General features: G+C 71.9%; 53 protein-coding genes and 1 pseudogene. 31 read left to right on the plus strand and 23 right to left on the minus strand.

Annotated features, from left to right (window positions below; all coding sequences use genetic code 11):
* Positions 1-34: 34 nt before the first annotated feature.
* Positions 35-475, minus strand: coding sequence for a (deoxy)nucleoside triphosphate pyrophosphohydrolase (locus tag KBX63_RS28700; protein ID WP_210916644.1), 441 nt, complete (start codon positions 473-475; stop codon positions 35-37).
* Positions 476-658: 183 nt separating this feature from the next.
* On the opposite strand from KBX63_RS28700, the gene KBX63_RS28705 reads away from it, so the two are divergent.
* Positions 659-967, plus strand: a complete 309-nt coding sequence (locus KBX63_RS28705; protein WP_089019073.1) for a 4a-hydroxytetrahydrobiopterin dehydratase — start codon at positions 659-661, stop codon at positions 965-967.
* 126 nt (positions 968-1,093) lie between these two features.
* On the opposite strand, the gene KBX63_RS28710 is transcribed toward KBX63_RS28705, so the two are convergent.
* A complete protein-coding gene (locus KBX63_RS28710; protein WP_307871874.1) occupies positions 1,094-1,525 on the minus strand; it encodes a VOC family protein in 432 nt (143 codons plus the stop codon).
* Positions 1,522-1,875 carry a DUF1801 domain-containing protein gene (locus KBX63_RS28715; RefSeq protein ID WP_210916647.1) on the minus strand — a complete coding sequence of 118 codons (354 nt, stop codon included), beginning with the start codon at positions 1,873-1,875 and terminating at the stop codon, positions 1,522-1,524. The genes KBX63_RS28710 and KBX63_RS28715 overlap by 4 nt, the downstream gene beginning before the upstream one ends.
* A 119-nt stretch (positions 1,876-1,994) precedes the next feature.
* Here KBX63_RS28715 and KBX63_RS28720 point away from each other — a divergent pair, with 119 nt between their 5' ends.
* The 7 genes from KBX63_RS28720 to KBX63_RS28750 all read left to right on the plus strand — a co-directional run bounded on the left by KBX63_RS28720 (position 1,995) and on the right by KBX63_RS28750 (position 7,143).
* Complete coding sequence (locus KBX63_RS28720; protein ID WP_210916649.1) at positions 1,995-2,885, plus strand: LysR family transcriptional regulator; 891 nt, start codon at positions 1,995-1,997, stop codon at positions 2,883-2,885.
* Positions 2,882-3,634, plus strand: coding sequence for a class I SAM-dependent methyltransferase (locus KBX63_RS28725; RefSeq protein WP_210916651.1), 753 nt, complete (start codon positions 2,882-2,884; stop codon positions 3,632-3,634). Before KBX63_RS28720 ends, KBX63_RS28725 begins: the two co-directional genes overlap by 4 nt.
* 10 nt (positions 3,635-3,644) lie before the next feature.
* Positions 3,645-4,007 (plus strand): PH domain-containing protein, encoded by a 363-nt coding sequence (locus KBX63_RS28730; RefSeq protein WP_007464929.1) that lies wholly within the window; start codon positions 3,645-3,647, stop codon positions 4,005-4,007.
* Between the two features lie 223 nt (positions 4,008-4,230).
* Positions 4,231-4,965, plus strand: coding sequence for a class I SAM-dependent methyltransferase (locus tag KBX63_RS28735; protein ID WP_210916653.1), 735 nt, complete (start codon positions 4,231-4,233; stop codon positions 4,963-4,965).
* Positions 4,966-5,082: 117 nt separating this feature from the next.
* Complete coding sequence (locus KBX63_RS28740) at positions 5,083-5,364, plus strand: hypothetical protein (RefSeq protein WP_210916655.1); 282 nt, start codon at positions 5,083-5,085, stop codon at positions 5,362-5,364.
* Between the two features lie 81 nt (positions 5,365-5,445).
* Positions 5,446-6,717: an MFS transporter gene (locus tag KBX63_RS28745; protein ID WP_210916658.1), complete on the plus strand. Its 1,272-nt coding sequence runs from the start codon at positions 5,446-5,448 to the stop codon at positions 6,715-6,717.
* Between the two features lie 51 nt (positions 6,718-6,768).
* Positions 6,769-7,143 (plus strand): VOC family protein, encoded by a 375-nt coding sequence (locus tag KBX63_RS28750; protein WP_210916661.1) that lies wholly within the window; start codon positions 6,769-6,771, stop codon positions 7,141-7,143.
* A gap of 7 nt (positions 7,144-7,150) precedes the next feature.
* Here the strand turns inward: KBX63_RS28750 and KBX63_RS28755 are convergent, their stop codons facing one another.
* The 4 genes and pseudogenes from KBX63_RS28755 to KBX63_RS28770 form a co-directional block, all read right to left on the minus strand.
* On the minus strand, positions 7,151-7,900 hold the full coding sequence (locus KBX63_RS28755) for a DUF1028 domain-containing protein (protein ID WP_210916662.1): 750 nt from the start codon (positions 7,898-7,900) through the stop codon (positions 7,151-7,153).
* 92 nt (positions 7,901-7,992) lie between these two features.
* Complete coding sequence (ychF, locus tag KBX63_RS28760) at positions 7,993-9,078, minus strand: redox-regulated ATPase YchF (protein ID WP_210916663.1); 1,086 nt, start codon at positions 9,076-9,078, stop codon at positions 7,993-7,995.
* Between the two features lie 94 nt (positions 9,079-9,172).
* Positions 9,173-9,907, minus strand: a complete 735-nt coding sequence (locus tag KBX63_RS28765; RefSeq protein ID WP_074314354.1) for a peptidase E — start codon at positions 9,905-9,907, stop codon at positions 9,173-9,175.
* Between the two features lie 350 nt (positions 9,908-10,257).
* Positions 10,258-10,686, minus strand: a pseudogene (locus KBX63_RS28770) (hypothetical protein); the annotation flags it as partial.
* Positions 10,687-10,823: 137 nt separating this feature from the next.
* Between KBX63_RS28770 and KBX63_RS28775 the strand changes: the two are divergent.
* From KBX63_RS28775 to valS, 9 genes are all read left to right on the plus strand, one after another.
* Positions 10,824-11,333 (plus strand): SigE family RNA polymerase sigma factor, encoded by a 510-nt coding sequence (locus KBX63_RS28775; protein WP_210916666.1) that lies wholly within the window; start codon positions 10,824-10,826, stop codon positions 11,331-11,333.
* Positions 11,330-11,833 carry a hypothetical protein gene (locus tag KBX63_RS28780; RefSeq protein WP_210916667.1) on the plus strand — a complete coding sequence of 168 codons (504 nt, stop codon included), beginning with the start codon at positions 11,330-11,332 and terminating at the stop codon, positions 11,831-11,833. Before KBX63_RS28775 ends, KBX63_RS28780 begins: the two co-directional genes overlap by 4 nt.
* A gap of 386 nt (positions 11,834-12,219) precedes the next feature.
* The gene (locus KBX63_RS28785; protein WP_210916668.1) at positions 12,220-13,608 is read left to right on the plus strand and encodes an FAD-binding oxidoreductase; all 1,389 of its coding nucleotides are present in this window, start codon (positions 12,220-12,222) and stop codon (positions 13,606-13,608) included.
* Positions 13,609-13,763: 155 nt separating this feature from the next.
* Positions 13,764-15,263, plus strand: a complete 1,500-nt coding sequence (locus KBX63_RS28790; RefSeq protein WP_210916669.1) for an AlkA N-terminal domain-containing protein — start codon at positions 13,764-13,766, stop codon at positions 15,261-15,263.
* A complete protein-coding gene (locus KBX63_RS28795) occupies positions 15,260-15,769 on the plus strand; it encodes a methylated-DNA--[protein]-cysteine S-methyltransferase (RefSeq protein ID WP_210916670.1) in 510 nt (169 codons plus the stop codon). Before KBX63_RS28790 ends, KBX63_RS28795 begins: the two co-directional genes overlap by 4 nt.
* A 37-nt stretch (positions 15,770-15,806) precedes the next feature.
* Entirely contained in the window at positions 15,807-17,672 is a 1,866-nt protein-coding gene (locus tag KBX63_RS28800) for an ABC transporter ATP-binding protein (protein WP_210916671.1), read from the plus strand.
* On the plus strand, positions 17,669-19,546 hold the full coding sequence (locus KBX63_RS28805; RefSeq protein ID WP_210916674.1) for an ABC transporter ATP-binding protein: 1,878 nt from the start codon (positions 17,669-17,671) through the stop codon (positions 19,544-19,546). The genes KBX63_RS28800 and KBX63_RS28805 overlap by 4 nt, the downstream gene beginning before the upstream one ends.
* 101 nt (positions 19,547-19,647) lie before the next feature.
* On the plus strand, positions 19,648-21,234 hold the full coding sequence (locus tag KBX63_RS36540) for a trypsin-like serine protease (RefSeq protein ID WP_210916675.1): 1,587 nt from the start codon (positions 19,648-19,650) through the stop codon (positions 21,232-21,234).
* A gap of 165 nt (positions 21,235-21,399) precedes the next feature.
* Positions 21,400-24,015 (plus strand): valine--tRNA ligase, encoded by a 2,616-nt coding sequence (valS, locus tag KBX63_RS28815; protein WP_210916676.1) that lies wholly within the window; start codon positions 21,400-21,402, stop codon positions 24,013-24,015.
* A gap of 60 nt (positions 24,016-24,075) precedes the next feature.
* Here the strand turns inward: valS and KBX63_RS28820 are convergent, their stop codons facing one another.
* The 5 genes from KBX63_RS28820 to KBX63_RS28840 form a co-directional block, all read right to left on the minus strand.
* Positions 24,076-24,720: a hypothetical protein gene (locus tag KBX63_RS28820; RefSeq protein ID WP_210916677.1), complete on the minus strand. Its 645-nt coding sequence runs from the start codon at positions 24,718-24,720 to the stop codon at positions 24,076-24,078.
* 93 nt (positions 24,721-24,813) lie between these two features.
* Complete coding sequence (locus KBX63_RS28825) at positions 24,814-25,524, minus strand: ABC transporter permease (RefSeq protein ID WP_210916678.1); 711 nt, start codon at positions 25,522-25,524, stop codon at positions 24,814-24,816.
* Between the two features lies 1 nt (position 25,525).
* Positions 25,526-26,437, minus strand: a complete 912-nt coding sequence (locus KBX63_RS28830; protein ID WP_210916680.1) for an ABC transporter ATP-binding protein — start codon at positions 26,435-26,437, stop codon at positions 25,526-25,528.
* Entirely contained in the window at positions 26,437-27,342 is a 906-nt protein-coding gene (locus KBX63_RS28835; RefSeq protein WP_210916683.1) for an ABC transporter permease, read from the minus strand. Before KBX63_RS28835 ends, KBX63_RS28830 begins: the two co-directional genes overlap by 1 nt.
* Entirely contained in the window at positions 27,335-28,249 is a 915-nt protein-coding gene (locus KBX63_RS28840) for an ABC transporter ATP-binding protein (RefSeq protein ID WP_210916685.1), read from the minus strand. Before KBX63_RS28840 ends, KBX63_RS28835 begins: the two co-directional genes overlap by 8 nt.
* 417 nt (positions 28,250-28,666) lie before the next feature.
* On the opposite strand from KBX63_RS28840, the gene cysC reads away from it, so the two are divergent.
* The 3 genes from cysC (at position 28,667) to galT (ending at position 32,203) form a co-directional block, all read left to right on the plus strand.
* On the plus strand, positions 28,667-30,196 hold the full coding sequence (gene cysC / locus KBX63_RS28845; RefSeq protein WP_210916686.1) for an adenylyl-sulfate kinase: 1,530 nt from the start codon (positions 28,667-28,669) through the stop codon (positions 30,194-30,196).
* 110 nt (positions 30,197-30,306) lie between these two features.
* The gene (locus tag KBX63_RS28850) at positions 30,307-31,095 is read left to right on the plus strand and encodes a DeoR/GlpR family DNA-binding transcription regulator (RefSeq protein ID WP_210916687.1); all 789 of its coding nucleotides are present in this window, start codon (positions 30,307-30,309) and stop codon (positions 31,093-31,095) included.
* 31 nt (positions 31,096-31,126) lie between these two features.
* The gene (galT, locus tag KBX63_RS28855) at positions 31,127-32,203 is read left to right on the plus strand and encodes a galactose-1-phosphate uridylyltransferase (protein WP_210916688.1); all 1,077 of its coding nucleotides are present in this window, start codon (positions 31,127-31,129) and stop codon (positions 32,201-32,203) included.
* 271 nt (positions 32,204-32,474) lie between these two features.
* On the opposite strand, the gene KBX63_RS28860 is transcribed toward galT, so the two are convergent.
* Positions 32,475-33,692, minus strand: coding sequence for an NADP-dependent isocitrate dehydrogenase (locus KBX63_RS28860; protein ID WP_210916689.1), 1,218 nt, complete (start codon positions 33,690-33,692; stop codon positions 32,475-32,477).
* A 138-nt stretch (positions 33,693-33,830) separates the two neighbouring features.
* Here KBX63_RS28860 and KBX63_RS28865 point away from each other — a divergent pair, with 138 nt between their 5' ends.
* Complete coding sequence (locus KBX63_RS28865; RefSeq protein ID WP_210916691.1) at positions 33,831-34,628, plus strand: MBL fold metallo-hydrolase; 798 nt, start codon at positions 33,831-33,833, stop codon at positions 34,626-34,628.
* 256 nt (positions 34,629-34,884) lie between these two features.
* Here the strand turns inward: KBX63_RS28865 and KBX63_RS28870 are convergent, their stop codons facing one another.
* The gene (locus KBX63_RS28870) at positions 34,885-35,835 is read right to left on the minus strand and encodes a malate dehydrogenase (protein ID WP_210916694.1); all 951 of its coding nucleotides are present in this window, start codon (positions 35,833-35,835) and stop codon (positions 34,885-34,887) included.
* Positions 35,836-35,987: 152 nt separating this feature from the next.
* Positions 35,988-36,848, minus strand: a complete 861-nt coding sequence (locus KBX63_RS28875) for a bifunctional methylenetetrahydrofolate dehydrogenase/methenyltetrahydrofolate cyclohydrolase (RefSeq protein WP_210916696.1) — start codon at positions 36,846-36,848, stop codon at positions 35,988-35,990.
* Positions 36,849-37,295: 447 nt separating this feature from the next.
* On the opposite strand from KBX63_RS28875, the gene KBX63_RS28880 reads away from it, so the two are divergent.
* The 5 genes from KBX63_RS28880 to KBX63_RS28900 all read left to right on the plus strand — a co-directional run bounded on the left by KBX63_RS28880 (position 37,296) and on the right by KBX63_RS28900 (position 43,053).
* Positions 37,296-38,897: an ABC transporter substrate-binding protein gene (locus KBX63_RS28880; RefSeq protein WP_210916699.1), complete on the plus strand. Its 1,602-nt coding sequence runs from the start codon at positions 37,296-37,298 to the stop codon at positions 38,895-38,897.
* A gap of 202 nt (positions 38,898-39,099) precedes the next feature.
* Positions 39,100-40,038 (plus strand): ABC transporter permease, encoded by a 939-nt coding sequence (locus tag KBX63_RS28885; RefSeq protein ID WP_210916701.1) that lies wholly within the window; start codon positions 39,100-39,102, stop codon positions 40,036-40,038.
* On the plus strand, positions 40,031-40,987 hold the full coding sequence (locus KBX63_RS28890) for an ABC transporter permease (protein WP_210916703.1): 957 nt from the start codon (positions 40,031-40,033) through the stop codon (positions 40,985-40,987). The genes KBX63_RS28885 and KBX63_RS28890 overlap by 8 nt, the downstream gene beginning before the upstream one ends.
* Positions 40,988-40,994: 7 nt before the next feature.
* Positions 40,995-42,032 carry an ABC transporter ATP-binding protein gene (locus tag KBX63_RS28895; protein ID WP_210916704.1) on the plus strand — a complete coding sequence of 346 codons (1,038 nt, stop codon included), beginning with the start codon at positions 40,995-40,997 and terminating at the stop codon, positions 42,030-42,032.
* Positions 42,016-43,053, plus strand: coding sequence for an ABC transporter ATP-binding protein (locus KBX63_RS28900; protein WP_210916705.1), 1,038 nt, complete (start codon positions 42,016-42,018; stop codon positions 43,051-43,053). Before KBX63_RS28895 ends, KBX63_RS28900 begins: the two co-directional genes overlap by 17 nt.
* Before the next feature lie 175 nt (positions 43,054-43,228).
* Here KBX63_RS28900 and purH read toward each other — a convergent pair whose 3' ends face one another.
* Both purH and purN read right to left on the minus strand, forming a co-directional pair.
* Positions 43,229-44,800 carry a bifunctional phosphoribosylaminoimidazolecarboxamide formyltransferase/IMP cyclohydrolase gene (purH, locus tag KBX63_RS28905; RefSeq protein WP_210916706.1) on the minus strand — a complete coding sequence of 524 codons (1,572 nt, stop codon included), beginning with the start codon at positions 44,798-44,800 and terminating at the stop codon, positions 43,229-43,231.
* The gene (purN, locus tag KBX63_RS28910; RefSeq protein ID WP_210916707.1) at positions 44,797-45,417 is read right to left on the minus strand and encodes a phosphoribosylglycinamide formyltransferase; all 621 of its coding nucleotides are present in this window, start codon (positions 45,415-45,417) and stop codon (positions 44,797-44,799) included. The genes purH and purN overlap by 4 nt, the downstream gene beginning before the upstream one ends.
* Positions 45,418-45,596: 179 nt before the next feature.
* Between purN and KBX63_RS28915 the strand changes: the two genes are divergently transcribed.
* Entirely contained in the window at positions 45,597-45,896 is a 300-nt protein-coding gene (locus KBX63_RS28915; RefSeq protein ID WP_074318930.1) for a CD225/dispanin family protein, read from the plus strand.
* Positions 45,897-45,922: 26 nt separating this feature from the next.
* The gene (locus KBX63_RS28920; RefSeq protein WP_210916709.1) at positions 45,923-46,483 is read left to right on the plus strand and encodes a DUF4190 domain-containing protein; all 561 of its coding nucleotides are present in this window, start codon (positions 45,923-45,925) and stop codon (positions 46,481-46,483) included.
* A 69-nt stretch (positions 46,484-46,552) separates the two neighbouring features.
* On the opposite strand, the gene KBX63_RS28925 is transcribed toward KBX63_RS28920, so the two are convergent.
* Positions 46,553-47,842 carry a DUF6350 family protein gene (locus KBX63_RS28925; protein ID WP_210916711.1) on the minus strand — a complete coding sequence of 430 codons (1,290 nt, stop codon included), beginning with the start codon at positions 47,840-47,842 and terminating at the stop codon, positions 46,553-46,555.
* Positions 47,843-48,043: 201 nt separating this feature from the next.
* On the opposite strand from KBX63_RS28925, the gene KBX63_RS28930 reads away from it, so the two are divergent.
* Positions 48,044-48,310, plus strand: a complete 267-nt coding sequence (locus KBX63_RS28930; protein WP_210916714.1) for a DUF4190 domain-containing protein — start codon at positions 48,044-48,046, stop codon at positions 48,308-48,310.
* Between the two features lie 9 nt (positions 48,311-48,319).
* On the opposite strand, the gene KBX63_RS28935 is transcribed toward KBX63_RS28930, so the two are convergent.
* The 4 genes from KBX63_RS28935 to KBX63_RS28950 form a co-directional block, all read right to left on the minus strand.
* Positions 48,320-48,805 carry a GNAT family N-acetyltransferase gene (locus tag KBX63_RS28935; protein ID WP_210916717.1) on the minus strand — a complete coding sequence of 162 codons (486 nt, stop codon included), beginning with the start codon at positions 48,803-48,805 and terminating at the stop codon, positions 48,320-48,322.
* A 90-nt stretch (positions 48,806-48,895) separates the two neighbouring features.
* The gene (sucD, locus tag KBX63_RS28940) at positions 48,896-49,783 is read right to left on the minus strand and encodes a succinate--CoA ligase subunit alpha (RefSeq protein WP_089019039.1); all 888 of its coding nucleotides are present in this window, start codon (positions 49,781-49,783) and stop codon (positions 48,896-48,898) included.
* A 2-nt stretch (positions 49,784-49,785) separates the two neighbouring features.
* Positions 49,786-50,964, minus strand: coding sequence for an ADP-forming succinate--CoA ligase subunit beta (gene sucC / locus KBX63_RS28945; RefSeq protein ID WP_210916719.1), 1,179 nt, complete (start codon positions 50,962-50,964; stop codon positions 49,786-49,788).
* A gap of 431 nt (positions 50,965-51,395) precedes the next feature.
* Entirely contained in the window at positions 51,396-51,800 is a 405-nt protein-coding gene (locus tag KBX63_RS28950) for a cobalamin B12-binding domain-containing protein (RefSeq protein WP_074314422.1), read from the minus strand.
* Positions 51,801-52,244: 444 nt separating this feature from the next.
* Between KBX63_RS28950 and KBX63_RS28955 the strand changes: the two genes are divergently transcribed.
* Both KBX63_RS28955 and KBX63_RS28960 read left to right on the plus strand, forming a co-directional pair.
* The gene (locus tag KBX63_RS28955; protein WP_210916720.1) at positions 52,245-52,931 is read left to right on the plus strand and encodes a M23 family metallopeptidase; all 687 of its coding nucleotides are present in this window, start codon (positions 52,245-52,247) and stop codon (positions 52,929-52,931) included.
* A 296-nt stretch (positions 52,932-53,227) separates the two neighbouring features.
* Complete coding sequence (locus KBX63_RS28960; protein WP_210916721.1) at positions 53,228-53,995, plus strand: M23 family metallopeptidase; 768 nt, start codon at positions 53,228-53,230, stop codon at positions 53,993-53,995.
* A 116-nt stretch (positions 53,996-54,111) separates the two neighbouring features.
* Here KBX63_RS28960 and pcrA read toward each other — a convergent pair whose 3' ends face one another.
* Positions 54,112-56,517 (minus strand): DNA helicase PcrA, encoded by a 2,406-nt coding sequence (gene pcrA / locus KBX63_RS28965; protein ID WP_210916722.1) that lies wholly within the window; start codon positions 56,515-56,517, stop codon positions 54,112-54,114.
* Between the last annotated feature and the right edge of the window lie 125 nt (positions 56,518-56,642).

The following is a 56,642-nucleotide window of genomic DNA, read 5'->3' on the forward strand; positions in this document are numbered from 1 at the left end:
ATCACGGGGGGTCTGCGGGGGGGGGGGGGTGGGATTAGGGGGTGGCGAGGAGGGGGCGGAGGGCCGCCACGATGGGGGCGTCGGCGGGGAGCCAGGTGACCGACTCCAGCTCGTCGGCGGAGAGCCAGCGCAGCGCCGAGTGCTCCAGCGCCTGCGGCTGATCGTCGTGCAGCAGGCGGGCGGCGTACACCTTGAGCACCGAGCGGCCGTGCGCCATCCGCACGTTGCGGCCGACCCGGTCGCCGATCTCCACGCGTACGGCCAGCTCCTCGGCGCACTCCCGGACCAGCGCGTCGGTCTCGCCCTCCCCCGGTTCGACCTTTCCGCCGGGAAACTCCCACATCCCCGCCACCTCGGGCGGGGCGGAACGGGCACAGGCGAGCACCCGCCCGTCCCGGATGATCGCCGCTCCCACGATCACCTTCAGGTCCCGTCGTTCGGCCTGCCCGCCACCATTAGCCCGTTCGGTCCGCACGGGCGTCCAGGGTGCCAGATCAATCGGCGGTTTGGGTACCGACGCCGTCCGCTAGGCCAACAGAACACGGAAGTGTGGGCGTGGACACCCCTTCCGAGCGACGACAAACTAGAGGGCACCGACAAGACACGGGATGGCGACGATTTGGCCACAAGCCGGCAACGGCGCTTGGGGGGTGCGGTTATGCGCGTGCTGTTCAACAGCCGGGCCAAGCACGACTACCTTTCCGACGCGTTGACCCTGCTCTCGGGTTGGACGCGTGAAGGCGAGCAGATCCGACGGACTCTCGAGATCGACGATACCCAACACGCGGCGTTGACCGAACGGGTAAAGGTCGTCGCCGACGCGCTGCGACTGCGCCCCGAGATCAGCCGTCGGTCTGACAGTACCCAGATCCGGGTCGGGCACGGTAACGGCGAGCCGCTGACCGAGGGCGAGGTCCTGCTGGCGGCCCGTATCGAGGACGCGTACCGCGCGGTCACCGAGTCCTGACCGCTCCTTGCGGGGTCGTCTGAGGTTTTCCTGAAGACACCCCGGGCAGCGAGCACTGACGTACCCCGGAAGCCCCGCGCTTCCCGTTCGTCGGACGGGGAGCGCGGGGCTGCCGCGTGGTGGTGCTCATCCGTCGGCGCTGGCGTCCTGCGGGTACCAACGCAGCTCCACCGAGTTGCCGTCCGGGTCCCGCACGTAGATCGAGGTTGCCGAACCGCGGGCACCAAACCGGCTGACCGGGCCGGTCAGCACCGTGAAGAGACCCGAGTCGATCACCTGCGCCCAGTCCAGCGGCGCCACCACCAGGCAGAAGTGGTCGACGTTCGTGCCCTGCCGGTCGCCCCGCACGAGGTCGATGATGCTCCCGGGGCTGATCCGCACCGACGGAAACGGGACGGCGCCGGCCCGCCACTCGTCGACCCGTACCGGTGCGAGCCCGAGTTGGCCGCAGTAGAAGTCCAGGGCCCGCTCCACGTCCGAGACGGTCAGCACCAGATGGTCGAAGCCGGTCACCCGCACCGCGCTGTGCCCGCTGGTTCGCTCGCTGTGCCTGCTCACGCCTCCTCCAGCGCGGCGGCCGCACGCAGCCAGTCGGTGAACAGCGCAGGGTCGATGTCCGCCACGCCGTGCAGCTTCACCACCGCCATGGCGCGCGCGGCGGGCACCAGTCGCCCGGACCGGTCAGCGATCTCCTGCCCCCGCCACAGCCCGAAGGTGACGTAGGACCCGTACGCCTTGACCAGGCAGATCGGGCGCTGACCGGGCCGGTCGCCCAGACCCCACACCGGGTGGCCGTGCCACATCGCGCCGGTCGCCCCGGGCAGGGCGTCCGCGATGACGGGCGTCAGCTTCTCCCCGATCTCGCGGAGCGGGCCGGCCAGGCCGGCCAGGTAGTCGTCGATGCTCATCTCGCAGCCTCTCAGTCGAGTGCGGTTTCCTCGCCGACCTCACGATCCGCCCACGGGGGCCGCGGACCAAGACCGGTTGCCGCTACGATCGTTGACCACAGGTCAACGGTGGGAGTGACGTGCTGGAGCGGTACGAGGTCGAGACGTTCCTGACTCTCGCCGAGGAGCTGCACTTCGGCCGGACCGCCGAGCGGCTACGGGTCAGCACCGGCCGGGTCAGCCACGTGGTCAAGAAGCTGGAGCGCCAGATCGGGGCACCGCTGTTCGCCCGGACCAGTCGGGTCGTCCGGCTCACCCCGATCGGGCGGCAACTCGCCGACGACCTGGCGCCACACGTGGCCGGGATCGACGAGGCGGTCCGCCGCGCGGTCGACGCCGGCCGGGGCGTCACCGGGACGCTGCGGGTGGCGTTCCTCGGCGAGTGGACGGCACCGGTGCTGCTCCGTGCGGTGGCGCTGTTCTCCGAACGACACCCCGACTGCCGGGTGGAGGTGCACGAGGCGCAGTTGTCCACCACCCGGTCCGGCCTGCTCGACGGCACGACCGACGTGCTGATCGCCTCGTACCCGTTCGACGGGATGGCCAACGGCCCGGCGCTGCTGTCCGAGGACCGGATGCTGGCGGTGGCCGTGGGTCACCCGCTCACCCGGGAACGATCCGTGTCGCTGGAGGTGCTCGCCGACCATCCCGTGGTGCAGTACCCGCCGGTGACGTCGGCGGAATTCAAGCGGGACCGGACCCCGGAGCGCACCCCGTCCGGCCGGCCGGTGCCGCAGGGTCCCGTCGGAAACACCTTCTCCGAGATGCTGACACTGGTGGCGATGGGCCGGGGCGTGCTGCCGGTGGGCGAGCACACCCGCCGCTACTACCCGCGCCCCGACGTGACATACGTGCCGATCCACGACGCGCCGCCGATCGAGCGGGGCCCGGTGTGGCTGGCCAGCAACACCACCACCCGGGTACGGGAGTTCGTCCGGGCCGCGACCGACGCGAACAGCGCGGACCGATGAGGCACGGCGAGTTCCGCCATCCCCGACTGGTCCAGGTCTACGACGCCGAGTGCGCGTGGGGGCCGGACGACGACTTCTTCCGGGCGGTGGTTGACGAGACCCCGGCCGTCCGGGTCCTCGATTTGGGCTGCGGCACCGGCCGCCTGACCGTCGCCCTCGCCGCCGGTCACACCGTCACCGGCGTCGACCCCGCCGGCGCGTCCCTGGCTGCCGCCCGCGCCAGGTCGGGCGGCGAGCGGGTGACCTGGATCGAGGGCACCTCGGCCCTGCTGCCGGACGAGGCGTTCGACGTGGCGGTGCTGACCAGCCACGTGGCGCAGTTCTTCGTCGACGACGCGGAGTGGGCGCGTACCCTCGCCGACCTGCACCGGGCGCTGGCACCCGGCGGCCGGCTGGTCTTCGACGCCCGCGACCCGGCGGACCGCCGCTGGGAACACTGGAACCCGGCGGACTCCCACCGGCGGATCAGGCTGCCGGACGGCGACGAGGTCCGCGCGTGGACCGAGGTCACCGGGGTACGCGATGGCGCGGTCAGCTTCATCCACCACTACCGCTTCGCCGACGGCGAGGAACTGCTCAGCTCGGCGACGCTGCGTTTCCGCACCGAGGCGCAGCTACGCGACTCCCTGGCCGCTGCGGGTTTCACCGTGGCCCACATCCACGGTGGCTGGCACCGCCAGCCCGTCGGCCAGGGCGACGGCGAGTTCCTGGTCATCGCCCACAGCAGCCGGCTGGCACCGGTTGCCTAGCCTGGTCCGCATGGCGAACATCGCGTACGACCGCAAGGAGCAGGTCCAGCAGATCGAGAGTGGACTCCTCGACGGTGAGCAGATCATCGCCGTCTACGACGCTGTCGGCACCGGCACCGGGTTCATCGGGCTGACCGACCGGCGCGTGATCATCCAGGACCGCTCGTTCGTCGGGAAGCGGCATGCGATCACCAGCATCCCGTACTCGAAGATCACCAGCGTGAGCGTGGTCAGCAACAAGTCCTGGGGCGGCACGTTCTTCTCCACCGGCGCGATCGCCATCCACGTCGGCACGCACACCTACGAGGTGGAGTTCCGTGGCGCGCAGAAGAGCCACCACGTGCACAACGTGATCCTGCACCACATCTCCTGACGGCACGTCCCGTCGTGGGCCCGGTCGGCGTATTTGCCTTGCCGGGCCCGCGGCGTCTCTGGTGTCCTCGGTCGACAGCCGCGCGAAGGGAGCAGCCGCCATGCCCAACACGACGAAGTCCCCCGAACCCACCGTCATCCGATCCGAGGAATCGAGACTTCGTGAGCAGGACTGTTCCCCTGGCGCTGCTGGGCGCCACTGACCCCAACCCCGGAGGCCGCTGATGTCGGTCTTCGACGATCCCGGCCTCTTCGGCCGGCTGTGGGCCGCCGGATACGACGAGGGCGGCACCAACCCCGACCCGGTCCCCGCCGTTGACTTCCTGGCCGACCTGGCCGACGGCGGCCCGGTTCTCGAACTGGCGATCGGCACCGGCCGGGTCGCGCTGCCGCTGGCCGAACGCGGCCTCGCCGTGCACGGCGTCGAGGCGTCCGAGGAGATGCTCGCGCAGCTGCGGGCGAAACCCGGCGGCGACCAGATCCCGGTGGTCGTCGCCGACATGGCGGACGTGCCGGTGGCCGGTGAATTCCGACTCGCGTACCTGGTCTTCAACACGCTGTTCAACCTGGTGGACGCCGAGCGGCAGGCGGACTGCTTCCGCAACGTCGCCCGGGTGCTGTCGCCCGGCGGCGCGTTCGTCATCGAGACGTTCGTGCCCGACCCGCGCAGCTTCGACTCGGACGAGCAGGTGCAGGTACGTGCCGTGACCGAGGACTCCGCGACGATCCGACTGCACCGGTACGACCGGCCTGCGCAGCGGTTCATCCGGCAGACGATCACGTTCGACGCGGACGGTGTGCACCTGAAGCCGTTCGCCATGCGGTACGCCTGGCCGCACCAGATCGACGAGATGGCGCAGCAGGCAGGGCTCCGGCTCACCGAGCGGTACGCCGACTGGCACCGACGACCGTTCCAGGCCGACAGCCCGGCGCACATCTCCGTCTACCGGGCGGAGTAGCAGCGGTTGATCGACTCCGGCCCCCGAGGGCATGGGCGTGGCTGTGTCACTGTGGGCACGACGACCTGTCACCGAGGGGCCGGGGTCGATCTCCGTCAGCGGAAGCGGGTGCCCATGATGACCAAACGAGTCGAACGGGCTCTCCTGGCGCTGGCGCTCGGCCTGTTCGTTGTCGGTTGGATCCTCCAGGGAAACGCGCACGGCAGGGCCCATACGATCGGCCGGGTGCTGGTGCCGCTCGGCTGGATCTGCAGCATCGTCGCCGGTACCGGTCGGGCCCGTCGCGCCAAGCGCGAGAACAATCGACTACGAGGGGTACTGCTCGGCGGCGACACCGCACCCGAAGCAGACGAGCGCCCTGACCGGCCGCGCGCCGAGGACGTCCACCCGGACCGGTAGTTCGAACCTTTCGCGCTCGGCTGATTCTGCTGCCAGCAGTCTTACTTGATCTGCCGGGCCCGCGCCGGCTGAGCTGGCAGCATGCCAACGGACGCCGCCCGTTTCCCGCGCTCCTCGCCGTACTGGCCGGTGCTCAGTCACCCTCAGCTCCGGCGCATCCTGCCCGGGCTGGCCGTCTCCGCGTTGGGCGACGGCATGGCGGTCGTCGCGGTGACCTGGCTCGCCATCCAACTCGCCCCGCATGATCAGCGGGGCACCTGGATCGCGTTGGCCATGGCGGCGTACACCCTGCCCAGCGCGGCCGGGACGGCCCTCTTCGGCCGGTTGCTGCGCGGGCGCGGCGGCGCGCAGCTCGCCGGATGGGACGCGATCCTGCGGGCCTCCGCACTCGCGGCGATCCCCCTCGCACACGTCGCCGGCGTGCTCACCATCGGGCTGTACGTGGTCCTGCTGGCCGCGTCGGCGTTACTGCACTCGTGGGGCTCCGCCGGCCGGTTCACCCTGATCGCCGAGCTGCTGCCGCGGCGACACCATCTGCCGGCCAACGCCGTACTCACCACCATCGGAGGGTTCGCCACCATCGTCGGTCCGCCACTGGCGGGCATCCTGATCAGCTGGACGGGGCCGGTGTGGGTCATCGCCATCGACGCCGCCACCTTCGCCGCGCTGGCCCTCACGTACCGTCTCGCCCTCCCCCCCAACGGCGGACCCGCACGGTCCGAGCGCGGCGCTTCGCGAACGGCCGGCTTCGCGGTCATCCGCCAGAACCCAGCCCTGCTGGGCCTGCTGGTGCTGAGCCTCGGGTTCTTCTTCCTCTTCGGACCGGTGTACGTGGCGATGCCGATCCACATCACCGACGACCTGCACGCCTCCGCGACGCTGCTCGGCGCGTACTACACCGCGTTCGGCATCGGCGGTCTCGCCGGAGGTCTGGTTGCGGGCTACCTTCACCGCTGGCCGCTACGGTCCACCACCATCGGCATCGTCGTCGGGTTCGGCATTGCCATGCTGCCGCTGGGCCTGAGCGCACCCATCGGCCTCTCGCTGCCCGCCTTCGCCCTGGCGGGACTGATCTGGGCGCCGTACCTGTCCACCTCAATGGCGCTGTTCCAGCGCAGCACGTCCACCACACAACTGCCGGCGGTGCTGGCGGCGAACGGCGCCATCCTCGTGCTGGCGGTGCCGCTGGGCACCATGCTCGGCGGCCCGCTCGTGGGCGCCATCGGCGCCCGCCCGACGCTGCTGGTCTGCGCCACGGCGATCGTGACCCTCGGCCTGATCGCCGCCGGGTTCGCGCTGGTGCGGCGGAAGCCGTCCGCCACTGACCACCGGTTGACTGCACAGGATGCGTGAGGGAGAGCGTCACCCGCCCGCAGCGTCGTACCCGGCGCGCAGAATGCGGGCATGTCTGAGTCATCGCCGCACCGCCACCACGCCATCGACTACGTGGAGCTCACGGTCACCAACCTCGAACAGGCCAAGCGCTTCTACGCCGAAGCGTTCGACTGGCAGTTCAACGACTACGGGCCGGGGTACGCCGGCATCCGCAGCGCGCACGGCGACTCCGCAGCCGAGGTTGGCGGTCTGCGGGCCGACCAGGAGGTCCGGACGGGCGGCCCGCTCGTGCTCCTCTTCTCGACCGACCTGGACCGGTCCGTGCAGGCGGTGAAGGACGCCGGCGGTCAGGTGGTGAACGGGCCGTACGAGTTCCCGGGTGGCCGGCGGTTCCACTTCACCGACCCCAGCGGAAACGAACTGGGCGTCTGGTCCGAGCTGTAGCGCCCGCTCACAGGGCGTCGCGGATTGCGCTCGTTGCTGCCCGGTTGACGGCGTTTGACGGTGTCTGCTGCCCCATCTGCGCCCCGAGCGCCTGCCGAGCGGACTCGCCCATGGGGTCGTCGCGGGTGGGCAGCCCCCGGATGGTCGGCAGCACTTGCTCCCGGAAGACGCCGTACAACCGGCGTAGTTCCCGCGCCGGATGCTCGGCGTCGTTGACCCGCACGTCCGAGAGCGGGTACGGCTGATCGCCGATCACCGTCACGGTCGCCGACCGCGCGCCGTGCCGGTCACCACCGCTCTCCTCGCCGGCCCCGACGGCCAGCACGAGCCGCTCAGCCAGGTCGAGTTCCCGGCTGTCCTCGAACACCCGGACGATCTCCGCGAGGGTCTCCGGGCCAACCAGGCGGTTGCCCTGCACCGCGTAACCCGGCCCGGTGCGGTGCCCCGCCCAGTCGCTCGTCCGGCTGCCGGTGAAGGCGTGCGAACGACCCTGACGGTCGACCATCCCGACCTGCCGCACCTCCCGACCCGGGTCCCGGGCCAGCAGCTCGGTCAGGACTTCCTGCGGCGAGCGGCCCTCGCCGAGCATCGGCAGGCCGTCGTAGGCCAGGAACGGGTTGGAGGTGGCCTGGGTTGCCACCGCACCACCGCCGGAGTGAACGTGTGCGACGAGCTTGCCGACCGCCGGTCTGGCCGTCAGGGCTCCCACCCCGAGCTGGCCGGTACGCGGACACCGTGCGGCGATCGAGAAGGTCACGGTCGGCAGGTACCCGGACGAACGCCCAGCATTCCGGAGCCGGCCTCGGTTGCTCACGAGGCAACCGCCTGACCTGCGTTAACAGGCCGGATTCAGACGTTGAAGCGGAACTCCACCACGTCGCCGTCCTGCATGACGTACTCCTTGCCCTCGATGCGGACCTTGCCCGCAGCCTTGGCCGCCGCCATCGAACCGTGCTCGACCAGGTCGTGGTACGAGACCACCTCGGCCTTGATGAAGCCGCGCTGGAAGTCGGAGTGGATGACACCCGCGGCCTCCGGCGCGGTGGCGCCGACCGGGACGGTCCAGGCCCGCGCCTCCTTGGGGCCGGCGGTCAGGTACGTCTGGAGCCCGAGGGTCCGAAAGCCGACCCGGACGAGCTGGTTGAGGCCGGGCTCGTTCTGCCCGATCGACTCCAGCAGCTCGCGGGCCTCCTCCTCGGGCAGGTCCACCAGCTCAGATTCGATCTTGGCGTCCATGAAGACGGCCTCGGCGGGGGCGACCAGGGCGCGCAGCTCGTCGAGGAACGCCTCGTTGGCCAGTTCGGCCTCGTCGACGTTGAAGACGTACAGGAAAGGCTTGGTGGTGAGCAGGTGCAGCTCGCGCAGGTGCTCCAGCTCGATCTTGGCGGCGGCGGCCCCGGAGTACAGGGTGGTGCCGCCGTCGAGCACCTCGATGGCGGCCTTCGCGGCGGCGACCGCGGCCAGGCGGTCCTTGCGGAGCTTGGCCTCCTTCTCCAACCGGGGCAGCGCCTTGTCCAGGGTCTGCAGGTCGGCGAGGATCAGCTCGGTGTTGATCGTCTCGATGTCGTCGGCCGGGGAGATCTTGCCGTCGACGTGCACCACGTTCGGGTCGGAGAAGGCCCGCACCACCTGGCAGATCGCCGAGGCGTCCCGGATGTTGGCCAGGAAGGCGTTGCCCCGGCCCTGCCCCTTCGACGCGCCGCGGACCAGGCCGGCGATGTCGACGAACGACACCGGCGCCGGCAACACCTTCTGCGAGGAGAAGATCTCGGCCAGCTCGCCCAGCCGCTCGTCGGGCAGCCCGACCACGCCGACGTTGGGCTCGATGGTGGCGAACGGGTAGTTCGCCGCCAGCACGTCGTTCTTGGTCAACGCGTTGAAAAGCGTGCTCTTGCCGACGTTGGGCAGGCCGACGATGCCGATGGTGAGACTCACGACGGGCCAGCTTACGCCGGTGCTGGACGGACCGGTCCACGCGGCTCGGTTTTCGACTCGGGCCGACCCGAGCCAGTGGGGCGCCGGCCGGCCTTCAGCCGAGCAGGCGTGGGGCGATGACCGCCTCCCGGACGCTGCCGTCCGCGCCGCGGCTGACCTCGTACGCCGAGACGCCCTCGCGGTCGGCGACCGCCTCGACCAGTCGGGTGCCCCGGTAGACGAGCCCGACCCCGTCGTCGGTGCAGTGGCTGGTCGGCAACGTCTCGTCGCCGACCAGCTCGTGCATCAGCGGTCGCCGCTGGCCCTCACTGTCGTAGTGCACCCCGTTGCCGTACGGCAGCCAGCCCAGGCCGTCCGTGAAGCCGCGCAGCCGCGGGCCGAAGCTGTCGGTGGCGCCACCCACGTGCCAGCAGATCGAGCCGGCGGAGACGCCGCCCAGCACCACGCCGGCCTGCCAGCACTCGTGCAGGATCTCGTCGAGCCCGTGCACCCGCCACAATGCGACAAGGTTGGCCACGCTACCGCCGCCGACCCAGATCACGTCCTGGGCGAGCAGGTGGGCGCGGACGTCCTCGACGTTCGGCATCGGGAACAGGGCAAGGTGCGACAGCCGGAAACGGGTGTCGGCGAACGCGCCGTAGATGGCCGTGAACGAGGTGGGCTGGTCCCCGACAGCCTGCCCGAGGTAGCAGATGCGCGGCTGCGGGCCGGCGTCGGCCAGCTCGGCGGCCAGCTCGAACACCGGGCCGGGGCGCAGGTCGGTGGGACCGCGGTCGCCCCGGAAGAAACCCATGCTGGTGGCGAGGATGGTCGGTTCGCTGGCGGGCATGTGGGTCCTTCCGTCGGTGCGGGACGGCTCTCATCCTGCCGCAGCGGGCCGCCGGTCGATCACCCCGCCCGGCGCCGACGCCCGGTGCCGGCCAGGCCAGCAGGACGCCCACCCACTCAGCCAGCGCGTCGCTGACGGGGCACCACGGCCATCGCCCCGGCGACCCTTCCGGTCGGCTCGCTGCCGGCAACCCGGTCCGACGCGGGCTCGGCGGACGGACCGAACTCGGCCAGGCGGCTTGACTCCGTCCCATTGGGATGGCCCTCAACCGGGTCGGCGGCGCGCTGGCTCTCAGCCGCCTCGCGCTCCGGCCAGTGACCCGGGGGCAGCTCCCCGAACGGCCGGTCCTCCGGGCGCAGTTGCGCGGCGGCGGCGCGGGGCAGGGTGAACCGCTCGGCGGCGGCCGGGCCGGCCCAGACCGACTCGCGCAGCATCCAGCGCACCTCGTCGCCCGTCCAGCCCAGCCCCGGCCGGACGGCGATCTCCCGGACCAGCCGCCGGCCGACCCTCGTGTCGTCGTCGTAGAAGCGCATGCACCAGTGGTGCGTCCACATGCCCAACGCACGCAGGCCCGCGTCGTCGAGCGAGCGAGCCAGCCGGCCACAGGCGGTGTCGGCGAAGGCCCGCTCGGTGTCGGCCGCCCGGTCCCGCTCGATCGCGCCGACGGCGGCCGGCGCCACGGCCCGCATCCGGCGGTAGAAGGACTGCACCACCGCGCGGGGCAGCGGCGGGAACGCGTCCCGTGTCGATGCCGCCGCCCGACCCGCCACGCTCCCCATCACCGCACCCCTTCTTGAGTTGGTGGCCGAACGTTAGCCGTCACGACCGACACTTTCGGGCGGAAAAGCCGCTCGGATCATGGATAGCGAGGATGACCTGGGGCGTCTGTACGGGTGACAACGAAACGAGGTGGTGGGTGGACGAGGACGAGCGCGCCCGGTTGGCCGAGTTCGTCGCCAGCCGGACTCCGGCGTTGATGCGGGTCGCGTACCTGCTGACCGGGGATCGCAACGCCGCCGAGGACCTGTTCCAGTCGGCGTTGGCACGGACCATCCCGAAGTGGGGGACCATCCGGCACGCCGACCCCGAGGGATACCTGCGCGTGGTGATGTACCGCGAGCAGATCAGCTGGTGGCGGCGACTTCGGCGGTGGCGGGAGACGCCGCTCAACCCGGCGGACGAGCCGGTGGGCGCCGATCCGAGTGGCGGGTCGGACGTGCGGTTGGCGATGCGCGCCGCACTGCGCCACCTGCCACCGGCGCAGCGGACGGTGGTGGTCCTGCGCTACTACGAGGACCTGCCCGAAGCACGGGTGGCTGAGCTGCTCGGCTGCTCGGTGGGCACGGTGCGCAGCCGTACCCACCGGGCCGTCAGCCGGCTGCGGGAGCTGCTGCCGGAGGTCGAAATGCTGGAGGTACGGCGATGACCGATCCCTTCGAGCACCTCATCCGCTCCACCCTCACCGACCTGGCCGAGGAGGCACCGATCGTGCATGACCAGTTGAGCCGAGCGGAACGGCGGGTACGCAACCGGCGCCGGGCCACGGTGACCATGGGGGCGGTGGGCACCCTCGCGGTCGTCCTGATCGCCGCCCCGTTCGCTCTCGCCGGGACCGGGTCGGACCAACCCCGGCCGGCCGCGCCCAGCCCGACGAGCCCTTCGGTCCGGCCCACCCTGCCCGCCCCCACCCCGTCCGGGCCGGACGTCGTGCCGACCCCGCCCGGGCCGGACGTCGTGCCGACCCCGGCGCGTCCGACGGTCGCGCCGAGCCCGCCCGGCGTGCCGGGAACGGCGAGTCCGACGCCCGTGCCCGGTCCGCCCGGCGGGCCCGGTGTGCCCGGCCCGCCCGGCGTGCCGGCCTTGGCGAGTCCGACGGTCGTGCCGAGTCCGCCCGGCCCGCCCGGGGTGCCGAGCCGAGCGAGCTGATCAGATCCGGTCAGATCGGGCCAGTCTTCCTGCTCGATCTGACCGGCCGGCCGTCGTCGTCCGCCACCCCGTCCGCTCGGGGCGTAGCGGATCTGCCTGGACGTCCGTCAGCACGATCCGCTCAATCGACCCATCGCTCTCCACGTCCTTGAGCCGCCGGGCGAGCAGTCGGTCCGAGATCCCGGTCACCATCGCGCGCTATTGCCCGAGCCTGCGCGCTCCCGCCTCCCGGCGAACCGGATCAGCAGCCGACCCTGGTTTGCCGGGGCCGGTACGACCGCCCACCCTTGAACCATGACCGATCACGGACACCGGCCCGCCTCCGGCCTGAGCCTCGACCCGCCTGTCGTACCGACGGCCGGCGTGCAGGTGCGCGAGGGGCAGCGATGAGCCGCACCCTGGCCCGGGTGCCCGACTCGCTCACCGGACAGATCGTCACACCCGGCGACCGCAGGTACGCGCAGCTGCGCTCGACGTACACCACCACGGCGTCGCCGGCCGGCGTCCTGCTGCCGAAGAACGCCGCGCAGGTGGTCGCCGCGATCCGCTACGCGCGCGAGCAACGGCTGCCGATCGCCGTCCGCAGCGGCGGACACGGTCTCTCCGGCGCCTCCTCCAACAACGGTGGCCTGGTCATCGACCTGTCCATGCTCAACCGGGTCCAGGTTCTCGACGAACGGTCCGGGCTGGTCCGGATCGAGGCCGGCGCCCGCTGGGCGAACGTCGCGGCGGCGCTCGCCCCGTACGGCCTGGTGATCAGCTCGGGTGACCACGGCAACGTCGGCGTCGGCGGCCTGGCCACCGGCGGTGGCGTCGGCTGGCTGGTCCGCTCCTACGGCCTCACCATCGACCGGGTCCGCGCCGTGGAGGTGGTGCTCGCGGACGGCACGCTGGTGCGCGCGGACGCGGAGCACGAGCCGGAGCTGTTCTGGCTGGTCCGGGGCGCCGGCGCCGGGGCGGGGATCGTGGTGGCGTTCGAGATCGAGGCCACCGAGCAGCGCAACGTCGGGGTGGCGCAGCTCGTCATCGAGGCGCACCCCGACGGCCGCACCGTTCGGGAGTGGGCGGGTTACCTGGCGCAGGCCCCCCGGGAGCTGTCCGCGGCCGCCGTGCTGTTCCCGGAGGGACGCTCGGCCCTCATGTCCATCACCGCCGTGGTGGCCGCCGAGAGCCTGCGCCGGGCCCGGCCCCTGGTCGAGCCACTGCTGGCCATCGGGAAGGTGCTCGAACACCGGACCGACCTGCTGCCCTACCCGACCCTGGTGCCGACCGCGCACCTGCACCCCAACGTCGGGCAGCAGCGGGGCACGACCACCAACGGCTTGTTCACCGAGCTGGGCGACGCCGGTGCGCGGGCGGCGACGCGGGCGGTCACCGGACCGGGGCGGGCGGTGATCCAGCTCCGCTCGGTGGGCGGAGCGGTCAACGACGTCGCCCCGGAAGCGACCGCCTACCCGCATCGGCACCAGAACATCCTGGTGATCGCCTCGGTGTTCCCACCGCAGGGCGGCGCGGTGTTGGACGCGGCCTGGCGGGGCGCCGCCGGCCGCGCCGACGGCGCCTACGTCAACTTCGAGAGCCGACCGGACCCGGCGGCGTTCGCCCGGATCTACCCCGGTGAGACCGGTGCCCGGGTACGACGGCTGTGGAAGCGGTACGACCCGGACGGTGTGTTCCGGTCGGCCCTGCTGTCCGGCCAGCCGACCCGATCCGGCCAGCCGACCCGATCCGGCCAGCCGACCCGATCCGGCCAGCCTCATCGGCGCCGCCGCTGAGCCGCCAGCGCCACGGCGCCCCCGCCGCCGGCCGGCTGTTAACAAGGGGCCCTTGCTATGCACCAGGCGTTAATAAGGTGCCCTTCCTTGCTGGTGCACGCTGACGTCCGATTTCCGCCAGCCGATCGCCCGAGGAGGGGGGCATCATCGGTGACGTGGAGATGGACTTCGAGCGGTGCTACCGGGCCGTGGACAGCCGTGACCAGCGGTTCGACGGCTGGTTCTACACCGGCGTGACGTCGACCGGGATCTACTGCCGGCCATCCTGCCCCGCGACCACGCCCAAGCGGCAGAACGTCCGGTTCTTCCCGTCCGCCGCCGCGGCGCAGGGCGCCGGGCTGCGCGCCTGCCGACGCTGCCGGCCGGACGCCGCACCCGGCTCGCCCCAGTGGGACGTCCGCGCCGACGTGGTCGGCCGGGCGATGCGGCTGATCGCCGACGGGGTGGTCGACCGGGACGGCGTCCCCGGGCTGGCCGCCCGGCTCGGCTACACCGAGCGGCACCTGCACCGGATGCTGCGCGCCGAGATGGGCGCCGGGCCGCTCGCGCTGGCCCGGGCCCAGCGGGCGCAGACCGCCCGGATCCTGATCGAGACGACCGGCCTCGGGATGGCCGAGATCGCGTTCGCCGCCGGCTTCGGCAGCGTGCGGCAGTTCAACGACACGGTTCGCGAGGTGTACGCGATCGCCCCGTCCGAGCTGCGGGCGGCTCGTGGCCGGCACCAGGCGCCGGTCGGGGCGGGAACGCTGACGCTCCGTCTGGCGTACCGTGCGCCGCTGCACGCCCGGGCGCTGCTGGACTTCCTCTCGGTGCGGGCGCTGCCCGGAGTGGAGGAGGTCCGCGACGGGACGTACCACCGGGGGTTGCGGTTGCCGCACGGCGCCGGCCAGGTGGCGCTGACCCCGGCGGACGGGCACGTGGCGGCGACGCTGCGCCTGGCCGACCTGCGCGACCTGGCGCCGGCGGTGGCCCGTTGCCGCCGGCTGCTCGACCTGGACGCGGATCCGGTCGCCATCGACGCCACGCTCGCGGCCGACCCGGCGCTCGCCCCGGCCGTCGCCGCCGAACCCGGCATCCGGGTCCCCCGTGCGGTGGACGGCTTCGAGCTGGCGGTCCGCGCCATCATCGGCCAGCAGGTCTCGGTCACCTCCGCCCGCACCACCCTCACCCGCCTGCTGGCCGCCCGCGACCGCCTCGATCATGGGATCGGCGGGCCGGACGGAGATCGAACCGCCGGTCAACCTCGTGATCGACACGATGGTGACCAGCCGGGGAGTCTCCGCGGGTTTCCCAGTGCCGAGGAGATGCTGGGAGTGCCGGATGAGGGGTTCGGCATGCCGGTCGGGCGGCGGGAGACGGTGCGCGCCTTGGCGCGGGCCGTAGCCGACGGGCAGCTGGACCTGGCCTCGGGCGGCGACCGGGAGGAGACCGTCCGGCGACTGCTGGCGCTGCCCGGCATCGGCCCCTGGACCGCCGGCTACCTGGCCATGCGCGCCTTCGGCGACCCGGACGTCCTGCTACCCACCGACCTCGCGGTCCGACGCGGCGCGGCCGCGCTCGGCCTGCCGGACACCGCGAAGACCCTCGACGCGTACGCCGAACGTTGGCGCCCCTGGCGGTCCTACGCCACGATCAGACTCTGGAGAGCGGCATGAGCATCGACAGCACCGTGCTGAGCACACCGACCGGCCCGCTGAGCATCCTCGCCGGTCCGGACGGTGACGTCCGGGCCGCCGGCTTCACCCCGGACCCGGCGGCACTGCTGCCCCTGGTCCACCCCACCCTGCGGGCGCCACTTCGACCGCGGGCCGACCTCGGCCCGGTCAGCGGGGCCGTCCGGTCCTACCTGGACGGTGGCCTCACCGCCATCGACGCGGTGCCGGTACGGCAGAGCACCGGCGGTGAGTTCATGGCGCACGCCTGGCAGGTGCTGCGCGATGTCCCACCGGGCAGCCCGGTCACCTACACCGGGTACGCCGCGCTGGCCGGCCGTCCGCCGGCGGTGCGGGCCGCCGCGGCCGCCTGCGCCCGTAACGCGGTGGCACTGTTCGTGCCCTGCCACCGGGTGCTGCGGACCGACGGCACGCTCGGTGGCTACCGCTGGGGGCTGGACGTGAAGAAGTGGCTTCTCGGTCATGAGCGGCGGTTGACAACAACCTGACACAAGCATCGACACCCATTGACGCTACCGTCGGGTAGTGCCTGTGGAGAGCGACGGCGACCCGGCCGCCCGGGTCGCCTCGGGCCCCCACCCCGTGCACAACCTCTGGCGGCTGCGTCGCTACCTGCGCCCGTACGCCACCGAGTTCGCCTGGCTGCTGGTCGCTGGGCTCGCCGGCACCGCGGCCGGGATCGCCGTACCGCTGGTGGTGCAGCGGGTGGTGGACGGGCCGGTGGCCCGGCACGATTCCGCCGGCCTGCTCCAGCTCGGTGGCCTGGCGCTGCTGCTCGGCGTGGCCGAGGCGGTGCTCATCTTCATCCGCCGTTGGGTGCAGTCCTCCTCGGCGGTGGGCATGGAAGCGGCGCTGCGCGCCGACGTCTACGCACACCTGCAACGCCTGCCGACCAGCTTTCACGACCGCTGGCAGTCTGGCCAGTTGCTCTCCCGGATCACCAGCGACCTCTCGGTGATCCGGCGGTTCCTCTCCTTCGGCGTCTTCTTCCTGGTGCTCAACCTGGTCACCTACCTGGTGGTGGTGCTGCTGCTGTTCCGCCTGCACCCGACGCTCGGCCTGCTGGTGGCGGCCAGCGCGGTCCCGCTGCTGCTGATCAGCCGCCGGTTCGGCCGGCACTACCACGCCGCGTCCCGCCGGATGCAGGACCAGCAGGGTGACGTGGCGACCCTGGTCGAGGAGACCGCGCAGGGCCTGCGCACCATGAAGGCGTACGGCCGGGGGGTCGAGCTGGCCGCCCGCTTCGCCGGCGGCGCACGGACGCTGCACGACACCGGCGTGGGCAAGGGGCGGCTGCTGGCCAACACCGCGGCGCTGCTCGACCTGGTGCCCAACCTGACTCTCGGCGTGGTGCTGGTGGCCGGGGCGGCCGCCGCCGCGCAAGGGGCGCTCACCATCGGCGAGCTGGTCGCGTTCGTCAGCCTCCAACTGATGCTCATCTGGCCGGTGCAGTCACTGGGTTGGATCATCGCCAACGGCCAGGAGGCGGCCACCGCCGCCGACCGGATCCAGGAGGTGCTGGACACCCCGCCGCAGATCGTGGACGCCCCCGGCGCGCGCGCCCTGCCCCGCGACGCGGTCCACGGTCGACTCCGTTTCGAACGGGTCGCGTTCCGCTACCCGGGCACGACCACGCCGGTGCTGCGCGAGATCGACCTCACCATCGAGCCGGGCGAGACGCTGGCGCTGGTCGGCGCCACCGGCTCCGGCAAGAGCACGCTGCTCTCCCTGGTGCCCCGGCTGCACGAGGTGACCGGCGGCCGGATCACCCTGGACGGGCACGACCTGCGCGAGCTGCGGCTCGACTCGCTGCGCCGACTGGTCGGGGTGGCGTTCGAGGAGCCGACGCTCTTCTCCATGTCGGTCCGGGAGAACCTCACCCTGGGGCGCCCGGACGCCGGCGACGACGAGGTCCGCGCCGCCCTCGCGCTGGCCCAGGCCGACTTCGCGTACGACCTGCCGTGGGGGTTGGCCACCCGGGTGGGTGAGCAGGGGTTGTCCCTCTCCGGCGGCCAACGCCAGCGGCTGGCGCTGGCCCGGGCGGTGCTCGGGCGCCCGGCGCTGCTGGTGCTGGACGACCCGCTGTCCGCCCTCGACGTGCACACCGAGGCCCTGGTCGAGGCGGCGCTACGCCGGGTGCTGCGGAACAGCACCGCGCTGCTGGTGGTGCACCGGCCGTCGACGATCGCGCTGGCCGACCGGGTCGCCCTGCTCGACGGCGGGCGGATCACCGCGATCGGCCGGCACTCCGAGTTGCTGGCCACCGTGCCGGCCTACCGGGCCCTGCTGGCCGCCGAGCCGCCGGCCGCGCAGCCACCGCCGGGCGGAGCTGCCGGGCCGGCCGCGTCCACGGCGCCCACTGCGGACGGACGGGGGCTGGTGCGTTCGTGAGCGTGCCGGAGCAGGCCGATCCGCCCGGGGAGGAGCCGGAGCTGACCCGCTGGCGCGGGACGGCCACCGACCCGGAGGCCGACCGGAGCCAGGCCGAGGAGAGCACCCCCGAGGCGGTGGCCCGGCTGCGCCGGCTCAGCCGGTCACTGCTGGCCGATCTGCTCCGCCCGCACCGGAGGCGGATCGCCGCCGCGGTCGGCCTGTTGCTGGCTCAGAACGCCGCCGCGATGGCCGGCCCGTACCTGGTCATGATCGGCATCGACCGGGCCATCGCGCCGCTGCGGGCCGGCAACCCCGGCCCGTTGGCCGCCGTCGCCGTGGCGTTCGCCGCCGCCGCCGTGACCGAGTACGCGGCCCGGCGCGGCTTCCTCGCCCTGTCCGCCCGGATCGGCCAGGCCGTCCTGCTGGACCTGCGGAAGCGGGTGTTCGGGCATTTCCTGCGGCTGTCGGTGGGCTTCCACGAGCGGTACACCTCCGGCCGGATGGTCTCCCGGCTCACCAGTGACCTCGACTCGATCGCCGAGCTGGTCGACGGCGGGATCGACAGCCTGGTGCTCGCCGGGCTGTCGATCCTGTCGGTGGCCGCCATCCTGCTCTGGCTGGACCTGCCACTGGCCGCGGTGACGCTGCTCGCCTTCCCGTTCCTGTTCTGGCTCTCGCGCTGGTTCGCTCAGGCGTCCGCCAGCGCCTACCGCCGGACCCGCGAGGCGGTCGCGCTGGTCATCGTGCACTTCGTCGAGTCGATGCGGGGCATCCGGGCGGTGCAGGCGTTCCGCCGGGAGCCGCGTAACCAGCGGATCTTCGTGGCGCTCGGCGAGGACTACCGGTCGACCAGCCTGCACGCCTTCCGGCTGATCGCCACCTACTCCCCGGCGATCAAGCTGATCGGCAACGTCACGGTGGCGGTGGTGCTCTGCTACGGCGGCTGGCGGGTGCTCGGCGGGCGGACCGAGGTGGGGGTGCTCGCCGCGTTCCTGCTCTACCTGCGCCGCTTCTTCGAGCCGATGCAGGAGCTCAGCCAGTTCTACAACTCGCTCCAGTCGGCCACCGCCTCTCTGGAGAAGCTGGCGGGGGTGCTGGACGAGCGGTCGGCGGTCGCCGAGCCGGCCCGGCCGGTGCCGCTGCCGACCGGCGCCGGCCGCGGCGAGCTGACCTTCCGGGCGGTCTCCTTCGGCTACCGCGCGGACACCCCGATCCTCACCGGACTGGAGCTGACCGTGCCGGCCGGGCAGACCGTCGCGCTGATCGGGCCGACCGGCGCGGGCAAGTCGACCATCGCCAAGCTGGTGGCCCGGTTCCACGACCCGGACGCCGGCGCCGTCCGGCTGGACGGGATCGACCTGCGCGAGGTGAGCGACGTCGATCTCCGCCGCGCGGTGGTGCTGGTGACCCAGGAGAACCACCTGTTCAGCGGCACCGTGGCGGAGAACATCCGGTTCGGCCGGCCGGACGCCGACGACGCCGCGGTGCAGGCCGCCGCCCGGGCGATCGGCGCGCACGAGTTCATCGCCGCGCTGCCCGAGGGGTACGGCACCCAGGTGCACCGGCGCGGTGGTCGGCTCTCCGCCGGCCAACGGCAGCTGGTCGCGTTCGCCCGGGCGTTCCTGGCCGATCCGACCGTCCTGATCCTGGACGAGGCGACGTCCTCGCTGGACGTGCCGACCGAGCGGCTGGTGCAGCGCGCGCTCGGCACCATCCTGCGGGACCGTACGGCGCTGGTGATCGCGCACCGTCTCTCCACCGTGGAGACCGCCGACCGGGTGCTCGTCCTCGACGGCGGGCGGGTCGTCGAGGACGGTCCGCCCGGCCAGCTCGCCGACGCCGGTGGCCGGTACGCCGCCCTGCATCGGCAGTGGCGGGAATCGCTGCTGTAGCTACAATCACGGCTCGTCGGTCTCGCCCTGCCCGGTGCGGCCGGCGACGACGACTGGTTTCTTCCGGTCCGGCACCACCGAACGCACGGGGAGGGCACGGGGTGCGCACACGGGGACGCATGATCGTGGCTGGGCTGGCCGTCGCCGGCCTGATCGGGGCCGCCGTCGCGGTGACCACCGCGGACGGGGCCGAGCGCCCCGCGGTGACCGCCGCCGCGGCCGAGGAAGGGCTGGGCAGCGCGACAACCAGCGGACCGACCGCGCCACCCGGCGCGACCGCCTCCGGTGGAGCCGCGCCCGCGCGGCAGACGGAGCCCGAGTCGGAGCCGAACCCCACCTCCGGGCCGGTGCGCGCCCGACCGTCCAGGGTGGTGGCTCAGGCGGCGCCCGCATCGGTCGAGTACCTGCGGGGTCGCTACGGGATCTCCGCGGCCGAGGCGGCCCGGCGGCTCGCCCTCCAGGAACTCTCCGCGCCCCTCGCCGCCCGGCTGACCGAACAGGTCCCGCGTTCGTACGGCGGCATGTGGCTCGACCAGGCGGCCGGCGGCGTGCTCACGGTCGGAGCGACCGACGTCGCGGCGGTCCAGGCGGCTGTGCCCGACGTACCGGACCGGACGCACGTCCGGGTGGTCGCCGTGCGGCACACGCTGAGTCAGCTTGCCGAGGCCGCGGCCGGTGTCGCCGCCGCGCTCGACGCGTCCGCCGGCTCGGACGTGGTGGTGGACCAACAGGCCAACGAGATCGTGGTGCTCACCGGCGACCGGATCGCGGCGGACGAACCGCGGCTGGCTGAGGCGCGTCGCGCCGCCGGGGTGCCGACCCGGACCCAGGCCCGGACCCCGGCGACCAGCGTGCAGAAGGCGTGCGACCCGCGCTACTGCCCGCAGGCGCCGATGCGCGGCGGCATCCGCCTGGACGTGCCGCGCGACGACGGCACCGTCGGCGGCTGCACCACCGGCTTCAACCTGATCGTCGGCGTGCGCGAGGCGTACGTGCTGACCGCGGGGCACTGCGTCGTCGGCGGACGGCATCAGCAGGTGGACCGCACCTGGCACCAGTTCCTCGGCCCGAAGGTGCCGGTGAACGTCGAGGCGCCGAGCCCGGCCCTGGCCGAGAACGCCTACCCGTACGACTACGCGATCATGCCGTACCAGACCGGGGCGCTCTCCCGATGGGCGTACCCGCGGGGCGCCACCGCGGGGCCCAGCCTGGTCAACTACTGGTGCGTTTCGGACAACAAGCAGTGCGCCACCCGCGGCAGCCGGGACGTGCCGATCACCGGCTACGTGCCGTGGAAGGACATCCAGAGCGGTTGGGTGGTCTGCGCGACCGGGTCGGCGTACACCCCGAAGGCCGGTGAGCTGTACGTCGACTCCGGCGCCGGGGCCGGCTACGTGCCCGGCACCCGGTGCGGGGAGATCACCGGCAAGAGCAGCGGCGGCATCGACGTCCGGATCTGTGCCCGGCCGGGAGACAGCGGCGGCCCGCTGTTCACCGAGGCCGACGGCAAGGCGCTGGGCATCCTCTCGAACGGCGACCCGGGGCAGGGAGCCTGCACCAACCCGAACGAGCGGAACTTCTACGCCCCGATCTCCACGATCCTCGAGCGGGCGAACGCCCGCAGCGACCCGAGGCTGCGGATCCGGCTGGCCACCTCGGGCCCGGTGGACGGCCCGGTCGCCCGCTGACGTGGCCAGCCGGCACAAGCCGGTCGGCTCACCAGCGGTCGACGTGCAGCGGTTGCCGGCTCCAGAGCAGCTCGTCGGGGCTCAGCGGGGGCGTCGGCAGGAAATCCATCGTGGCACGCGCGTTAACCCGTGGTCCGGCCGTTGGCCCCTGCCTACGATCGCAGGATGACCGATACGGCAAGGACGGCCCGCGCCAGCGTCCCCGAGCGTCCGACCCTGGACGGGCTCGAGGAGACCTGGGCGCGCCAGTGGCAGGAGGAGGGCACGTACGCGTTCGACCGCTCGAAGGTGACCGTTCCGGTCCCGGACGCGACGTCAGACGCGCCGAGGCGGAACGCTCGCAGGGCCGACGTGTACTCGATCGACACTCCGCCGCCGACCGTATCGGGCGAGCTGCACATGGGGCACGTCTTCTCGTACACCCACACCGACACGACGGCGCGCTACCAGCGGATGCGCGGCAAGGCGGTCTTCTACCCGATGGGCTGGGACGACAACGGCCTGCCCACCGAGCGCCGGGTGCAGAACGTGCACGGGGTGCGGTGCGACCCGGCGTTGCCGTACGACCCGGTGTGGCGGCCACCGGCGACCCCGATCGACGAGGCGGCGCGCCGCGACCCCACCCCGATCTCGCGGCGCAATTTCATCGAGCTGTGCGAGCGGCTGACGGTCGTCGACGAGCAGGCCTTCGAGGCGCTCTGGCGGAGGCTCGGGCTCTCCGTGGACTGGTCGATGACGTACACCACGATCGGCCGGGTGGCTCGGGCGACCAGCCAGCGGGCGTTCCTGCGCAACCTGCACCGGGGTGAGGCGTACCAGGCGGAGGCGCCGACGCTGTGGGACGTCGGCTTCGCCACCGCGGTCGCCCAGGCCGAACTGGAGGACCGGGAACGGCCCGGCGCCTACCACCGGCTGCGGTTCACCGGGCCGGACGGGCTGGAGGTGCTCATCGACACCACCCGTCCGGAGCTGCTGCCGGCCTGCGTGGCACTGGTCTGTCATCCCGACGACGAGCGGTACGCCGACCTGGTGGGCGGCACGGCGCGCAGCCCGCTGTTCGGCGTCGAGGTGCCGGTGTACGCCCATCCGCTGGCCGACCCGGCCAAGGGCACCGGCATCGCGATGGTCTGCACGTTCGGCGACCTGACCGACGTGACCTGGTGGCGCGAGCTGCGGCTGGACACCCGGGTGGTGATCGGCCGGGACGGCCGGCTGCTCCCCGAGCCGCCGGCCGGGGTGCCGGCGCAGCCGTACGCGGCACTGGCCGGGCAGACCGTCAACGGTGCTCGCCGGGAGATCGTCGGCATGCTCGCCGACGCGGGTGACCTGATCGGCGAGCCACGCCCGATCACCCACCCGGTCAAGTTCTACGAACGCGGCGACCGGCCATTGGAGATCGTCTCGACCCGGCAGTGGTACCTGCGCAACGGCGGTCGGGACGCCGAGCTGCGGGCGACCCTGCTGGCCCGGGGCGAGGAACTGCACTGGGTGCCGGCGCACATGAAGCACCGCTACGACAACTGGGTGGGCGGCCTGACCGGCGACTGGCTGGTCAGTCGGCAGCGCTTCTTCGGGGTGCCGGTGCCGGTGTGGTACCGGCTCGACAACGCTGGCGAGCCGGACTGGTCCCAGCCTCTCACGCCGGACGAGTCCGCGCTGCCGGTCGACCCGTCCAGCGACCCGGCCCCCGGCTACGACGAGTCGCAGCGTGGCCGGCCGGGCGGCTTCGTCGGCGACCCGGACGTGCTGGACACCTGGGCCACCTCGTCGCTGACCCCGCAGATCGTCGGTGGCTGGGAGACCGACCCGGAGTTGTTCGCCCAGGTCTTCCCGATGGACCTTCGCCCGCAGGGGCAGGAGATCATCCGGACCTGGCTCTTCGACAGCGTGGTCCGATCGCACTTGGAGCACGGGGTGCTGCCCTGGCGGGACACCGTGCTCTCCGGGTGGATCCTCGACCCGGACCACAAGAAGATGGCCAAGTCCAAGGGGAACGTGGTCACCCCGCTGGCGTTGCTGGAGCAGCACGGCTCGGACGCGGTGCGTTACTGGGCGGCCAGTGGCAAGCCCGGCATGGACCTGGCGTTCGACCCGGCGCAGATCAAGGTGGGCCGGCGGCTGGCCACCAAGCTGCTCAACGCGTCGAAGTTCGCGCTCGGGTTGGGAGCCGCGGACGCGCTGCGCACCCCGGCGACCGCGCCGCTGGACCGGGCCATGCTCGCCGAGTTGGCCACCGTGGTCACCGCCGCGGGCGACGCCTTCGACTCCTACGACCACACGGCGGCGTTGCAGGCCACCGAGGCGTTCTTCTGGCGGTTCTGCGACGACTACATCGAGCTGGTCAAGGACCGCGCGTACAGCACCGGCGCGGCGGCCGACTCGGCCCGGGCCGCACTGGCCTCGGCGCTGTCGGTGCAGTTGCGGCTGTTCGCCCCGGTCCTGCCGTACGTCACCGAGGAGGTCTGGTCCTGGTGGCGGTACGGCTCGGTGCACCGCGCGCCCTGGCCCACCACGCACGAGGTGGCCCGGACGATCGAGGGGACGGGCGAACCGGCGCTGCTGCGGCTGGCCGGCGACGCGCTGAGCCAGGTGCGGCGGGCCAAGTCGGAGCGGAAGCTGTCGATGAAGGCGGAGGTGCCGCTGGCCGAGGCACTCGGCCCCGCGGCACTGCTGGACCAGCTCACCCTGGTCGCCGACGACCTGCGCGCGGCCGGCCGGATCGGCAAGCTCGACCTGCTCCCCGACCGCACAACGGAGCTCGTCATCGCCTGCGCCTTCTGAGCCGCAAGGAAGGGCCCCTTCTTAACGCCTGGTGTATAGGAAGGGGCCCTTCCTAACAGCTCACCAGCCGCGCAGGAAGCGCAGGCCGAGCAGGAACGACACCACCGCCGGGCCGACCAGCAGGGTGATCGCCTGGAGCCGGTACGGCATCCGGTGCCGGGTCAGCTCGACGGCGTTGCCCAACACGATCGCCCCGGCCAGCATCAGGAACGCACCCCACCAGCCGGTCTCCAGGTGGATCAGATCCACCCGGATCAGTTGCAGGGTCAGACCGAGCAGCGCGCCGGTGAGCGCGAGCAGGGCCACCGCCCGGTGCAGGCCACGGGCCAACGGGTGGGCCGCCCGCCACAGGTAGGTGCCGGCGACCGCCAGGCAGGGCAGCACCACCAGCGCCGGCCAGCCCTGACCCATCACCCCGAACATCAGCAGCGCGCCCACCGCGAACACCAGCGTGCCGACGCAGGCGATGACGTACCCGGCGAAGGCCGGGCCCCCGCGCCGGGCCAGCAGCGGCCCGCCGCTGGCCGCGATCAGGGCGCCCGGGATCAGGATGAACCCGGCCCACCAGTGGAACCGCCCGCTCCCCTGGGCGGCCGTCGCGACCGTGGCGCAGGCCAGCCCGGCGACGGCCAGGCTGGTCAGCCAGGGCCGGCTGCTCCGGGAGTACGGCTCAGCCAACGACGTCCGCTCCACTTCGACGCTCACGCCCACCAGCCTGGCCCGCGGCGCCCCTGCCGGTCCATCCGGCCAGCCCTACCGCCGGGCGGTGGCTGGCCGGAACAGCACCTCGCACCCGGTTCAGCTCGTCTCGCCGGCCACGCTGAATGAGCGCAGGCGGTCGACGGCCAGCACGGTGAAGCCGATGCTGATGAGCGCGGTCATCACCGACGCCACCGGCACCGACACCGTGGTCTCCAGCAGCCCGGTGGGGGCGAGCCGGTCGGCGAGGGCGATCACGTACTGCTGGATGGAGAGCACCTTGGTGCCGCTGACGAAGTTGCCCAGCAGCCCCTCCCAGATCAGCACGTAGACCAGGCCGAGGAGCACCGGCCGCCGGGTGACCAGGCTGAGCGCGAGGAACAGCGCCGAATAGGCCAGCGCGCCGAGCGTCGCCGCGGCGGCGAGCGCCAGGCCGAGGCGTACCGAATCGGCCAGCACGCCCGCGACGTAGAGCGGCAGCGCGACGGTGGCCGCACTGACCCCGGCGGCCACCGCGAGCTTCGGCAGGACGATCTGCCAGCGCGGCAACGGCTTGGTCAGGATGTGCACCACCGTGCCGTCGTCGATCTCGGCGCCCAGCACACCGGTGCCGATGATCAGCGCCACCACCGGCAGCACCACGGCCAGCCCGAGGCCGACCAGCACCGGCGGGCCCCACTCCCCCGGGTCCACGCCCAGCGACCGGCAGAGCACGGCCAGCCCGAGCAGCACCAACGGCAGCGGGAGCAGCAGCAGGAACCGACGCCGGCCGAAGAGGCCGCGCGCGGTGATCCAGGTAATGGTCGACATGTCAGGCCTCCACCAGGTAGGAGAAGACGCTCTCCAGGGACTCGTCGGACGGCACCAGCTGGCGCACCCGGATGCCCCGGGTCAGTGCGATCCGGGGCAGCGCCCGGGTGAAGGCACCGTAGTCGCCAGCGCGCACGGTCAGGCCGGTGCGGTCCAGCTCGACGCCGCTCACCGACGGTTCGGCGATCAGCGCGACGGCCAGCGCCCGGTCGTCGGTGGAGCGCACCGCGAAGACGTGCGGGCGGTTGGTCATCAACCGGCGGATGGTGCGGAAGTCGCCGGAGGCCGCCAGTCGGCCGGCCACCATCACCTGCACCGTGCCCGAGACCTGCTCGACCTCCTCGAGGATGTGCGAGCTGAACAGGATTGTCCGGCCGGCGTCGCCCAGGGTGTGCAGCAGCTGCATCATGTGCAGCCGCTGGCGCGGGTCCATGCCGTTGAACGGCTCGTCGAGCAGCAGCACCTGCGGGTCGTGCACCAGCGCGGCGGCCACCCGGGCCCGTTGCCGCATGCCCTTGGAGTACGTGCCGATCCGGCGGTCCTGCGCCGACTCCAGCTCCACCAGGTCGATGGCCCGCCGGGCCGCCGCCGCGGGGTCGGCCAACCGGTGCAGCTTGGCGCTGGCCAGCACGAACTCGTACGCGGTGAGGTAGCTCTGCACCGCCTCCCGCTCGCTGACCAGCCCCAGCCGCCGGTAGACGTCGGGGTTGCGCCAGGTCGGCTCGTCGTCGAGGGTGACCGTGCCCCGCGACGGGGATAGGAACCCGGCCATCATGTGCAGCAGCGTGGTCTTGCCGGCGCCGTTCGGGCCGAGCAGCCCGGTCACTCCCGGGCCGAGCGTCATGCTGATGTCGTTGACGGCGACCACGTTGCCGTACCACCGGGACACCCCGGTCAGGCTCAGCGTGCTCATCAGGAGGCGACCTTCCGGTAGCGGGCCAGCAGGAGGGCGGTCGCGCCGGCGACCAGCAGCACCGCGGCCAGGGCGTAGACCGGGCCGAACCCGCCGATCATCATCTCGCCCGGATCGCCCTCGACCAGCAGGTCGCCCAGCGACCAGATGCCCACCCCCTGCACCAGCGTGGAGGGTGAGGCGATCCCGGCCAGCTCGTTGGCGGTGTGCGACGGCAGGATGCTCAGCACCCCCACGATCGGGGTGGTCATCAGGAAGACCGCGACCACGCCGCCGGCGGCGAAGGCGCGCTTGCCGGTCAGCGACGCGACCAGCAGCCCGACCGAGGCGAAGACCACCGCCCACAGCCCGGCGTAGAGCAGCCCGGGCAACAGGTCGAGCAGCTCGTTCCAGACCCCTCGCATGCCCTCCTTGGTGGTGAACGCGGCACCGAGGAACATCACCAGCTGCGGCCCACCGAGCAGCAGCCAGAGCGCGGTGACCAGCGCCAGCAGCTTGGCCAACGCGTAGTCGGAGCGGGGCAGCGGCCGGGAGAAGTACAGCGGCAGGACGCCGCTGCGCAGGTCGCGGGAGACCAGCTCCGGTGCGGCCACCGCGACGAAGAAGAGGACCAGCCAACTCATCGAGTCGGCGAACTGGGCGTACGTGGCGACCGGCTCGCCGATCTGGCTGCGTACGGCGGCCAGGGCCACCGCGACCAGGGTGACGATGCCGACCACCAGCCAAGGGAAGATCTTGGCCTTGGCGCTGCGCCCGAACCCGAACGTGGTGCGCACCCCGTGCAGGTAGAGCGCACCGAAGACGTGCCGGCGCCTCAGCCGTGCACCCTCGTAGCGCTGGTAGCCGATGTCGTGGATGACACCGGTCGGCGTGGGGCGCGTCGCTGTGGTTGACGGCTCAGGCATGGGACAGCTCCCTCGTGGCGAAGAGTTCGGCCACCCGGTGCCGGCGCTGGTCCAGTCGGTGCAGCGGCAGGTTCAGCTCGGCGACCGCGCCGAGGATCAGGTCGTAGGTGCTGTCGTCGGCGAGCGGCACGAGCAGCAGCCGGCCGTCCCGCGCCACCGGCAGGTCGAGCGCGGCGAGCCGGGCGGCGAGTTCCTCGGTGCCCTCGCTGACCTCCACGGCCAGCACGTCGGTGGCCGAGGTCATCGCGGAGATGTGGTCGGCGCGCAGCAGCCGGCCGCCGTCGATGGCGATCAGCGTGTCGCAGATCCGTTCCACCTCGCCGAGCAGGTGCGAGCAGACCAGCACGGAGATGCCGAACTCGGTGCCGATGCGGTGCACCAGCGCCAGCATCGCGTCCCGGCCGGCCGGGTCGAGGCCGTTGGTCGGCTCGTCGAGCAGCAGCAGGTCGGGATCGTGCACCAGCGCCTGCGCCAGCTTGACCCGCTGCTTCATGCCGGTGGAGTAGCCGCCGACCGGGCGGTAGCGCTCCTCGTAGAGCCCGACGTGCCGCAGCGCCTCGGAGGCCCGCTCGCGGGCCGCGGTACGCGGCAGGCCGCTCATCCGACCGAGGTGGGTGACCAGCTCGGCGGCGGACAGGTCCGGCGGGAGGCAGTCGTGCTCGGGCATGTAGCCGACCCGGGCGCGGACCGCCGCCGGGTCGGCGGTCGGGTCGATGCCGAGCACCGAGACCTGACCGCTGGTCGGGGTGATCAGGCCGAGCAGGATCTTGATCAAGGTGGATTTGCCGGCGCCGTTCGCGCCCACCAGGCCGATGATCCCCGGCTCGACGGCGACGGTGAGGTCGGCGAGCGCGGTGACCCGACCTCCGTACGTCTTGGTGAGCGACTGGGTCGCGATCAGTGTCACGGTGCCCAGCGTAGGGATTCGATGCCCACCGCGGACACCGGCACGCCCCCGGCGCTCCCCTGATCCTCGCGGCGGCCTACCCCTAGGGTGCGTTCTCGGGTGCGGGCGACGTTTGCGCCGGTCCCGCGTTCGGCCCGACCCCGGCGCCGGAAAGACCCGGTCCGGGTGGCACGATTCACTTCCCGTTCACCGGTCAGTTGTTCCGGTCTTCCTCGCTGACGACTGGTTCGCCGACCTGCCGGGCCGACGGCGCGTCGCCCCGGATCCGGGACGAGCGGAGGATCTGGAACCGGCTGCGTTCGGCGGCGGGTCGCCGGATCCGCCGTTGACCCGTCCGCCCGGGTTGTGGAGTGGCGGCCTCGACCGATCGACGGTCGGCTGCGAAACTGTGTGCCGGTCAGCGAGTGGGGGGTGTGGATGAGCAACGGCTGGATGCTGCCCGACGAGGTGCTCCGGGACGCGCCGGCGTACACGCCACGTCCCGGCGAGCTCGCGGATCTTGAGCTGCTGCTGACCGGCGCGTACGCCCCCCTCACCGGCTTCATGACCCGCGCCGACCTGGTCTCCGTCAGCCGGCGTGGCCGACTTGCCGACGGCACGCCGTGGCAGGTCGCCGTGACTCTCCAGCTACCCGCCGCGCTGGCCCAGGGCTTCGATCCGCGTGACCCGGCCCGCCGGGCGCTGGTGCTGACCGACGGCGAGGGCGCGCCGGTGGCCGCTCTGGACGTGGCGGACGTCTGGCCGGTACGCGAGGGCGTGGCCGGGGTGGGCGGCCAGGTCCGGCGGCTGGGTGACGGTGGCCACGGCCCGTTCCTGCGGCTGCGCCGCAGCCCGGAGGAGGTCCGCGCACTACTGCCGCCGGGCCGGGTGCTCGGGGTGATCGCCGACCGGCCGCTGCACCGGCCGCAGCTTGCCCAGATCGCCCACGCCGCGCGCACCCTGGCCGCGCACGTGCTGGTGATTATTCCGGTCGGTGAGGGTGGCGTCGCCGGGCTCCCGCCGGAGGCTCTGGTGCGCAGCGTCTTCGCCGCCCGGGACCGGATGCCACCGGCCACCCTGGTCGCGGTGCCGCTGTCGCACCGGCGGGAGGAGATCGCCGACGCGCTGCTGCGGGCCCGGGTCTCCGCCGCGTACGGGGTCACCCACCTGCTCTCCACCGGCGAGATGCTCTCCGGAGCCGGGCTGCGGGTGCTGGTGCCGCGCGAGCTGGCGTACGACAACCGGGACGGTCAGTGGCGCTGGCGGGAGGACATCCCGCCGCGGACCCGCCGTCTCGCGCTGACCCAGGAGGAGATCGACGACCTGCTGGACCGGGGCTTCCCGCTGCCGGAGTGGCACACGCCGCCGGCGGTGGCGAAGGAGCTGGCCCGGGCCCGGCCGCCGCGCCGGCACCAGGGTCTCGTGGTCTTCCTGACCGGCCTCTCCGGCTCCGGCAAGTCGACCATCGCCCGTGGTCTGGCGGACGTGTTGCGCGAGAGCGGCGACCGGACGGTGACCCTGCTCGACGGGGACGTGGTGCGCCGGGAGCTCTCCGCCGGGCTGGGCTTCAGCAGGACCGACCGGGATCTCAACGTCCGGCGGATCGGCTGGGTGGCGGCCGAGATCGCCCGGCACCGTGGGGTGGGCATCTGCTGCCCGATCGCCCCGTACGCGGCGGCCCGCGCCACCGCTCGGGAGATGGCCCTGGCCGCGGGGGCCGGTTTCGTGCTGGTGCACGTCGCCACCCCACTGGAGGTGTGCGAACAGCGGGACCGCAAGGGCCTGTACGCGCGGGCCCGGGCTGGTCTGCTCACCGGCATGACCGGCATCGACGACCCCTACGAGGAGCCGGCGGACGCCGACCTGGTGGTGGACACCACCGACCTGAGCGTGCCGGAGGCGGTGCAGGCCGTGCTGCAGCACCTGACCGAGACCGGCTGGGTGGAGATGAAAACTCCGTCCGCCTGAGGCGGCGCCGTACCCCGTTCCTTCCACCGCTGCCGGCTACGCGCTAGTGTTCATCTTTGTTGGAACACGTTTGACCGCGTGAGAGTACGTGGACCCGGGAGGCACGGCGGATGCTCGCTCAGCAGCGGCAGGCGGCCATCCTGGAGCGGGTCCGGTCGACGGGCGGCGTCCGGGTGACCGAGCTGGCCATCGAGTTCGGCGTCTCCGACATGACCATCCGGCGCGACCTGGAGGCGCTGCACGAGCGCGGCCTGCTCGCCAAGGTGCACGGCGGCGCCACGGCGGCCGGCCCGAGCTCGACCGACGAGCCGGGCTTCCACGCCAAGTCGGTCCGCCAACTGCCCGAGAAGGCCGCGATCGCGGACCGGGCGGCCCAGCTGGTCCGGCCGGGCGCCGCGGTCGCGCTCTCCGCCGGCACCACCACCGCCGAGCTGGCCCGGAGGCTGGTGAACGTGCCTGGCCTGACCGTCGTGACCAACTCGCTGCCGGTGGCCGAGATCCTGCACGCCGGCGGTCGGCCGGATCAGACGGTCGTTCTCACCGGCGGCGTACGCACTCCCTCGGATGCGCTGGTCGGCCCGCTCGCGGTCGGCGCCGTCCGGACGCTGCACCTGGATCTGCTCTTCCTCGGGGTGCACGGCATCAGCGAGCGGGCCGGCTTCACCACCCCGAACCTGATGGAGGCGGAGACCGACCGGGCACTGGTCGCAGCGGCGGACCGGCTGGTGGTGCTCGCCGACCACACCAAGTGGGGCACGGTGGGCATCTCCTCGATCGTCGAGCTGGCCGCGGCGCACGTCCTGGTGAGCGACGACCGGTTGCCTCCGCCCGCGCGACGGGTGCTCGAGGAACAGGTGGGGGAATTGATCATTGTGAAGGCAACGGGGGCGGCCGCATGACGCGCATGCCGACGAGTGAGGGGACGGCGCAGTGAAGCGCACCGCGATCGACCTGGCCGACGGCCGGGAGCTGATCTACTTCGACGAGCGTGACGACGCCGTCCGCGACCAGCCGGACCGCCGGGACCTTCCGCCGCCGCCTCCCGCGTCCCAACTGCGCTACGACCCGCTGACCGACGAGTGGGTGGCGGTCGCCGTGCACCGGCAGACCCGCACCTTCCTCCCGCCGGCGAACGAGTGCCCGCTCGACCCGTCGGTGGGCGACCGCCTGACCGAGATCCCGGCCCCCGACTACGACGTGGTGGTCTTCGAGAACCGCTTCCCGTCGCTGAGCGGCCGGGTGGCCGACGAGCCCGGGGAGATCACCCAGTTCACGCCGGTCCGGCCAGGCCTCGGCCGCTGCGAGGTCGTCTGCTTCACCTCGGACCACAACGCCTCCTTCGCGAGCCTCTCCCCGCGCCGGGTCCGCACCGTGCTGGACGCGCTCGCCGACCGGACCGAGGTGCTCGGCGAGCTGCCCGGAGTGGAGCAGGTGTTCTGCTTCGAGAACCGGGGCGTCGAGATCGGCGTCACGCTGCACCACCCGCACGGGCAGATCTACGCGTACCCCTTCGTGACGCCGCGCACCCGGGCGCTGCTGGCAGCGGCACGGCGGCACGCCGAGCGGACCGGCGGGGGCAACCTGTACGCGGACATGCTGGCCGCCGAACGCGCCGCCGGCGACCGGGTGGTCGCTGAGAACGAGCACTGGACGGCGTTCGTGCCGGCGGCGGCCCGCTGGCCGTTCGAGGTGCACGTGGCGCCGCGGCGCGTCGTGCCGGACATCCCGGCGCTCAACGACAGCGAGCGGGACGCCTTCGGGCCGCTCTACCTGGACCTGCTGCGCCGCTTCGACGGGCTGTTCGACATGCCGATGCCGTACATCGCGGCGTGGCACCAGGCGCCGGTGCGGATCGACCGCGAGCTGGGCCACCTGCACCTTCAGCTGTTCAGCATCCGGCGCGCCAAGGACAAGTTGAAGTACCTGGCGGGCTCGGAGTCCGGGATGGGTGTCTTCATCAACGACATCTCGCCCGAACGCGCCGCCGACCTCCTGCGCGCCGCCTGAGACAGGCCGGAGACAGGGCGCGGGGGGCCCGGGACAGGGCCCCCCGCAGGGAAGGGACGGCTGGCTGTGCACGACACAGCCGGGAAGGCTGGCTGATCGGCACGCATGCCGCGGGTCGACCGCGGTCAACCTTCCTGGACGCGACTGGCATCTCGTCCACCCTGGTCAACGAGGCGCGCCGGCCGGGGTGACGCGGGCGGTGTGTCGACCGCTGACACGCCGGAGCCCGCCGGCGGGTGCCGACGGGCTCCGTTGCTGCGGTACGCCTGGATCAGGCGGCGATCTTGCGCGCCAGGTTCTCGTCGAGCGCGTTCATGAACTCGTCGGTGGTCAGCCACGGGGCGTCGCGCGAGATGAGCAGCGACAGGTCCTTGGTCATCTGGCCACCCTCGACGGTGTCGACGATGACCTGCTCCAGGGTGTTGGCGAACTCGGTCACCGCCGGAGTGCCGTCCAGCTTGCCCCGGTGGGCCAGGCCCCGGGTCCAGGCGTAGATCGACGCGATCGGGTTGGTCGAGGTCTTCTCGCCCTTCTGCCACTGCCGGTAGTGCCGGGTGACCGTGCCGTGCGCGGCCTCGGCCTCGACGGTACGACCGTCCGGGGAGAGCAGGACCGAGGTCATCAGACCCAGCGAGCCGAAGCCCTGCGCGACGGTGTCCGACTGCACGTCACCGTCGTAGTTCTTGCAGGCCCAGACGTAGCCACCCTCCCACTTGAGCGCGGCGGCGACCATGTCGTCGATCAGCCGGTGCTCGTAGGTGATGCCGGCGGCATCGAAATCGGCCTTGAACTCGTTCTCGAACACCTCGGCGAAGATGTCCTTGAACCGGCCGTCGTACGCCTTGAGGATGGTGTTCTTGGTGGACAGGTAGACCGGGTAGTTGCGGTCCAGGCCGTACCGGAACGAGGCCCGGGCGAAGTCCCGGATCGACTCGTCGTAGTTGTACATGCCCATGGCGATGCCGCCGCCCGGGAAGTTGGCGACCTCCAGCTCCATCGGCGCGCCGCCGTCGGCCGGGGTGTAGGTGATGGTCACCGTGCCCGGGCCGGGGACGACGAAGTCGGTGGCCTTGTACTGGTCACCGTGGGCGTGCCGGCCGATGATGATCGGCTTGGTCCAGCCGGGGACCAGCCGCGGCACGTTGGACATGATGATCGGCTCACGGAAGACGACGCCGCCGAGGATGTTGCGGATGGTGCCGTTGGGCGACCGCCACATCTTCTTCAGGCCGAACTCCTCGACCCGGGCCTCGTCCGGGGTGATGGTCGCGCACTTGACGCCGACGCCGTGCTCCTTGATGGCGTTGGCGGCGTCGACGGTGACCTGGTCGTCGGTCTCGTCACGGTGCTGGATCGACAGGTCGTAGTAGTGCAGGTCGACGTCGAGGTAGGGCAGGATCAGCTGCTCCCGGATCTGCTTCCAGATGATCCGGGTCATCTCGTCGCCGTCGAGCTCCACGACCGGGTTGTTTACCTTGATCTTCGCCATCGGCCGGCGCTCCTCTCGGGGGACACGTGCTCAAGCAGTACGAGCGTACTGCAAACAGGCCGGCAGCCCCCAGCCGGCCTCGGCCGGCCGGTGGAAACCGGGCTGCACGGCGCAGGAATCTCCTGACATCATCGCCCGATGCCACTGAGCCGCACCCTCGGGTCTATCACGGTCACCGCGCTCACCGACTCCGAGGGTGCCTTCTTCCAGCCCCGGACGGAGGCGTTTCCGCACGCCACGGCGGCTGACTGGCAGGAGGCCGACCGGCGCGACCCCACCTCGGTGACCGCCGATGGGCAGTGGTGGCTACCGTTCCGCAGCTTCGCCATCCGGGCCGGCGACGGGCCGGTGATCCTGGTCGACGCCGGAATCGGCCCGGCCGACGCGCCCGCCGCGAGCTGGGCTCCCGTGCCCGGTCGACTGCCCGCCGAACTGGCCGCCGCCGGCATCGACCCGGCCGACGTCGACACGGTCGTGCTGACGCACCTGCACAGCGACCACATCGGCTGGGCGGTGACCGGCACGCCGGGGCGGCCGTACTTCCCGAACGCGAGCTACCTGGTTCAGCGCGCCGAGCTGGACGCGGCGGAGACGATCAATCCAGGGCTGCCGGCCGGCCTGGTCGCACCGTTGCGCGCCGCCGGTCAGCTCCGGGAGGTCGACGGCGAGACCACCCTCACCCCGGCGGTACGCCTGCTGCCCACCCCGGGGCACACCCCCGGCCACCAGTCGGTGCTCCTGACCGCGGCCGACGAGCGGATGCTGCTCACCGGCGACCTGCTGGTGCACGCCGTGCAACTGGTCGACCCCGACCTGTCGTACGCCCACGAGGAGGACCCCGACGCGGCCCGCCGTTCCCGCACCACGCTCCTGAAGGCCCTCTCCCCCGTCATCCTGGCCACCCCACACCTGGGCACTCCCTTCACCCCCGCCTAGCCCGCACCAACCCCAGGCCCCCTGCCCCTGCCCCTGCCCCGGTCGATCATGAAGTTGTTGCTCCGACAAGCCGCTTGGGGTCAAGGGTTGAGTGCAATCGTTAAGGCGCGATGAGTTCCGCGAGGCGTTGGGTGGGGGTGGGCCGGGCAGAGGTGGGGCTCGGGCGGGCGGAAGGTGCGCCCCCGGGGGGAGAGGGAGATGCGAAGGGGCGCGCCGGTGGTGCCCGGCGCGCCCCTTCGAGGTTTGTCTGGTGCGGTCACATGTTCGCGACGTCGCCCTGCTTGGCGCGGACGGCCTCGGCGGCCGCCAGGAGGCTGGCCCGCTCGTCGGCGTCCAGGTCGGTCTCGACGACCCGCTTGACGCCCTCGGCGCCGATCTCGGCCTCGACACCCAGGTAGACGCCCGCAATGCCGTACTCGCCGTCGACCCAGGCGCAGACCGGCATGATCTCGCCGGAGTCCTCGGCGACGGCCTTCGCCATCCGGGCCGCCGCGGCGGACGGGGCGTAGTACGCCGAACCGGTCTTGAGCAGCGCGACCACCTCGGCGCCGCCGTTGCGGGTCTTGACGACCAGCTCCTCGATCTGCGCCGCCGGCATCGCCTCGCGCAGCGGCTTGCCGTTGACCGTGCTCTTCGACGGCACCGGGACCATGGTGTCGCCGTGCGAGCCCAGGGTCAGCGTGCGGACCGACGCCACCGGCACGTTCAGCGCCTCGGCGACGAAGTTGCTGAACCGGGCGGTGTCCAGCATGCCGGCCTGGCCGAGCACCCGGTTCTTCGGGAACTGGGTGGCGAGCTGCGCCAGCGCGGTCATCTCGTCCAGCGGGTTGGAGACCACGATGACGACGGCGTTCGGGGCGTACTTGGCGACGTTCTCGGCGACCTGCCGCACGATCTTGGCGTTGGTCTCCAGCAGGTCCATCCGGCTCATGCCCGGCTTGCGGGGCAGGCCAGCGGTGATCACGACGACGTCGGAGCCCTCGATGGCCTCGTAGCCCTCACCGTTCGGACCGGTGGTCGCGCCGACCACCTTGGTCTCGAAGCCCTCGATGGCGCGCGACTGGTTGAGGTCGAGTGCGAGACCCGCGGGCTTGCCCTCCACGATGTCGGTGATCACGACGGTGTCGAAGACGTCGTACTCGGCCAGGCGCTGTGCGGTGGTGGAGCCGTAGAAGCCAGCCCCGACGACAGTGACCTTCTTACCCATGGTCGTCCCACTCCCTGATACCAGTCGGTTTTCCGGACCGTATCAGTCATCCTGGCACCGATCAGGCCAGGGGCGGACGGTTACGGCCTCGTCGGGTTAGGAAGGGCCCCTTTACATGCACCAGGCGTTAACAAGGTGCCCTTCCTTACACGTCAGCCGCGCTCGGCGCGCTCGACGACGTTGGTGAGCAGCATGGCCCGGGTCATCGGGCCGACACCCCCGGGCATCGGGACCAGCGCGCCGGCCGTCTCGGTCACCCCCGGGTCGACGTCGCCGGTGTAGCGGCCCTTGCCGTCCGGGCCGATCACCCGGGTGATGCCGACATCCACCACGACCGCGCCGGGGTTGATCATGTCGGCGGTGAGCAGGCCCGGTACGCCGGCCGCGACGATGACGATGTCGGCGGCACGGGTGTGCGAGGCGAGGTCGAGCGTGCCGGTGTGGCACAAGGTGACGGTGGCGTTCTCACTGCGCCGGGTGAGCAGCAGGCCGAGCGGGCGGCCGACGGTGTTGCCCCGGCCGACCACGGCGACGGTGGCGCCGCGAATAGCCACGTCGTGCCGGCGGAGCAGCTCCACGATGCCACGCGGCGTGCAGGGCAGCGGACCGTCGTAGCCGAGGACGAGCCGGCCCAGGTTGACCGGGTGCAGGCCGTCGGCGTCCTTGGCCGGGTCGATCAGTTCCAGCACCCGTTGGGTGTCCAGGTGGGCCGGCAGCGGCAGCTGGACGATGTAGCCGTGGCACGCCGGGTCGGCGTTCAGCTCGGCCAGCACGTCGTCGACCTGCTGCTGGGTGGCGTCGGCCGGCAGTTCCCGGCGGATCGAGGCGATGCCCACCTCGGCGCAGTCCCGGTGCTTGCCGTTGACGTACGCCTGGCTGCCCGGGTCATCCCCGACCAGGACCGTGCCCAGCCCGGGGATGATGCCACGCTCCGCGAGCGCCTTCACCCGGATCCGCAGCTCGTCCTTGATCTCCGCCGCGGTCGCCTTGCCGTCCAGAAGTGTTGCCGTCACATCCAGATCGTCTCACGGCCGCGGCCCACCGTTCGGACGACCTCGGTCAGGCCGGCTGCCGAGATCCCCGCCACCCGCCGACGGTAACGAAGTGTGACGTGTCGCTCGTCACCCTAAGTGACGATACGTGCAGCCGATCACCACCGAACCAGGCAGGGTGGCGGAGCGGGGTAGAGACCCGGCGTCCGGCGAACAGCAGGCCGGTCGGGCCGATACGACCACACCAGGTACGCGCACCGGCCGGAGAATGGGCAGGTCATTGCCTTTAGACCCGGTTGGCCCTAGCAGATCCCCGAGCGCTCGGCAAGGGAGGGCACCCCGGACCGTTATGCAGCCGCAACCGGGTCGTTGTCGAAGCCAGTGGGCCGACCTACCGTTACCGGTTGTTGCGCAGCGTAAACCCAGCGTCGGGCTTGACTGCGCAGCGTGAGGAGATGAGGAGGCTCAATGCGAGTTCGTAGACTCGCCGCCTGGACCGCCCTCCCGCTCGCGGTGACGCTGGGCCTCGCGGCCTGCGGCAGCGGCGGAGACGGTGGATCCGGCGGCAGCGACAGTTCGGCGGTCAGCATCCAGATCGCCGAGCCCCAGCACCTGGTTCCGACCAACACCACCGAGACGTCCGGGTCCCAGGTGCTCGCCGGCCTGTTCAGCCCGCTCGTCGACTACGACGCCCAGAACCAGCCGTACGAGGTCGCGGCCGAGTCCGTGACGTCGTCCGACAACAAGGTCTGGACGATCAAGCTCAAGGACGGCTACACCTTCCACAACGGTGAGAAGGTCACGTCCGAGGACTACGTCAACGCCTGGAACTACGGCGCGTACGCGCCCAACGGCCAGGGCGGCAGCTACTTCTTCGAGAAGATCGCCGGCTACGAGGACCTGCAGGGCGACAAGCCGAAGGCCAGGGAGATGTCCGGCCTCAAGAAGGTCGACGACCTGACCTTCCAGGTGACGCTCTCCGCCCCGTACATCGACTTCAAGACGATGCTCGGCTACAACGCGTTCTACCCGCTGCCGGACGCCGCGTTCTCGGCCCCGGGGGTGCTCAAGGACTCCTACGAGCAGGCGCCGATCGGGCAGGGCCCGTTCAAGATGAAGGGCGCCTGGCAGCACGACAGCAAGATCGACGTTGAGCGGTACGACGCCTACCCGGGCGAGAAGCCCAAGGTGAAGGACGTCGAGTTCCGGGTCTACCAGCAGCTCTCCGCGGCCTACGCGGACGTGCTGGGCGACAACCTGGACGTGCTGCCGACGATCCCGACCGAGAGCCTGAGCAACGCGCCGACCGACCTGGGCGACCGTTACAAGACCAGCCCGATGTCGTCGTTCCAGTTCCTGGCGTTCCCGACGTTCGACAAGAACTTCAGCAACCCGGACGTGCGTAAGGCCATCTCGATGGCGATCGACCGGGACGAGATCACGAAGTCGGTCTTCAAGGGTTCGCAGGACCCGGCCCGTTCGTTCGTCTCGCCGGTGCTGCCGGGCTACCGGGAGAACACCGCGGGTGCGGCCGGGGAGTTCAACCCGACCGAGGCCAAGAAGCTCTACCAGGCCGCCGGTGGCCCGTCGAAGATCGTCATCTCCTACAACGGGGACGGCGGCCACAAGGACTGGGTCGACGCCACGGCCAACCAGCTGAAGGCCAACCTGGGTGTCGACGTCGTCGGCTCGGCCGAGCCGAAGTTCGCCGACCTGCTCACCAAGGTCGAGAAGAAGCAGTCGGTCGGCATGTTCCGGCTGGGCTGGGTCATGGACTACCCGTCCATGGAGGACTACCTCGGCCCGCTGTACACCACCAACGGCTCGTCGAACTACTACGGCTACAGCAACCCGGAGTTCGACAAGCTCGTCAAGGAGGGCTCGGCCGCGGCCACCCAGGACGAGGCCATCAAGAAGTACCAGCAGGCCGAGGACATCCTGGCCAAGGACATGCCGGTCATCCCGCTCCGCTTCGGCGAGAACGTGTTCGGCCACTCGTCCAAGGTCAAGAACGTCGAGATGGACCTGTTCCAGCGGGTCAACCTCGTCAAGATCGAAGCGGCCGGCTGAGCTGACCATGGTGCGGGCCACCCGGGCGACGACGCCCGGGTGGCCCGGACCGTGCTCCCCGGAGCCGGGCCGCGCACGCGGACCCGGCTTCGGTGGCGCCGGCCTCCCCCCGGGCCGGACGGCAGACATCCCCGATATTTCGGGTACGACCAGAGATGCCGTCCTGCGACCCTTTCGCACATTTCCGGAGAGACTGCTAAGCATGTTCCGCTACATCTTGCGGCGCCTACTGCAGATGGTCCTGGCGTTCTTCGGGACCACCCTGATCGTCTACGCGCTGATGTTCGCCGGCCAGGGCGACCCCATCCAGGCCCTCGCCGGCGAGCGGCCGGTGACCGAAGCCCAGCGGGCCTACCTGACCGAGAAGTACCACCTGGACGCCACCGGCGTCGGCGGCTTCTTCTACCGCTACTTCGACTACGTCAGGAGCCTGCTCCAGGGTGACCTCGGCCAGTCGCTGACCGGTCGCCAGATCGGCGACATCCTGCAGGCGGCCTGGCCGGTCACCGTGAAGCTGGCGCTCATCGCGCTCGCCGTCGCGATCATCTTCGGGGTCACCGCCGGCGTGGTCGCCGGCATCCGTCGGGCCAGCATCTTCGACAACTCGACGCTGGTTCTGACCCTGCTGGTGCTGGGCATCCCGACCATCGTGCTGGCGCCGCTCGCGCAGTACTTCCTGGGCGTCAAGTGGCAGCTCTTCCCTCCCACCGCCGGCTCCGAGCCGACGTTCTACGCGCTGCTGCTGCCGGGCATCGTGCTCGGCTCGCTGTCGCTGGCCACCGCGCTGCGGCTGACCCGCACCTCGGTGGCGGAGAACCTGCGCGCCGACTACGTACGGACCGCCCGGTCCAAGGGGCTGGTCAAGCGCCGCATCGTCACCGTGCACGTGCTGCGGAACTCGCTCATCCCCGTGGTCACCTTCCTCGGTGTGGAGCTGGGCAACCTGATGAGCGGCGCGATCATCACCGAGGGCGTCTTCAACATCCCCGGCGTGGGCTTCAACCTCTTCCGCGGCATCCGCACCGAGGACGGCCCCCTGGTGGTGGGCATCGTCAGCGTGCTCGTCGTGGTCTACCTGGTCTCGAACCTGGTGGTGGACGTCCTGTACGCCGTACTCGACCCGAGGATCCGCTATGAGTGACTTTGAAACTGTGGCGGCCACCGAGAACCAGGCCGCGCGGCGTGGCCCCTCGGGCGAGCCGGGCGCGCCGAACCAGATCGGCGCGCCGAACAAGGCGCGCAGCCTGGCCGGGGACGCCTGGCGCGACCTGCGCCGCAACCCGATCTTCTGGATCTCGCTGGCGCTGGTCGTCGTGTTCACCCTGATGGCCCTGGCCCCCGGGGTGTTCACCGCCAACAGCCCGAGAGACTGCCTGCTCTCCCGGCAGCACGCCGGACCGTCCGGAGGGGCCATCTTCGGGTACGACTTCCAGGGCTGCGACACCTACTCCCGGGCGGTCTACGGCACCCGGGCCTCGCTGCTGGTCGGCGCGCTCTCCGCGCTCGGCACCGGGGTCATCGCGCTGGTGGTCGGCATGCTGGCCGGCTACTTCGGCCGCTGGGTCGACGCGGTCCTCTCCCGGGTGATCGACGTGGTGCTCGGCATCCCGCTGCTGCTCGCCGCGATCGTGCTGCTCAAGCGAGTTGCCAGCGACAGCCAGAACGCCCGGATCGCCGCGGTGATCTTCGTGCTGGCCATCCTGGGCTGGACCACGGCCGCCCGGGTCGTGCGCTCCTCCGTGATCACCGCCAAGGAGCAGGACTACGTGGCGGCGGCCCGGATGCTCGGCGCCGGCAACGGCCGGATCATGTTGCGGCACATCCTGCCGAACTCGCTGGCCCCGGCCATCGTCGTGCTGACCATCGCGCTCGGCTCGTTCATCGCCGCCGAGGCGACGCTCTCTTTCCTGGGCATCGGCCTGAAGGCGCCGACCATCTCGTGGGGCCAGGACATCGACACCGGCCGCATCCACATGCGGGAGGCGGCAACGCCGCTGATCGTCCCGTCGGCCTTCCTCGCGCTGACCGTGCTGGCGTTCATCATGCTCGGCGACGCGATCCGTGACGCCTTCGACCCGAAGCTGCGGTGAGGAACCCATGACCCACTCCACCGTCCAACCCACGCCCGCCTCCGCCACGCCGGTGGGCGGCCACCTGCTGGAGCTCCGGGACCTGCACGTCGAGTTCCGGACCAACGAGGGTGTGGCCCGGGTGATCAACGGCGTGTCGTACCACCTGGACGCCGGGGAGACCCTCGCCGTACTCGGCGAATCCGGTTCGGGCAAGTCGGTCACCGCCCAGGCGATCATGGGCATCCTGGACACTCCGCCCGCGGTCATCCGCTCCGGCCAGATCCTCTACCAGGGTCAAGACCTGCTCACCCGCTCCGAGGAGCAGCGTCGGCAGGTGCGCGGCAAGGAGATCGCAATGATCTTCCAGGACGCGCTCTCGGCGTTGAACCCGGTGTTCCCGGTCGGCTGGCAGATCGGCGAGACGCTGCGCCAGCGCGCCGGCATGTCACGGGGTGACGCCCGCCGGCGGGCCATCGAGTTGATGGACCTGGTCAAGATCCCGGGTGCCGCGAAGCGGATCGGCGACTACCCGCACCAGTTCTCCGGAGGCATGCGGCAGCGCATCGGCATCGCCATGGCGCTGGCGCTGGACCCGAAGGTGCTGATCGCCGACGAGCCCACCACCGCGCTCGACGTCACCGTGCAGGCCCAGATCATGGACCTGCTGGCCGACCTGCGCCGGGACCTCAACATGGCGATGATCCTGATCACCCACGACCTGGGCGTGGTCGCCGGCGTCGCGGACCGGATCGCCGTCATGTACGCCGGCCGGATCGTCGAGCACGCCGACGTCCGCTCGCTGTACAAGGCGCCGGCCCACCCGTACACCAAGGGGTTGCTGGAGTCGATCCCGCGGATGGACGTCCGCGGCCAGGAGCTGTCGACGATCAAGGGGCTCCCGCCGAACCTGATGCGGATCCCCTCCGGCTGCCCGTTCCACCCCCGGTGCCCGTACGTGCAGCAGGTCTGCGTGGACGTGGTGCCGCACGACCTGGTCCTCGGCGACGGCCGGACCAGCGAATGCCACTTCGCGCAGGAGGTCCGTGATGACAGCGCCCGCTAGCGCCACCAAGGTCCGGGGCGAGACCATCCTCTCCGTCGACAACCTGGTCAAGCACTTCCCGATCAGTCAGGGCGTCTTGTTCCAGCGGCAGATCGGCGCGGTCAAGGCCGTCGACGGCGTGAGCTTCGAGCTGCGCCGCGGTGAGACGCTGGGCGTCGTCGGTGAGTCCGGCTGCGGGAAGTCGACCCTCGCCCGGCTGCTGATGCGGCTGGAGACGCCCACCTCCGGGCGGGCCACCCTCGAGGGCAAGGACCTGTTCAAGGCGTCCGGGGCCGAGTTGCGCCGGCTGCGGCGCAACATGCAGATGGTCATGCAGGACCCGTACACCTCGCTGAACCCGCGGATGACCGTCGGCGACATCATCGGTGAGCCGTTCGAGATCCACCGCGACGCCGCACCGAAGGGCAGCCGGGCTCGACGGGTCCAGGAACTGCTGGATGTGGTCGGGCTCAACCCGGAGCACATCAACCGGTACCCGCACCAGTTCTCCGGCGGCCAGCGGCAGCGCATCGGCATCGCCCGGGCGCTGGCCCTGCGGCCCGAGGTGATCGTCTGCGACGAGCCGGTGTCGGCGCTGGACGTCTCCATCCAGGCCCAGGTGATCAACCTCCTGGAGCAGCTCCAGGACGAGTTCGGGCTCTCGTACATCTTCATCGCGCACGATCTGTCGGTGGTGCGGCACATCGCCGACCGGGTCGCGGTGATGTACCTCGGCCGGATCGTCGAGATCGGCACCGAGGACGAGATCTACGAGCGGGCCACCCACCCGTACACCCAGGCGCTGCTCTCGGCGGTGCCGGTCCCGGACCCGGAGGCACGCGAGCAGCGCAACATGATCCGGCTGGTCGGCGATGTGCCCAGCCCGGCCGACCCACCGAGCGGCTGCCACTTCCGGACCCGCTGCTGGAAGGCCCAGGACATCTGCGCCATCGAGGATCCGCAGACCGTGCCCCGCGCCGCGGACCCGCACCCCTCGGCCTGCCACTTCGCCGAACTCCGCCCGGCGGCCCCGACCCTCTGACCCACCCTGCCCACCCCACGCTCCCCACGCCGCCCCACGCCGCCCGCCCCAACGCCGTCGATCTAGGGCTTATCGCTGCTGTTCGAGATCAACGAGCGACAACATTCCCTAGATCGGCACGGGGTGGGGGTGCGGGGGGGTGGGCGCGGTCGGGGGGTGGGGGGTGGGGGTGGGGTTAGTGGAAGAAGTGGCGGGTGCCGGTCAGGTACATGGTGACGTTGGCTTCCTTGGCGGCGGCGATGACCTCTTCGTCGCGAATCGAGCCGCCGGGCTGCACGATGGCGCGGACGCCGGCCTCGATGAGGATCTTCGGGCCGTCGGCGAACGGGAAGAACGCGTCCGACGCGGCGACCGACCCCCGGGCCCGATCGGCGCCCGCGCGGCTGACCGCCAGTTGCGCCGAGTCGACCCGGTTGACCTGTCCCATGCCGACCCCGACGGTGGCGCCGTCCCGGGCGAGCAGGATCGCGTTGCTCTTCACCGCGCGGACCGCCCGCCAGGCGAACGCGAGGTCACGCAGCAACTCCTCGTCCGCCGCCTCGCCGGTCGCCAGCCGCCAGCTCGCCGGGTCGTCGCCGGGGGCGTCCACCCGGTCGGCGACCTGGGTCAGCACGCCACCGGTCACCGGCCGCCACTCGACCTTCGCCGGGTTCCAGGCCGGCGCGCGCAGCAGCCGGATGTTCTTCTTGCCCTGCAACACCTCGACCGCGCCCTCGTCGAAGCCGGGGGCGACCACCACCTCGGTGAAGATGTCGGCCACCTGCCGAGCCAGCTCGACCGAGACCGGCCGGTTCACCGCGATCACCCCGCCGTACGCCGACACCGGGTCGCAGGCGTGCGCCTTGCGATGGGCCTCGGCCACGTCCGCGCCCACCGCGATGCCGCACGGGTTGGCGTGCTTGATGATCGCGACGGCCGGCTGGTCGACGAAGTCGTTCGCGGCCCGCCAGGCGGCGTCCGCGTCGACGTAGTTGTTGTAGGACATCTCCTTGCCGTGCAGCTGCTCGGCCTGGGCGAGCCCCGCCGGCGCGTCCGGGTCAATGTAGAGCGCGGCCGGCTGGTGCGGGTTCTCGCCGTAGCGCAGCACGGCCGACTTGCGCAGCGCCTGCCCGGCGAACGTCGGCCACCCGTCGTCGGCCGGCGCCAGCTCCTGTGCGCACCACTGGGCCACCGCCACGTCGTACTCGGCGATGTCGGCGAACGCCCGGGCCGCCAGGGCACGGCGCTGGGCCAGGGTGAATCCACCCTCTCCGAGCGCGGCGCGCAGCGCCGGGTACCCGGCCGGGTCGGTGAGCACGGCGACCGAGGCGTGGTTCTTGGCGGCGGCCCGGACCATGGCCGGGCCGCCGATGTCGATCTGCTCCACGCACTCCTCGACGCCGGCGCCGGAGGCGACGGTCGCCTGGAACGGGTAGAGGTTGGAGACCAGCAGGTCGAACGCGGCCACTCCCAGCTCGTCGAGCTGCGCGACGTGCGTGTCCTTGCGCAGGTCGGCGAGGAGACCGGCGTGCACCTTGGGGTGCAGGGTCTTCACCCGCCCATCGAGCACCTCGGGGAAGCCGGTCACCGTCTCCACCGGCGTCACCGGCACCCCGGCGGCGGCGATGGCGCCCGCCGTGCTGCCGGTGGACACGATCTCCACGCCGGCCGCGTGCAGGGCCTGGGCCAGCTCGACCAGCCCGGTCTTGTCGTAGACGCTGACCAGCGCCCGCCTGATCGGGCGGCGCCCGTCCTGAGTGGAACTCACGGAACCGTGACCTTCCTTCCGGTGATGGTCCAGCCTTCGCGGACCAGACGGCCGACCTGCTCGACGAGCTGACGCCGTTCGGCTTCCTTGATGCGCTCGGTGAGCGTCTCCACGTCGTCTCGGTCGAGCACCGGAACCGCCACCTGCGCCACGATCGGACCGGTGTCCATGCCGCCGTCGACGAAGAAGAGCGTGGCCCCGGTGAGCTTCACGCCGTAGGCGAGAGCGTCCCGCGGGCCGTGGATGCCGGGGAACGCCGGCAGCAGGGTGTTGTGCGTGTTCAGGTAGCGGTCACCGAAGGCGGCGAGGAAGTGCGGGCCGACCAGCTTGAGGAACCCGGCGGAGATGACCAGGTCGGGTTGGTGCTTCGCGACGTGCGCGGTGAGCGCCCGGTCCCATTCCTCCCGGGTGTCGTGGTCGCGGACCCGCTCGACGAACGTCGGCACGCCGGCGGCCACGGCCCGGTCCAGGCCCGCGATGCCGTCGCGGTCCGCGCCGACCGCGACGACCTCTGCGCCGTACGCGGGGTCGGCGGCGGCGTCCAGCAGCGCCTGCAGGTTGCTCCCGGAGCCGGAGACGAGAACGACGATGCGGGCGGCGGACGCGGGCTCGGTCACCGGGCCACCCTATCGGGCAGGTCAGGACGCCCATCGGCTGGGCGGCGCGCCGATCTTTGACAGTGCCGACGGGCATCGACCGGGTACGCTGCCGGTCGCTCGGGCTGGACACCGTGCCGGCCCGCGCCCCCGTCACTGATCCGGCACGCCAGCCGTGTCGTTGGAATGAGGAGCACCCCGTGCAGCCCGGTTACCACCCCCAGCAGCAGCCGCCACCGATCAACAACAACATGACGATGTCGATCGTCGCCATCTTCCTCTTCTGGCCGCTGGCCATCCCGGCGATCATCAATGCGTCGAAAGTCAACCCGCTGCTCCAGCAGGGCGACTACGCCGGGGCCCAGGCGGCCGCCGCGGAGTCGCGGAAGTGGTCGAAGTGGGCCCTGATCGTGGGCATCGCGTGGTATGCCATCTTTTTGGTGTGCTGCGCTTTGGGCGGTCTGGGCGCGATCATGAGTAGCGACAACAACAGCTACTGACGGAACCAGTCCAAGGAGCTTCTCGAATGCAGCCCGGTAACCCCGGTCAGGACCCGTACGGCCAGCAGCCCAATCAGGACCCGACCGCCCCCCAGCCGCCGCACGACCCGTACGCCCCGCCGCCGGCTGCCCCGTACGGACAGCAGCCGCAGAACCCGTACGGCCAGCAGCCCACCTCCGGCCAGCCGTACGGCCAGCAGCCCACCTCGGGGCAGCCCTACGGCCAGCAGCCGCCGTACCAGGACCCGTACGGGCAGCAGCAGCAGCAGCCGCCGTACGGCGCGCCGGCGTACCCGAACGCCGGCTACCCGCAGCAGCAGGGGCAGAACAACACCCTCGGCCTGGTGTCGATGATTCTCGGCATCGCGTCGATCCCGCTGGTCTGCTGCGTCTACCTGGGCGTCCCGCTCGGCATCGCGGCCGTGGTGACCGGTTATCTGGCCCGCCAGAAGGTCGCCCAGGGCCAGGCCAGCAACGCCGGGCAGGCCAAGGCCGGCCTGATCTGCGGCGCGGTCGCTGTCGGGCTGGGCATCCTGGTGTTCATCGTGAGCGTCGTGGCGCAGGTCAGCCTGCCGACCCAGCCCTGACCGGTCCGTTCGTGACGGGGCGCTCCGGATTCGTCCGGGGCGCCCCGCGGTCGCACCGGTGGCGCGTGGTTACTGCGCCGGGGCTCGGGTGAGTGCGCGGGTGGCGGCGGCACCGAGCAGCGCGCCAACCGCGATGACGCCGGCCGTCACGAGCCCGACCTGCCAGGCCACCGGCCCGAGCTGCGCCAGCCGGCCCGCGCCGAGCGGGCCGCCGGAGATCGCGGCGGCCACGCCGACCAGCACGCCGGCCACCGGCCCGGCCAGCGCCGCCGGCGCCAGCAGCCCGGCCCAGCGCCGCGGGGCGCGCTCCGGCCCGGCGACCCGGGCCAACCGGCGCGCGAGCAGCCAACCGGCGACCATCCCGACCAGCACCGGCACCGCGAGCAGCAGTGCGCCGAGGCCGTCCACCGGACCGCGCGGCAGGCCGGCGAGCAGCGGTACGGCCGGCAGTGCGCCGACCGACACCTCACTGGTACGGACCGCGGTGTCGGTGCCGACCGCGAAGCCCGGCCCGAGCAGGTAGCTGGTCGACCAGATCGCGGCGTTCGGCGCGTACGCCACGCTGACCAGGGTGATCCCGGCCTGCCCGGCTGCCCCGGTCCGGTACGCCCCGATCATGTCCGCCGCGTCCCCGCCGCCGGTGGCCACGGCCAGGCCGGCCGCGCCGGCACCCGCTCCGAGCAGCAGCAGCACGGCCACCAGCCCGGTGCGCACGCCGTCGCGTAGCGGACCCGGCATCCGGGCGACGAGCAGCCGGGTGACGGCGGTGATCCGGATCGCGCCGACCAGCGCGGCGAGCGTGCCGACCACCGCGAACGTGGCTGCCGCCCGTACCGGGGACACGTCCGGCCCACCGGCGCCGACCAGCACCGCCGCCAGGGCGCCGAGCAGCGCGTACGCCATGCCGACCGTGCCCGCGGCGAGCAGCGCCCGCCGTGGTGACCGGGTGCCGCGGGCACCGATCGCACGGCTGACGTGCACCCCGGCCCGGGTCAGCCGCCAGAGTGCGAGCACGGTCAGCGCCAGCGGGGCGAGCGCGAACGGGCCGGACTCGGTGCGCAGCGGCACGCCGTGCCCGAGGAGCCAGCCGGCCAGCGCGGTGCGCAGGGTGCCGCTCAGCGTCGCGGAATCCGCGCCGAGTTGGACCAGGCCGAGCACGATGGCGACCGGCAGGTACGAGGTGAGTGCGGCCCAGCCGGCGGCCACCCCGGCGGCGACGGGCAGTGGTGCGCGCCCGCGCGGCGACCCGCCGGCGCGGGGCGCGGGCACCCGTCGGGCCGGCACGGCACGGCCGGCGGGCCGGTCATCGGCGCTCACACCGCCGGCACGGCTGGGGTGATCAGGGGTGACGGGGGACATCCGCTCTACTCTGGCACGTCGCGGGTGCGGGAGCAGTCCGTTAAGCCGCCCCGAAGGGCGGCGAGTTGACCGAATCGGGCTTCGGTACGCCCGGCCCGGTCTAGCCTCGGCACAGAGGGGTCGGCTGTCGCCGCCGACCGGGTCGGTGCCGCCGGTCGCGGTCCAGGTCGGCCCACCGCCCATGACCGTCGGGAGCACGCCTTGACGAGCGCATACCCGCCGCCCCCGCCACCGCCGGCGAGGGGACGAGACCGGACCACGCTCTGGGGCGTGCTGGGCATCGTGCTGGGCCTGATCTGCTGCGGCATCCTCGGCATCATCTTCGGCTACCTGTCCATCCGCGACGCACGGCGGTACGGCCAGTCGCCGGTCCTCGGCTACCTCGCCATCGCGTTCGGCGTGATCAACATTATCGGCGGAGCGATCCTGCGCCTCAGCGGCAACTACCCGTTCTGGAACAACGACTGAGCGGGCTGGTCAGCCGACGAGTCGACGCTCGTACCGCAGGCCGGGACGGCCGCCGACCCGGATCTCCCCCGTCACGGCGAACCCGGTGCGCGCCAGCACCGCCTGGGACGCCGGGTTGTCGAGGGTGGTCACCGCGGTGAGGCCGGCGAGCCGGTAGTCGGCGGCGGCCAGGTGGAACGTGGCCTCGACGGCGGCGGTCGCCACGCCTCGGCCGGCGGCCTGCTCTCCGATCCGGTAGCCGAGTTCGGCCGTTCCGTCCGTGACGTCCACCAGGTTGACCCGGCCGACCAGGTCACCCGACTCGGCCAGGACGACATGGAAGTGGCACAGCCCGGCCTCCTGCTCGGCCAGCAACGCCCGGTGCCGGTCGGCGAACCCGGTGAAGTACGCGTCGCCCCGATCCGGCACGGACCGCGCGAAGTAGGCCCGGTTCTCCCGCTCGAAGGCCAGCAGCGCGCCCGCATGGTCGGCCCGGAGCCGCTCCACCGTCAACACCCCGGCAGCGTACGGCGCACGGCCGCCACTGTGGTACGCGGAGGGGGCCGACCGGAACCGGTCGACCCCCTTCGGTGTTGCCTGGTCCGCTCAGCTGCCGGACATGATCTCGCGCATCAGGCGGGCGGTCTCGGTCGGCGTCTTGCCGACCTTGACCCCGACCGCCTCCAGCGCGGCCTGCTTCGCCTCGGCGGTGCCGGCCGAGCCGGAGATGATCGCCCCGGCGTGGCCCATGGTCTTGCCGGGAGGCGCGGTGAAGCCGGCGATGTAGCCGACCACCGGCTTGGTGACGTTCGCCTTGATGAACTCGGCGGCCCGCTCCTCGGCGTCACCGCCGATCTCACCGATCATCACGATGGCGTCGGTCTCCGGGTCGGCCTCGAACGCCTTCAGAGCGTCGATGTGGGTGGTCCCGATGATCGGGTCGCCACCGATGCCGACGCAGGTCGAGAAGCCGATGTCGCGCAGCTCGTACATCATCTGGTAGGTCAGCGTGCCGCTCTTGCTCACCAGACCGATCCGGCCCGAGCCGGTGATGTCGGCCGGGATGATGCCGGCGTTGGAGGCGCCCGGCGAGGCGATGCCCGGGCAGTTCGGCCCGATGATCCGCGTCCGCTCGCCCTGCGCCAGGTTGTACGCCCAGAACGCGGCGGTGTCGTGCACCGGCACACCCTCGGTGATCACCACGGCGAGCGGAATCGCGGCGTCGATTGCCTCGACCACGGCGGCCTTGGTGAACTGCGGCGGCACAAAGATGACCGTGACGTCGGCCCCGGTCTCGGCCATGGCGTCCGCCACGGACGCGAAGACCGGCAGCTCGGTGCCGTCGAAGTCGACCTTCTGGCCCGCCTTGCGCGGGTTGACGCCACCGACGACGTTCGTGCCGGCGGCGAGCATCCGCCGGGTGTGCTTGGAGCCCTCGGAACCGGTCATCCCCTGGACGATGACCTTCGAGTCCTTGGTCAGCCAGATAGCCATGATCAGACCCCCGCAGCTGCCAGCTCGGCGGCCCGCTCGGCCGCGCCGTCCATGGTGTCGACCCGCTGGATCAGCGGGTTGTTCGCGTCGTCCAGGATCGCCCGGCCGGCCTCGGCGTTGTTGCCGTCGAGCCGGACGACGAGCGGCTTGGTGACCTGCTCGCCGCGCTGCTCCAGCAGGGCCAGCGCCTGCACGATGCCGTTGGCGACCGCGTCGCAGGCGGTGATGCCGCCGAACACGTTGACGAAGACGCTCTTCACCGACGGGTCGGAGAGCACGATCTCCAGGCCGTTCGCCATCACCGCGGCGCTCGCGCCGCCGCCGATGTCGAGGAAGTTGGCCGGCTTGACGTTGCCGTGCCGCTCACCGGCGTACGCGACGACGTCGAGGGTCGACATGACCAGACCCGCGCCGTTGCCGATGATGCCGACCTCGCCGTCGAGCTTGACGTAGTTGAGGTCCTTCTCCTTGGCGGCCTGCTCCAGCGGGTCCACCGAGGCCTGGTCGACCAGGGCCTCGTGGTCCGGGTGCCGGAACGCCGCGTTCTCGTCCAGGGTGATCTTCGCGTCGAGCAGCAGCATCCGCCCGTCGCCGTTCTTGGCCAGCGGATTCACCTCGACCAGGGTGGCGTCCTCGGCGACGAACGCCTGCCACAGGCCGACGGCCACCTCGACCACCTGCTCGGCGACCTCGGCCGGGAAACCGGCGGCGGAAACGATCTCCCGCGCCTTGGCCTCGTCGACGCCCACGTTCGCGTCGATCGGGGCCTTGACCACTCGATCCGGGGTCTCGGCGGCGACCTGCTCGATGTCCATACCGCCGGCGACGCTGGCGATGCAGAGGAAGGTGCGGTTCGCCCGGTCGAGCAGGTACGAGAAGTAGTACTCCTCGGCCACGTCCGCGGTCACCGTGATCATGACCTTGTGGACGGTGTGGCCCTTGATGTCCATGCCGAGGATGTCGGTGGCCCTGGCCACCGCCTCATCCGGGCCCTCAGCCAGCTTGACGCCGCCGGCCTTGCCTCGGCCGCCGACCTTCACCTGCGCCTTGACGACCACCCGACCGCCGAGGCGTTCGGCGATCGCGCGGGCCTCCTCCGGGGTAGTGGCGACGCCGCCGGCAAGCACGGGCAAGCCGTGCCGCTCGAACAGGTCCCGCCCCTGGTACTCGTACAGGTCCACGATTGCGCGTCCCGTCCCGTCTCCGCGGCGCGCCGTCGCGCCGCCACCAGCGTTCAGAAAACAGTTTGACGCCTGTCATCACTTGACACAGGCCATTGGCCGCAGCCTAGCGAGGTGGGCACGACCGGCAACCGAGCGGGTGCACGGTGTGCGGTAATGCACAACCGGGCGTCGGAGAGGGCCGGTTCGCGGCGCGGCACGGGCAGCGTCAGCCGTCCGGGCGATGTTGCCGGGGGTGCGTAACCCGGCCGTCGGGGCGTCGTTGAGTCAGGTGTCGGAGCGCTGATCAGCGCGATGACGGGAGACGGCCGATGCCCTGTCGGTCGAGGGGTGGCGGCGGGGCATCGTGCATAGAGGGGCCGGACGTGTGAGGGGTGCGTCCGGCCCCTCCCCCGTGCCCGGACCCGCCCGACGACCCGCCCCGGCGTACCTCAGGCGACCGGCTGCGCGACGTTCTGCCGAACCCACTCGACGATCGACTGGGTGGTGGCGCCCGGCGTGAAGATCTTGGCGACGCCCAGCTTCTCCAGCTCGGGAATGTCGCCGTTGGGGATGATGCCGCCGCCGAACACGACGATGTCCCGCGCGTCACGCTCGCCGAGCAGCTCCAGCACCCGACGGAAGAGCGTCATGTGCGCGCCGGAGAGGACGGAGAGACCGACGGCGTCCGCATCCTCCTGGATGGCGGTCTCCACGATCTGCTCGGGGGTCTGGTGCAGGCCGGTGTAGACGACCTCCATCCCAGCGTCCCGCAGGGCCCGCGCGACCACCTTGGCGCCCCGGTCGTGGCCGTCCAGGCCTGGTTTGGCGACGACGACCCGAATACGAGAGCTCATCAGCGCACACCTTTCACCGGCTCCACGGCCTTCACCTGAACGAACGGTAACCCGGCCGACCGGGCCCGGGAAATCCGGGCCGGGAAACTCGAACGGCGCCGCGCGTCGCCGGCACGGTCGCCGCGGGGACGGGTGGTCAGGCGGCAGGACTCCGGCGGTCCTCGCCGTCAAGCCGGACGACTCTGCCGGATCGGTCACTGTCGGCGACAAACGGACAGTAACGAGGGCACCGATTGACGGCACGAGGCGTGACAATCATGGACGCAAACGGACAGATCGACACGCCAATTCGGCGGTCTGGCTTGTGGCTCGCCTGGTGGTTGGCTAACGTGTCCACGGTTGTCATCAGGTCCAAGGACGGGTGACGACGCGGCCAGCAGACGTTCACCACAGCTTCACGAACGTCCACCGGCCGCCTCGGAACCCCGACAACGGAGGGTGTGCGTGCGCCAGCGCCTGTCGTCTGAGCCCGATAGATATCGCGGTCGTCGCCGCGTACCCACCCCCCCGCGTAGCCGTTACGCCGCGGTCGTCACCACCGCCTTCGTCGGAGCCGGCCTGGTCGCGCTCGGCGCCAGCGCCCTGCCGGACGCCAAGGACGTCAGCCCGTCGGTGCTCGACGAGCTCAAGCAGGCGTCGGCCACCAGCCAGGACGCCGCGGCCCGTGCGGACAACGCCGACCGCGCCTCCCGGGCAGACCGGGGCAACGACGCGGCCGAGCCCGAGCTCTGGTTGCTGCCGCTGCAGGGCTACGACTTCAACTCTCCCTACGGGGTGCGCTGGGGCAAGATGCACACCGGCGTGGACCTGGTGGTCGCCGAGGGCACGCCCTACGTGGCGATCCACGACGGGCTGGTCACCAAGGCCGGCTGGTTCGGCGGGTACGGCTACGCGGTGATCGTCCAGCACGCCGACGGCAGCGAGGCCATCTACGGCCACTCCTCCGCTCTGAGCGTCAAGGAGGGGCAGCAGGTCAAGGCGGGCGACCAGCTCGGCCTGGTCGGCCAGACCGGTCACGCCTACGGCACCCACCTGCATCTTGAGATCCATGTCAAGGGCCAGCCGATCGACCCCGTGCCGTTCCTTGACGAGCGCGAAGTGGACATCAAGCTGGGAGTCGAGGCATTCTAACGACGAGGTAGCCGCGTCCTGACGCTGGGTACTGACCGTTGACCGCCCGGATCTGTTGATCCGGGCGGTTTTTTGTGGCCTGCACGGACCGAAAGTCTGCTGGATCACAGCACGGACTGTGGCCGACGCCACTCACGAACAAGATCAGTTTTCCGGATGGATCACAGCGGAGTGGGTCATATCCGGACAGGCGGCACCCGACGCGTCGGCCGGCAGCCCGGTCCCCGTACCGGTCCCGGCTCGGCCCGACACCAGTATTTCGAGGTCAAGTGCCCCCTCGACTGTGAAGGTCCGCCGTGCAGGAAGACAGCCCCGTCCAGAACGAGAACACCCCCGACACCGCCGCCGAGCGACCGCAGCGTGCCGGCCGGCGAAACCGCCTCATCGTGCTCAGCGCGGCCGCTCTGGTAGCGCTCGGCCTGGGCGGTGTCGCCGTCGCCACCACCGGCCCGGACCGCCCGGCGCCCGCCGCCGTCTCCCTGGACGCCCAGTTCCGGACCGAGGCCGCCAGCCGGGCGGACCGCTCCGCCCGCGAGTCCGGCGTGCCGGTCTCTCCCTCGGCCAGCCCGACCGCGAGCCCCACGGCGACCAGCGCCAGCCCGACGCCGACGAAGACGGCCACCGCGAAGCCGAAGCCCAAGCCGAAGAAGACCACCAAGCCCACTCCGGCCTGGGTCGACCCGATGCCGGGCGCCGCAGTCACCTCCTGCTACGGCCAGCGCTGGGGCACCCTGCACGCCGGCATCGACCTGGCGCTGCCCTCCGGCACGCCGATCCACGCCGCGGCTGCCGGCACGGTCGTCCAGGCCGGTGACGCCGCCGACGGGTACGGCAACTCCGTCTTCGTCGACCACGGCAACGGTTACCTGACCCACTACGCCCACCAGAGCCGCATCGCGGTGACCGTCGGCCAGGCGGTCAAGGCCGGCCAGGTGATCGGCTACGAAGGCGCCACCGGCGACGCCACCGGCCCGCACCTGCACTTCGAGGTGCACCAGGGAATGTGGAACCAGATCGACCCGGCGCCGTTCATGCGGGCGCGCAGCGTCGACCTGGGCTGCTGAGCCTCGCTCCAGGCGACATCCGGAAAGAGTGGCCTCCGGCGGTGCCGAGGCCACTCTTTCCGTTAGCGGTGCGGATTCTGGCCGGACGCGCGGGCCCCGGCCCGCGCGTCTCGGGGTCAGAGCTTGTCGATCGGGGCGTGCCGCAGCACCAGCCACATGGTCTGGTCACCGAAGTCGATCTGCGCCCGAGCACCCGGGCCGTGCCCCTCGACGGCCACCACCCGCCCCAGCCCGTAGCGCTGGTGGTTGACCCGGTCGCCGGCCGACACCTTCGGCGCCTGCGGCAGCTCGCTGGCCGTGGTCAGGCGGCTGGCGTCCACGCCGAGCCGCTTGGCCAACTGCGCCGCCTTCGGCGTGCCGCCGTTGAAGGTGCCCCGCCCGCCCGGCACGCGGTCCGCGCGACCGCCCACGCCGCCGCCCCCACCGGCCCACGACGTGTACGACCCCTCGGTGCGCTCCCAGTGCACCAGCTCCGGCGGAAGCTCCTCGAGGAACCGTGACGGCGGGTTGTAGGACGGCTGCCCCCAGGCCGAGCGGGTCACCGCCCGGGAGAGGTAGAGCCGCTGCCGCGCCCGGGTGATGCCGACGTACGCCAGCCGGCGCTCCTCCTCCAACTCGCGGGTGTCGCCCAGCGAACGCAGGTGCGGGAAGACGCCGTCCTCCAACCCGGTCAGGAAGACCACCGGGAACTCCAGCCCCTTGGCGGTGTGCAGCGTCATCAGGGTGACCACGCCCTGATGGTCGGGGTCGTCGGAGGGGATCTGGTCCGCGTCGGCGACCAGCGCCACCTGCTCCAGGAAGCCCGCCAGGGTGGCCCGCTCGCCCTCGGCGCCGGTCGCCTCGATCCGCTCGGTGTACTCCCGGGCGACGCTGACCAGCTCCTGGAGGTTGTCCACCCGGCCGGCGTCCTGCGGGTCCAGGCTCTCCTCCAGCTCGGTGAGGTAGCCCGAGCGGGTCAGCAGCGCCTCCAGCACCTCCTCCGGGGTGCCGGTCTCGGCCAGCTCCCGGGCGCCGTCGAGCAGCGCCACGAAGTCGGCGATGCCGTTGGCCGCCCGGCTGGAGATGCCCGGCGCCTCGCGGGCCCGGCGCAGCGCCGCGCCGAAGGAGATCCGGTCGCGGCTGGAGAGCGCCTCGACGCAGGCCTCCGCTCGGTCGCCGATCCCCCGGCGCGGAGTGTTCAGCACCCGTCGCAGGCTCACCGTGTCGTCGTCGTTGACCACCGAACGCAGGTACGCGAGCGCGTCGCGGACCTCCTTGCGCTCGTAGAAGCGCACCCCGCCGACCACCTTGTAGGGCAGGCCGACCCGGATGAACACCTCCTCGAAGACCCGGGACTGGGCGTTGGTGCGGTAGAAGACGGCGACGTCGCCGGGGCGGGTCTCGTCGGCGTCGACCAGCCGGTCGATCTCCCGGGCCGTCCAGTCCGCCTCGGCGTGCTCGGTGTCGGCCACGTAGCCGACGATCCGCTCGCCGGCGCCGGCCTCGCTCCACAGCCGCTTCGGCTTGCGGGACGTGTTCCGGTCGATCACCGCGTTGGCCGCGTTGAGGATGGTCTGGGTGGAGCGGTAGTTCTGCTCCAGCAGGATCGTCCGCGCGTCGGTGAAGTCCCGCTCGAACTCCAGGATGTTGCGGATCGTCGCGCCACGGAACGCGTAGATCGACTGGTCGGCGTCGCCGACCACGCACAGCTCGGCAGGCGTCAGCCCGTCGGTGCCGGAGACCAGCTCCTTGATCAGGACGTACTGGGCATGGTTGGTGTCCTGGTACTCGTCGACCAGGACGTGCCGGAACCGTCGGCGGTAGCTCTCCGCGACGTGCGGATGGGACTGGAGCAGGTGCACCGTGGTCATGATCAGATCGTCGAAATCCAGCGCGTGCGCCTCACGCAGCCGACGCTGGTAGAGCGTGTACGCCTCGGCCAGCGCCCGCTCGTTGGGCCCCGTGGCCCGAGCGGCGAACTGCTCCGGGTCGACCAGCTCGTTCTTCAGGTTGGAGACCTGGGCGGCCAGCCCGCGTGCCGGGTAGCGCTTCGGGTCGAGGTCCAGCTCGCGGGTGACCAGCTGCATCAGCCGGCGGGAGTCGTCCGCGTCGTAGATCGAGAACGTCGACTTGAGACCCGCGTGCTCGTGCTCGGCACGCAGGATGCGGACGCAGGCGGAGTGGAACGTCGACACCCACATCAGTCGGGCCCGCGGACCGACCAGCGCGGCGACCCGCTCCTTCATCTCGCCGGCAGCCTTGTTGGTGAAGGTGATCGCGATGATCTCCCCGGGATGCACGTCCCGCGCGGCCAGCAGGTAGGCGACCCGGTGGGTGAGCACCCGGGTCTTGCCGGACCCGGCGCCGGCCACGATCAGCAGCGGCGAACCGGCGTGGCTGACCGCGTCGCGCTGCGGCCCGTTCAAACCGGCGAGCAGCTGCTGCGGATCGAGGCGGACAGCGGCCGGCCGGGGCCGGTCCGGACGGGCCGGCGCGGACTCCGGCGCAGGCGGGGACGCGGGAATGTCGAAGAGAGGATGCATCGCGCGACAAGTCTATGCCGCCGGCCGGACACTTCCGACCGCGCCGGAGCAGAGGAGGCGCCCTGTTGACACCGAATCCTTGCGCACGGGCGGGCGGCATGGGCATACTCGACGACGTGTTCGCT

It is taken from the genome of Micromonospora sp. U21 (assembly GCF_018070045.1).
Taxonomy (GTDB): domain Bacteria; phylum Actinomycetota; class Actinomycetes; order Mycobacteriales; family Micromonosporaceae; genus Micromonospora.

Bases quoted from the DNA above. Each gene is read 5' to 3' on its own strand.
- KBX63_RS28885 (WP_210916701.1), top strand. From the start codon at position 39,100: ATGTTCCGCTACATCTTGCGGCGCCTACTGCAGATGGTCCTGGCGTTC.
- KBX63_RS28745 (WP_210916658.1), top strand. From the start codon at position 5,446: ATGCCAACGGACGCCGCCCGTTTCCCGCGCTCCTCGCCGTACTGGCCG.
- KBX63_RS28835 (WP_210916683.1), bottom strand. From the start codon at position 27,342: ATGCCTGAGCCGTCAACCACAGCGACGCGCCCCACGCCGACCGGTGTC.
- KBX63_RS28735 (WP_210916653.1), top strand. From the start codon at position 4,231: ATGTCGGTCTTCGACGATCCCGGCCTCTTCGGCCGGCTGTGGGCCGCC.
- KBX63_RS28880 (WP_210916699.1), top strand. From the start codon at position 37,296: ATGCGAGTTCGTAGACTCGCCGCCTGGACCGCCCTCCCGCTCGCGGTG.
- KBX63_RS28715 (WP_210916647.1), bottom strand. From the start codon at position 1,875: ATGAGCATCGACGACTACCTGGCCGGCCTGGCCGGCCCGCTCCGCGAG.
- cysC (WP_210916686.1), top strand. From the start codon at position 28,667: ATGAGCAACGGCTGGATGCTGCCCGACGAGGTGCTCCGGGACGCGCCG.
- KBX63_RS28825 (WP_210916678.1), bottom strand. From the start codon at position 25,524: ATGTCGACCATTACCTGGATCACCGCGCGCGGCCTCTTCGGCCGGCGT.
- KBX63_RS28795 (WP_210916670.1), top strand. From the start codon at position 15,260: ATGAGCATCGACAGCACCGTGCTGAGCACACCGACCGGCCCGCTGAGC.
- KBX63_RS28890 (WP_210916703.1), top strand. From the start codon at position 40,031: ATGAGTGACTTTGAAACTGTGGCGGCCACCGAGAACCAGGCCGCGCGG.
- KBX63_RS28900 (WP_210916705.1), top strand. From the start codon at position 42,016: ATGACAGCGCCCGCTAGCGCCACCAAGGTCCGGGGCGAGACCATCCTC.
- KBX63_RS28830 (WP_210916680.1), bottom strand. From the start codon at position 26,437: ATGAGCACGCTGAGCCTGACCGGGGTGTCCCGGTGGTACGGCAACGTG.
- KBX63_RS28765 (WP_074314354.1), bottom strand. From the start codon at position 9,907: ATGCCCGCCAGCGAACCGACCATCCTCGCCACCAGCATGGGTTTCTTC.
- pcrA (WP_210916722.1), bottom strand. From the start codon at position 56,517: ATGCATCCTCTCTTCGACATTCCCGCGTCCCCGCCTGCGCCGGAGTCC.
- KBX63_RS28870 (WP_210916694.1), bottom strand. From the start codon at position 35,835: ATGGGTAAGAAGGTCACTGTCGTCGGGGCTGGCTTCTACGGCTCCACC.
- KBX63_RS28950 (WP_074314422.1), bottom strand. From the start codon at position 51,800: ATGAGCTCTCGTATTCGGGTCGTCGTCGCCAAACCAGGCCTGGACGGC.
- KBX63_RS28860 (WP_210916689.1), bottom strand. From the start codon at position 33,692: ATGGCGAAGATCAAGGTAAACAACCCGGTCGTGGAGCTCGACGGCGAC.
- KBX63_RS28730 (WP_007464929.1), top strand. From the start codon at position 3,645: ATGGCGAACATCGCGTACGACCGCAAGGAGCAGGTCCAGCAGATCGAG.
- KBX63_RS28850 (WP_210916687.1), top strand. From the start codon at position 30,307: ATGCTCGCTCAGCAGCGGCAGGCGGCCATCCTGGAGCGGGTCCGGTCG.
- valS (WP_210916676.1), top strand. From the start codon at position 21,400: ATGACCGATACGGCAAGGACGGCCCGCGCCAGCGTCCCCGAGCGTCCG.
- KBX63_RS28725 (WP_210916651.1), top strand. From the start codon at position 2,882: ATGAGGCACGGCGAGTTCCGCCATCCCCGACTGGTCCAGGTCTACGAC.
- KBX63_RS28785 (WP_210916668.1), top strand. From the start codon at position 12,220: ATGAGCCGCACCCTGGCCCGGGTGCCCGACTCGCTCACCGGACAGATC.
- KBX63_RS28925 (WP_210916711.1), bottom strand. From the start codon at position 47,842: ATGTCCCCCGTCACCCCTGATCACCCCAGCCGTGCCGGCGGTGTGAGC.
- KBX63_RS28740 (WP_210916655.1), top strand. From the start codon at position 5,083: ATGACCAAACGAGTCGAACGGGCTCTCCTGGCGCTGGCGCTCGGCCTG.
- KBX63_RS28895 (WP_210916704.1), top strand. From the start codon at position 40,995: ATGACCCACTCCACCGTCCAACCCACGCCCGCCTCCGCCACGCCGGTG.
- KBX63_RS28780 (WP_210916667.1), top strand. From the start codon at position 11,330: ATGACCGATCCCTTCGAGCACCTCATCCGCTCCACCCTCACCGACCTG.
- KBX63_RS28750 (WP_210916661.1), top strand. From the start codon at position 6,769: ATGTCTGAGTCATCGCCGCACCGCCACCACGCCATCGACTACGTGGAG.
- KBX63_RS28865 (WP_210916691.1), top strand. From the start codon at position 33,831: ATGCCACTGAGCCGCACCCTCGGGTCTATCACGGTCACCGCGCTCACC.
- KBX63_RS28705 (WP_089019073.1), top strand. From the start codon at position 659: ATGCGCGTGCTGTTCAACAGCCGGGCCAAGCACGACTACCTTTCCGAC.
- KBX63_RS28920 (WP_210916709.1), top strand. From the start codon at position 45,923: ATGCAGCCCGGTAACCCCGGTCAGGACCCGTACGGCCAGCAGCCCAAT.
- sucD (WP_089019039.1), bottom strand. From the start codon at position 49,783: ATGGCTATCTGGCTGACCAAGGACTCGAAGGTCATCGTCCAGGGGATG.